The following is a 47,108-nucleotide window of genomic DNA, read 5'->3' as shown; positions in this document are numbered from 1 at the left end:
GGGCGCGGGGCGCGCCGCCGGGCGCCGGGCCGGGCGCCGCCGCCGGGTGGGGCTCCGGTGCGGGTGGCCAGGTTCCGGTGCGGGGCCGGGCGCCGCCGCAGGGTGGGGCGCCGGGCCGGTCCGCCGCCGGACCCCCGCCGTTGTCACCGGTCGCCGATACTCTCGCCCGTATGGCTCTCTCCACGTCTCCCGAAGCGCCGATCCCGGTCGGACAGGTGTCGCGGCTGATCGGCGGGTGGATCGACCGGCTCGGCGCCGTCTGGGTCGAGGGGCAGATCACCCAGCTGTCGCGGCGGCCGGGCGCCGGAGTGGTGTTCCTGACGCTGCGCGACCCCTCGCACGACATCTCGCTGAGCGTGACGTGCTACCGCCGGGTCTTCGACCAGGTGGCGGATGTGGTCAGCGAGGGCGCCCGGGTCGTGGTGCACGCCAAGCCGGAGTGGTACGCGCCGCGCGGCCAGCTGTCGCTGCGCGCCGCGGAGATCAAGCCGGTCGGGGTGGGCGAGCTGCTCGCCCGGCTGGAGCAGCTGAAGAAGTCCCTGGCGGCCGAGGGCCTGTTCTCCCTGGACCGCAAGAGGCCGCTGCCGTTCCTGCCGCAGCTGATCGGCCTGGTCTGCGGCCGGGCCAGCGCCGCCGAGCGGGACGTACTGGAGAACGCCCGGCACCGTTGGCCCGCCGTCCGCTTCGAGGTGCGCAACGTCCCCGTCCAGGGGGCGCGCGCGGTGCCCGAGGTCATCGAGGCGGTGCGGGAGCTGGACGCGCTGCCCGAGGTGGACGTCATCATCGTGGCGCGCGGCGGCGGCAGCGTGGAGGATCTGCTGCCGTTCTCCGACGAGCGGCTGGTGCGGACGGTCGGCGAGGCCCGCACCCCGGTCGTCTCCGCGATCGGCCACGAACCGGACACCCCGCTGCTCGACCTCGTCGCCGACCTGCGGGCCTCCACCCCGACCGACGCGGCGAAGAAGGTCGTCCCGGACGTCGGCGAGGAGCTGACGCGGGTGCGGCAGCTGCGCGAGCGGGCGCTGCGCGCGGTCGGCGGTTTCCTGGAGCGGGAGGAGCGGGGGCTCGCGGCGGCGCTGAGCCGCCCGTCGATACGCCATCCGCAGCGGATGGTGACGGAGCGCGCCGAGCAGATCGACGCGCTGCTCGGCCGTGGCCGCCGGACCCTCGGCCATCTGCTGGACCGCGCCGACTCCGAGCTGGCGCACACCCGCGCCCGGGTCGTCGCGCTCTCCCCGAAGGCGACGCTGGAGCGCGGTTACGCCGTCCTCCAGCGCGGCGACGGCACGGCGGTGCGCTCCCCCGCCGAGGTGACCGGCGGCGAGGAGCTGCGCGCACGGGTCTGCGAGGGCGCCTTCGTGGTACGGGTCACCGACGGTACGGACGACGGCAACGGCGCTGTCACACCCAGCGCATAGTCTGGACGGCATGGCGAAGGCGGAGACGGAGACGGACGAGATGGCGGACGCGGAGCACGGTGCGGCCGGTGAGCGGGCCGCCGATCCCGTGGCGCCCGTGGACTCCACCCTCGGCTACGAGCAGGCGCGGGACGAGCTGATCGAGGTCGTCCGCAGCCTGGAGGCCGGGGGCACGACGCTGGAGGAGTCGCTGGCCCTCTGGGAGCGCGGCGAGGAGTTGGCCAAGGTCTGTCGCCGCTGGCTGGACGGCGCCCGCGCCCGCCTGGACGCGGCCCTCGCCGAGTCCGACGCACCCGAGGGGAACGCCGACCGGGGTTGATCCCGGGGCGGCCCGGCTGCCCTCGGGAACGCCGGGCCCGCGCCCGGCGGCGGAGCCACACCCGGCGGCGGAGCCGCAGCGGTCGGCGCCGCCCGCTGCGCGGCGCCCCGTACCCCGCACCGTGAGCCCCACCGTGAGCCCCCTCACACCCCTCGGGTTTTAGTTGAAGATTAATCTAATTCGGCTACAGTGGAGCACCTAGACACACCGGATCGGCAGCCCCGACCCTCCCCCTATCTGACTCACCGAGGTGCTTCCATGTCTCTCGCCCTTGACGCCGCCGCTCAGGACCTCCTCTTCCGCGAGGCCCAGACCGCCAACACGTTCACGGACGAGCCGGTGACGGACGAGCAGGTCCAGGCCATCTACAACCTGGTGAAGTTCGCCCCGACCGCCTTCAACCAGTCGCCGCTGCGCCTCACGCTGGTCCGCTCCGAGGACGCCCGTAAGCGCCTGGTCGCCCACGCCATGGGCGCCAACGGCCCGAAGACGCTGGCCGCGCCGCTGACCGCGATCCTCTCCGTGGACCTCGACTTCCACGAGAAGCTGCCGCAGCTCTTCCCGCACGCCCCGGGCGTCAAGGACACCTTCTTCTCCGAGGCGGCCGTCCGCGAGGTCGCGGGCACCCAGAACGCCACGCTGCAGGCCGGTTACTTCATCCTCGGCATCCGCGCCGCCGGTCTGGCCGCCGGCCCGATGACCGGCTTCGACTTCGCCGCCGTCGACAAGGAGTTCTTCGGCGACGGCAAGCAGAAGTCCTTCCTCGTCATCAACTTCGGCAAGCCGGGCCCGGACGCCTTCTTCCCCCGCTCGCCGCGCCTGGAGTACACCGAGGCCGTCACCACGATCTGAGCCCGGACGGCCGCCGCACCGGCGCCCCCGGCACGCGAAAGGCCGCCGCTCCCCCCAGGGGTGCGGCGGCCTTCACCGTCTCCGCGGACGCGGGCCCGGTCAGCCCTTCTTCGCCACCAGGGCCGCGGCCAGCTCGGCGAGGCGGCCGTACGGTGCGGTGCCGGTGACCACCGTGGTCACATCGGCCTCCTTGCGCACCAGCGCGTTGTACTTCTCGCCCTTGTAGCGTTCCCACTTCTTGCTGCCGACGGCCTGCTCGCCCTTGGCGCGCTCGGCGCCGAGCGTGACGTCCTTGATGAACTGGTCCGCGGGCGCGTCGCTCTGCTCCACCGCCGCGTACTGCTGCTCCGGGTCGAGCATCCCCAGATGCCAGGCGCCGCCCTTGCCGTCGTCGCTCGCGCGGTACGACACGGAGGTGGCGCGCCAGGTCTTCGGCAACCCCTCCGGCGCGGCGACCGGGTACGGCGCCGCCCGGCGGGCCGTGATGACCTCGACGCGGGTGTCGACGGCCTTGACCGCGTTCTGCTCCGCGGTGCCGCTGTCGTCGTGCGGGATGAAGATGTAGATCGCCGCGACGAGCACGCCGATCACCGCCAGCGACAGGACCATGTCCCGTACCGTTTGTCTGCCTCGCATTCCAGCCACGCCCCTATGGTCCCCCATGACCCGGACGATCAGGACACGGCCCCCGGGGCGCCGCGGCGCCGCCCCGGATGCGGCCTGTCACCGCCGGTCGCCGCTCCGCTCATGCGAAGGGCCGCCTGCTCACTTTCGCGGCGTGACGATAAAATCGGAACACCCTCAGACCTGCGGCAGTAGCCGTACAGAAAGGTGCGCTCGTGTCCGAGCATCAGCTCCCGTCCCCCCTAGAGGTCAGCCCCGAGGCCCCCGACCGCAACCTCGCCCTGGAGTTGGTCCGGGTCACCGAGGCCGGCGCCATGGCGTCGGGCCGGTGGGTCGGGCGCGGTGACAAGAACGGCGCCGACGGTGCGGCGGTCAAGGCGATGCGCGCCCTGATCCACACCGTGTCGATGGACGGCGTGGTCGTCATCGGCGAGGGCGAGAAGGACAACGCCCCGATGCTCTACAACGGTGAGCGCGTCGGCGACGGCACCGGCCCCGAGTGCGATGTGGCCGTCGACCCGGTGGACGGCACCACGCTGACCGCCAAGGGCATGGCCAACGCCGTCTCCGTGATGGCCGTGGCCGAGCGCGGCTCCATGTTCGACCCGTCCGCGGTCTTCTACATGGACAAGCTCGCCACCGGCCCCGAGGCCGCCGACTTCGTCGACATCAACGCGCCGGTCGCGGTGAACATCAAGCGCATCGCCAAGGCCAAGCGCTCCGCCGTTGAGGACGTCACCGTCGTCATCCTGGACCGGCCGCGCCACGACGACCTGGTCAAGGAGGTCCGGGAGGCCGGCGCCCGCATCAAGTTCATCGCGGACGGCGACGTCGCCGGTGCGATCATGGCCGCCCGCGAGGGCACCGGCGTCGACCTGCTGCTCGGCATCGGCGGCACCCCCGAGGGCATCATCGCCGCCTGCGCGCTGAAGTGCATGGGCGGCTCCTTCCAGGGCAAGCTGTGGCCCAAGGACGACGCGGAGCGCCGACGCGCCCTCGACGCCGGGCACGACCTGGACAAGGTCCTGGCCATCGACGACCTCGTCAAGGGCGACAACGTCTTCTTCGTCGCCACCGGCATCACCGACGGCGAGCTGCTGCGCGGTGTCCGCTACCGCGCGGACACCGCCTTCACCCAGTCCCTGGTGATGCGGTCGAAGTCCGGCACGATCCGCCAGATCGACTCGCAGCACCGGCTGTCGAAGCTGCGCGCGTACAGCACGGTGGACTTCGAGCGCCCCAGCTGACCGACGCGACGGGCGGCGCACCGCGTGCGTCCCGGCGGGAGCCGTATTTCCGGCCGCTCCGGGACGCGCGCCGTGCCGTCCGGGTGTCAGCCCGCGGCCGGCATCCGGGTCTGGCGCGGGATGTCGGCCTCGCGGCGGCGGCGCCGGGTGAGGACGACGCGGCGCTCGGCGGCGGTCAGCCCGCCCCAGACGCCGTACGGCTCGGGCTGGAGCAGGGCGTGCTCGCGGCATTCGAGCATCACCGGACAGCGGGCACAGACCCGCTTCGCCGCCTCCTCGCGCGCCAGCCGGGCGGCGGTGGGTTCCTTGGACGGGGCGAAGAAGAGTCCGGCCTCGTCCCGGCGGCAGGCGGCCTCGGCATGCCAGGGGCCTGCCTCGTCACGTGAGGGGACTCGCTGGGACGGAACGGCAGCGGCGGCCTGCAGGGGCTGTTGCGGTAGCAGCACGGTCTACTCCTGACGAAGGCTTCGGCGAAGTGGGCGGCACCCTGGTCCGTCCCTCTGCGCACGGCACTTCGCAGCCCGCCGCCGTACGAGAGACGATGCCCCCAGCCCTACCCGCTGTACCCGCGCTTATGCACACCGTGGTGATCGGGAAGGGGGCCCGGAGCGCCGTCGTACGCCGGTCCGGGAGCCGTCGTACGCGGGCGGCCCGGACCGCCCGGCGGGCGCCGCCGGGACGGGCCCGCGCCGCGCCGTGCCGGGCCTCCCGGGCCCGCGCCCGGTCCCTCGTCAGTCGTCCTTGCGGAAGCGGTCGTGGCGGTCGTACCGCTCCGCGCGGCGGGCGGCGTGGCGGTCGCGGCGGTCCTCGCGGAGCTGGTCGCGCAGCTGCTGGCGGTCGTCGCGCAGCTTGCCTATGAGGTCGCGGACCCAGGCGCCGCGCTTGGGCCTCGCCTCCACGCTGCCCAGCACGGCGTAGCCGTTGACCTGGACGACCGGGGCGTCCGGCTCGACCGCGTCGTTGGTCGCCACCTCGAAGGAGCCCAGCACTCCGGAGCCGCTGCTGCGCAGGGTGAGATTCTCCGGGACGCGGATCTCGACGCTGCCGAAGATCGCGGTGACGTTGATCAGCACCTGCTGCTGCGGGAAGAGCGCCTCGGTCAGGTCGATCTCCACGCTGCCGAAGATCGCCACGGCGTTGATCCGCCCCGGCACCCGCCAGCGGCCCTTGCGCGTCGAGGCGCTGAAGACCGCGACCAGGCTCTGGTCCGGCACCGGCCCGGCATGCGCCTCGGCGGCGGTCCGCGGGGACGCCGTACGGCCCGGTGCGGGCAGGTCGCGCACCATCGGCTCCAGCTCGCCCAGCGTCTTGGCGCGGTAGACCGCGTCGATCCGCTCGGCGTGCTCCTCGGCGTCCAGCCGTCCCTCGGCCAGCGCCTCGCGGAGGATCTCGGCGATCCGGTCGCGGTCCGCGTCCGACGCCCGGAGGTCCGCCTCGGCGACGGGCTTGGTCATATCGACCGGCCGCCGCTCCTGAGGCGCGGGCTGCCGACCGCTGTCGCGCGGTCCGGCGGGGGTCGCGGGGTCGGTCCCCCGGTTCTCTGCATCCACGCGCCCAACATACCCAAACGCGATACATCGCGAACAGGGATTCGAGGCATCAGGTCGCCCCGGCAGCAAACTTCCGGGGTGCGTCAGGGTCGGTCTCCGGGATGTCTCGGGGTGGCTCTCAGGGGTGCGTCAGGGGCGGCCCCGGAGGCGCGATGCCGCGGCCCGCACGCCCTCGCGGGTAACTGAGCCTTACCTCACAGCCGTCGCGCCGCGCCAGGGTTCTACGCTGGTCGGTGCTGCCGCAGATGCCGGCGAACCCCCTGTCGAGTGAGGAATGGCCCCCATGCCCCCCGTCTCCCGCCCCTCCGGCCCCGCATTCGCCTACACCGACCTGCTTCCCGTAGGCGCGGACACCACCCGGTACCGCCTGGTCACGTCGGAGGGCGTGAGCACCTTCGAGGCGGACGGCCGTACGTTCCTCAAGGTCGAGCCGGAGGCGCTGCGCAAGCTGGCGGCCGAGGCGATGCACGACATCGCCCACTACCTGCGCCCCACGCACCTCGCGCAGCTCCGCAAGATCCTCGACGACCCGGAGGCCAGCGCCAACGACCGGTTCGTCGCGCTGGACCTGCTGAAGAACGCCAACATCGCGGCGGCGGGCGTCCTCCCGATGTGCCAGGACACCGGCACCGCCATCGTCATGGGCAAGCGCGGCCAGCAGGTGCTCACCGAGGGCGGCGACGAGGAGGCCCTCTCGCGCGGCATCTTCGACGCGTACACCCAGCTCAACCTGCGGTACTCGCAGATGGCCCCGCTGACCATGTGGGACGAGAAGAACACCGGCTCCAACCTCCCGGCGCAGATCGAGCTGTACGCGAACGACGGCGACGCCTACAAGTTCCTCTTCATGGCGAAGGGCGGCGGCAGCGCCAACAAGTCGTTCCTCTTCCAGGAGACCAAGGCGGTCCTCAACGAGACCTCCATGATGAAGTTCCTGGAGCAGAAGATCCGTTCGCTGGGTACGGCCGCCTGCCCGCCGTACCACCTGGCGATCGTCGTCGGCGGCACCTCCGCCGAGTACGCGCTGAAGACCGCCAAGTACGCCTCCGCGCACTACCTCGACGAGCTGCCCGCCGAGGGCTCGCCGACCGGCCACGGCTTCCGGGACAAGGAGCTGGAGGAGAAGGTCTTCGAGCTGACGCAGAAGATCGGCATCGGCGCGCAGTTCGGCGGCAAGTACTTCTGCCACGACGTGCGCGTGGTGCGGCTGCCGCGGCACGGCGCGTCCTGCCCGGTGGCCATCGCGGTGTCCTGCTCCGCGGACCGGCAGGCGGTCGCGAAGATCACCGCCGAGGGTGTCTTCCTGGAGGAGCTGGAGAGGGACCCGGCGCGCTTCCTCCCGGAGACCACCGAGGAGGAGCTGACCGAGGGCGCGGGTCCGGACCTCGACGCGGTGAAGGTCGACCTGAACCGCCCGATGGACGAGATGCTCGCCGAGCTGACCAAGCACCCGGTGAAGACCCGGCTCTCGCTCACCGGCACGCTGGTCGTCGCCCGTGACATCGCCCACGCGAAGATCAAGGAGCGGCTGGACGCCGGTGAGGAGATGCCGGAGTACCTGAAGAACCACCCGGTGTACTACGCCGGTCCGGCCAAGACGCCCGAGGGCTTCGCCTCCGGTTCGTTCGGTCCGACGACCGCGGGCCGGATGGACGCGTACGTCGAGCAGTTCCAGGCGGCCGGTGGTTCGAAGATCATGCTGGCCAAGGGCAACCGCTCCCAGCAGGTCACCGACGCCTGCGCGGCGCACGGCGGCTTCTACCTCGGCTCCATCGGCGGCCCGGCGGCCCGTCTCGCCCAGGACTGCATCAAGAAGGTCGAGGTCCTGGAGTACGAGGAGCTGGGCATGGAGGCGGTCTGGCGGATCGAGGTCGAGGACTTCCCCGCCTTCATCGTCGTCGACGACAAGGGCAACGACTTCTTCCAGGACCCGGCGCCCGCGCCGACGTTCACCAGCATCCCGGTGCGTCAGGGCGCCTAGTACGCCGGGGGCGTGCGCGGACACCGCGTGCGCCCCGCACCACCCTGGGCACGCCCCTCGGATCCGGCCGTCACCCCGCACGGGGTGGCGGCCGGATCCGTTCCGCCGGCATTTTCCCCGGCGCCCGATTCCGGCGAATTCCCGGCAATCGTAAGGGAGTTGTGTGCAACGGATCCGCACGGCCGCGCGATATCGCCGTGTTAGCCTCGGGTGGATTTATCGGCCGGGAATGCCGGTCGCTGCGCGGTTCGTCGTACGGGAGTCATCGATGCACCGGTCCGATTCCAGGGATTTCACGGTCGGCGGCGGGCAGCCGCGGCTGCCGAGAAATCGCACCGAGCGCCGGATGCACCGGCTCGGCGCGGCCTTTCCGCCCGCTCCCTGAACCCCGCGGCCGAAGCCGCCCGTCCACGGCCCTGACCGGGCCCGTACGGCGTGCGGAACGCTCCGGCCCCGCCTCCCCCGCGGTGCCCCTTTCCCGCGCCCGGTCCGCCTTTCCGTAAAACCTCCGGCGGTGCCGACGGCACGGCGGACGCGGCGCCGCGGAGAAGTCCCTTCATCTCACCGGTATCCCTCTTCCCGGCGTCGGCTTCCGGCCGGTGCTGCCGTACGGGCGGTCCTCGTGGGCCGTTTCCGGAGGGTTACGCGGCAGTAATTCCCCGACAGTCGGCAGTCCAGCGATCATGGTGATTCGAATGAGTGCGATAGGCGTCGCCTTCGAGATTCCGTCGGTCTTCCGGGAGGTCGTTCCCGGGCTCTCCACCGCACAGGCGGAGGCCGAGGTGAGAGCGCGTCTGGAGGACGACCACGGGGTCTGCCCGCCGCCCGGCCGGATCGCCCCGCTCACCGCGGCGTACGAGCGGACCTCGGCGCTGCTCGCCACCACAGACCTCCGCTACGCCGCCACCTGCTTCCGCCACTTCCACGGCGCCTGGTCGGTGGGGACGCTGACGCTCGGGCTCTCCCCGCTCACCTACCGGGACACCGCCGCCGCCCTCGCGGGCATCGGCACCGTCCTCGCCGAACACGGCTCCGGTACGGACGCCCGCACCCTGGAACTGCCCTGCGGCACGGCGGCGTTCACCGTACGGCGGCCGGAACCCCCGCGCGGGTCCGGCGGCGCCCCGGGGCCGTCCGCCGCGACGGCCCAACTCCAGGTGTTCATCCCCGTGCCGCCGGACGCCGTCCCCGGGGCGCAGGCGCTGGCCACGGTGGTGTTCAGCGCACCGGGCGCCGACCCGTGGGCGGAACACTGCGCGCTGGTGCTGCCGTTCCTGCGGAGCCTGCGGTTCGTACCGGAGGAGGTGCGGGCGGGGGCCGGGTGGGAGGATGCGGCATGACCCTTCTGATCGCCCTGGCCGTCGTCCTCCTCGCGTTCGGCGCCTCGGTCGCCGTCGCGGTCTCCGGCTGGAGCGACCTCGTGGGCACCAGGTCCCGGCAGCGCAGCCGCCGGGAGGAGATCCTCCGCTCCTTCGACGGGCGCCCTGAGGTCAAGGTGCGGGCCACCGGCGCGGGCATGACCCCCGAGGAGACGGCGCTCCTCGGCCACCGGCACGGCTATGTCGTCATCCGGTGGCAGACGCGGCGGGGCGCACCGCCGTACCTGGTGATGCGGCGCGCCACGGGCCCCGCACCGGCGGTCGGCTTCGGCCCGCCGCCGCCCGCCGGTCGGCTGACGAAGGCGCCGAACCCGGAAGGGCGTTCACGGCAGCGCTGGGCTCTGCTGATGCCGGGTCTGGGCAGCGGGTACGCGGCGTTCGACAGTTTCCGCTCGGGCGGTTCCGTGGTCCTCCCGGGCACCGTCGCGGTCGTCTTCCTCGGGGGTGCGGCGGCCCTGACGCTCCACTACGCCCGGTCGGACAGGCGGCGGGCGGCCGTCCCGCCGCCGGGCGTTCCCACGGGCCCGCAGACGCCGCCGTACGGCCCGCAGCCGCCGCGGGCGCCGTACGCGCCGCCGGGCGCACCACCCGGCGCGTAGGAGCCCGCACACGCCGATGCCCCGCCCTCTCAACAGAGGCGCGGGGCATCGGCGTTGCCGGGATGGAGCCGACGGTTCAGGACTGGGGCCTGCTGCCGTGGTTGGCTCCGTTCTTGCGGCGTGCCTTCTTCTTGCGGCGTCGCTTCGAGGACATGCGCTTCTCCCTTCACCGAGGTGCTTTCGACGAGATTCCACCCTTGCACACCGGGGGCCCGCGGCGCGATTTCGCCCGTCGGCGCAGGTCCCGGGGCGCCTGCCGGGTCCGCCGGCGTGCCCCGGGGAGCACCGGCAACGCTGACCGTATGGCCCCTTCCGTCACCGGAGCGGGCCTCCCTACGCTGCGGGGGTCCGTAACGTCATGAGGTGCGGGAGCGGCCGTGGCACAGCTGGGACACACGGGACGGCAGGGGACGGGCGGGGGCGGTCCGGGGCTGCGGCGGGACGCCGTGGGGCTGCGGGAGGTGCTGTTCCAGAGCGTGACGTCGATGGCTCCGGCCGCCGCCGTCGCGGTGTCGATCCCGGCGGGGGCGGCGTACGCGGGCGGCGCGCTGCCGCTGTCGGTGCTGATCGCCCTGGTCGCCTGCCTGTTCACCGCCTCGTCCGTCGCGGAGCTGGCGCGGCAGCTGCCGTCGGCCGGTTCGGTGGCGACGTACAGCGCCCAGGGGCTGCACCCCGTCGTCGGGTTCCTGGTGGCGTGGACGTATCTGCTGGTCGAGGCGCTCGTACCGGGGTTGCTGCTGCTCCAGTTGGGGTTCACGGTCGCGGACACGCTGCACCAGGAGTGGCCCGGTTATCCGGCGGGCCTGTGGTGGCCGTGGGCGGTCGCGGGGGCGGTGCTCATCGTGGCGACGGGGTTCTACGGGATAAGGGCGTCGGCGCGGTTCGGCACCGTGCTCGGCGTGTTCGAGGTGCTGGTCTTCGTGGTGCTCGCGGTGCTGCTGATCGCGGCGGCCGGGCGGCACAACACCCTGACGGTGTTCGGCACCTCGCACACCCCGCCGGACCATCCGGGGCTCTCCGGGGTCATCGCGGGGTCGGTCTACACGGTGCTGGCGTTCGCCGGGTTCGAGGCGGCGGCGCCGCTGGCCGAGGAGACCCGCGATCCGCGCCGTACGGTGCGCCGCGCGGTCCTCGGGGCGGCGCTCTCCGTCGGGCTGCTGTTCGTCCTCACGACGTATGCGATCACGGTGTACTTCGGGCCGGACGCGTTCGCCTCCTTCGGGCCGTCCGGGGCGGCGTCCTGGGACGGGGTGGCCCGCGCCTCCTACGGGATCTTCTGGGTGCTGATCTTCCTGGCGGTGGTCAACTCCACGGTCGCCAACGCCAATGCGGCCACCAACGCCTCGACCCGGACCGCCTTCGCGCTGGGCCGGGACGGGCTCTTCCCGCGGGCCTTCGCCCGGCTCCACCCGGTGCACCGCTCGCCCGTGGTGGGGCTGGCGGCGCAGTTCGTGATCGCGCTGGGCACGGCGCTGCTCCTGGGGGCGGCGTACGGCCCGCGGACCGCGTTCCTGCTGCTGGCGACGGTGGTGGTGGTCGCGATCATCGCGGTCTACCTGCTGACCAACGCCGCCTGCGCGGGGTACTTCCTGCGCCGTCACCGTGCCGCGTTCCGCCCGGTGCGCCATCTGCTGCTCCCGCTGCTGGGCATCGCCGCGTTCACCCCGGCGCTGCTCACCGCCGCCGGGATCCCGGCGTTCCCGTTCGTCGAGAAGCTGACCCCGCCGGTCTCGTACGCGGGGGCGGTGGTGGCCGGTTGGACGGCCGTGGGGCTCGTGGTGGTCGCGGTGGTGCGGCACCGGCGGCCGGACGCGCTGGCGACGGCCGGACTCGTCGGGATCGAGGGGGCGGAGGCGGACGCGGCGGGCGCGTCCGGTCCGGTGGCGCGCCCCGGCGCGACCGCACCCACCGCACGCCCCGGCGCGTCCGGGCCCGCCGTACGCCCCGACGCGGCGCGGCCCGCCGTCCCGTCCGATCCACCCCACGATGAGGAGTCCCGATGACCGACCCCGCCGACACCCCGCGGGTGCTCACCGTCCGACCCACCGCGCAGGAGTACGCCTGGACGTTCGGCGGGGCGGCGCCCGTCGCGCGGATCGCGCCCGGCACCGTCCTTGACGTGCACACCGAGGACTGCTTCGGCGGCCGGGTGCGCACCGCCGACGACCTGGTCTCGCGGGTCTGCGAGTTCCCCTACGTCAATCCGCAGACCGGGCCCTTCCACGTCGAGGGCGCCGAGCCCGGGGACACCCTCGCGGTGCACTTCGTCTCCGTCGAGCCGCGGCGGGACTGGGCGGCGTCGACGACCGTGCCGCTCTTCGGGGCGCTGACCGCGACGCACGCCACCGCCGCGCTGCACCCGCCGCTCCCGGAGGCGGTGTGGATCTGGGAGCTGGACCGGGAGCGGCGGCTGTGCCGCTTCACCGCCCGGGACAGCGACCACACGCTGACGCTCCCCATGGAGCCGATGCACGGCACGGTCGGGGTGGCCCCGGCCAACCTGGAGGCCCGGTCCGCGCTCGTCCCGGACGCGCACGGCGGCAACATGGACACCCCGGAGATGCGCGCCGGTGTCACCTGCTACCTCGGGGTGAACGTCGAGGGCGCGCTGTTCAGCCTGGGGGACGGGCACGCGCGCCAGGGCGAGGGCGAGACCTGCGGGGTCGCCGTGGAGACGGCGATGCACACGGTGGTGATCGTGGAGCTGCTGAAGGGCGTCGCGACGCCCTGGCCGCGGATCGAGTCCGACACCCATCTGATCTCGACCGGTTCGGCGCGCCCCCTGGAGGACGCCTTCCGCATCTCGCAGCTGGACCTGGTGCAGTGGCTGGCGCGGGACTTCGGGCTGAGCGAGCTAGACGCGTACCAGTTCGTGACGCAGGCGGTGGAGTCGCCGCTGGCCAACGTCTGCGACAGCAACTACACCTGCGTCGCCAAGCTCCGCAAAAAGTGGCTGCCCCCGGCGGAGGTGCACGGCGGGCTGCACGCCGAACTCCGCAGGCGGGCCGCGGCGCTGCGCTGACCACCGGGCGCCACCGGGTGCGACCGGGCGGGCGCGGGCGTGCGGGACCGGCGCGCGGAGGTGTTCCGCGCGCCGGTCGGCGGCGCCCCGGGCGGCGCGGTCCGGCCTCCCCGGAGACACGCCCCGCCCCCGTACGGCGCCCGGGACCGACGGCCTATCGTGGAGCCATGTCCGCCCCTGAGTTGATCCGAATCGTCTCCCGTGACTCGCCGATGGCGCTCGCCCAGGTGGAGCGGGTACGCGCCGAACTTTCCGCGCTCCTTCCGGGGGTGCGCACCGAGGTCGTCCCCGTGAAGACCACCGGCGACAAGTGGCTGGGCGATCTGTCGCTGGTCGAGGGCAAGGGCGCGTTCACCAAGGAGGTCGACGCGGCGCTGCTGGCCGGGGAGGCCGATCTGGCGGTGCACTGCGTCAAGGACGTGCCCGCCGACCGTCCGCTGCCCGCCGGGACGGCGTTCGCCGCGTTCCTCAAGCGGGACGACGTGCGCGACGCCCTCATCCACCCCGGTGGCCTCACCCTGGACGAGCTGCCCGCCGGGACCCGTATCGGCACCTCCTCGGTGCGCCGCCGGGCGCAGCTCGCCGCCTCGCACCCGCATCTGGAGTGCGTCCCGATGCGCGGCAACGCCAACCGCCGGATGGAGAAGCTGGCCGCGGGCGACGCCGACGCGCTGCTGCTCGCGGTCGCCGGTCTGGAGCGCATCGGCCGCCCGGACGTGATCACCGAGGTGCTCTCCACGGACGTGATGTGCCCGCCGATCGGCGCCGGGATCCTGGCGCTCCAGTGCCGCGAGGGCGACACGGAGCTGATCGACGCCATCAGCCCGCTCGGCGACCCGGCGGCCCACCGGGAGGCGACGGCGGAGCGGATGTTCCTCCACGTCCTCCAGGGGCACTGCAACTCCCCGATCGCCGGGTACGCCCGCGCCGGGCGGGGCGGCGATCTGTCGCTGCGGGCGTGTGTGTTCACCCCGGACGGCAAGACGGTGCTCAACGCCCACGAGTGGGCCGGGCGGCTGGACCCGGCGACGCTGGGCACGTCGGTGGCGGTGGCGCTGCTGCGGCAGGGCGCCCGCGAGCTGATCGACGGCATCGCGCACTGAGCCCGGCGTTCACCGCGGCTGTTTCCGGCGCTCCCCGGGGGGCGCCGGAAACGTAGCCCGGCCGGGGCATTACCCGCGGTAACAATCCGTCGCCGGGAACACCGCGGAGCCGCCGGACGCTGTGCCGTTCGGAGGTGGCGAAGGTGAGCGACAGGACGGACCGGCAGGACGGCACGGCGGGCGCGGGGTACCGCGTCGAGCACGACTCCATGGGCGAGGTGCGGGTGCCCGCCCACGCGAAGTGGCGGGCGCAGACCCAGCGGGCGGTGGAGAACTTCCCGATCTCCGGCCGGCGGCTGGAGCGCGCCCACATCGAGGCGCTGGCCCGGATCAAGGCCGCCGCGGCGGAGGTCAACGCCGAGTTGGGGGTCCTCGACCCCGAGGTGGCGCGGGCGGTGGCCGGGGCGGCGGAGGAGGTCGCGGCGGGCCGGTGGGACGACCACTTCCCCATCGACGTCTTCCAGACCGGCTCCGGCACCTCGTCCAACATGAACGCCAACGAGGTCATCGCGACACTGGCGAGCGAGCGGCTGGGCCGGGACGTCCACCCCAACGACGAGGTCAACGCCAGCCAGTCGTCCAACGACGTCTTCCCGTCCTCGCTCCACATCGCGGCGACGGCGGCGGTCACCCGCGAGCTGATCCCGGCACTCGACCACCTCGCGGCGGCCCTGGAGCGCAAGGCGGCGGAGTTCGCCGAGGTGGTGAAGTCCGGGCGGACCCATCTGATGGACGCGACGCCGGTGACGCTCGGGCAGGAGTTCGGCGGGTACGCCGCGCAGGTACGGTACGGCGTCGAGCGGCTGCGCGCCTCGCTCCCCCGGCTCGCCGAACTCCCGCTCGGCGGCACCGCGGTGGGCACCGGTATCAACACCCCGCCCGGGTTCTCCGCCGCGGTGATCGAGCGGGTCGCCCGCGCCACCGGACTGCCGCTCACCGAGGCGCGCAACCACTTCGAGGCGCAGGGCGCGCGCGACGGTGTGGTGGAGATCAGCGGCCAGTTGCGGACCATCGGCGTCGGCCTGACGAAGATCGCCAACGATCTGCGCTGGATGGCCTCCGGGCCGCGCACCGGCCTCGCCGAGATCGCCCTGCCCGACCTCCAGCCCGGCTCCTCGATCATGCCGGGGAAGGTCAACCCGGTGATCCCGGAGGCGGTGCTGATGGTCGCCGCGCAGGTCACCGGCGCCGACGCGACGGTCGCCGCGGCCGGTGCCGCCGGGAACTTCGAGCTGAACGTCATGCTCCCGGTGATCGCCAAGAACGTCCTGGAGTCGATCCGGCTGCTGGCCAACGTCACCCGGCTGCTCGCGGACCGCACCGTCGACGGCATCACCGCCCACGCCGAACGCGCCCGCGAATACGCCGAGTCGTCCCCCTCGGTGGTCACCCCGCTCAACAAGTACCTCGGCTACGAGGAGGCGGCGAGGGTCGCCAAGAAGGCGCTCGCCGAACGGAAGACGATCCGTCAGGTCGTGGACGAGGGCGGCTATGTGGAGCGCGGCATACTGACGACCGCCCAACTCGACGAGGCGCTGGACGTGTTGCGGATGACCCACCCGTGACACCGCGGACGCCCCACGTCAGGGCGTACGCCGGCGCCCTCGCGACCCGCCCTCGCGCCGCCGTCCGGGCGACCTTGCGGACGGACGGCGGAAGGGCGGCGGCAGGCCCTAAGATCTGGCCATGACAGCGGAGAGGACGGGGACCACGGCGGGCGCACCGACCGGGCACGGCGCTCCCGGGCCGCGGCGGACGGCGGTACCGGCCGCGCGCTGGGCGCCCGGCAGCCACATCCTGTGGCGCTACCGCGACAACGCCGACGGCGCGCGCTTCCACATCTGCCGCCCGGTGACCGTGGTCCGGGACACCGAGGACCTGCTGGCGGTGTGGATGGCGCCGGGCACCGCCTGTGTGAAGCCGGTGATGGCCGACGGCACCGCGGTCCACCGCGAGCCGCTGGCCACGCGCTACACCCGGCCGCGGCGGATCTCGTACGACCGCTGGTTCGGCACCGGCGTGCTGAAGCTGGCGCGGCCCGGCGAGCCGTGGTCGGTGTGGCTGTTCTGGGAGCGCGAGTGGCGGTTCAAGAACTGGTACGTGAATCTGGAGGAGCCACGCGCCCGTTGGGCGGGCGGCATCGATTCACAGGACCACTTCCTCGATCTCTGCGTCTACCCGGACCGCAGCTGGGAGTGGCGGGACGAGGACGAGTTCGACCAGGCGCAGCGGGACGGGCTGATGCCGCCGGAGCAGGCGGCGCGGGTGCGGGCCGCGGGCCGGGCGGCGGTGGAGCGGATCGCCGAGTGGGGCGCGCCGTTCCGGGACGGCTGGGAGGAGTGGCGGCCCGATCCGGCGTGGGAGCTGCCGTCGCTGCCGACGGACTGGGACCGTGTCCCCGGGCGTTTGCGGTCGTGAGCGGGCGAAGAGAGGAAAGGCGGAGTCGGGCGAGTGAACGGGGCGATGGGTGGAAAGACGCGCCTGGGGGCAACTCCTCCGGTTCCTCGGTGGACCGGGTGCCGAGCCCCCTTGCTGCGCCCTGGGCCACGAACCGTAGGATCGTCCTCCGCGAGACTGCACAGGCGCAACTCCACCAATCACAACAGAACTTGACCGCGGGCGCAGGAGAGGCGAGGTCGTGAGCGCTGACAGCTACGACAAGTACGAGGGCCTGAACCGGTTAGCTCTGGACCGGGCGGGCCAGTCCGAGGCGTTCGACGCGATCGGTGACCGCTACGACGAAGCGTTCCCGCACAAGGACGGGCAGGTGGCGTCGGCCGCATGGCTCGCCGGTGAACTGCCGCCCGGCTCGCGGGTGCTGGACGTCGGCTGCGGTACCGGGCTGCCCACCTCCCGTCAGCTCGCCGAGGCGGGCCACCGGGTGGTGGGCGTCGACCTCTCCCCCACGATGGTCAAGGTCGCCGGGGAGAACGTCCCCGAGGCGGAGTTCCACCGGATGGACGTCGCAGAGCTGCGGCACGGTTCGCTGAGCGGCCCCGGGTCGTTCGACGGGATCACGGCGTACTTCACCCTGCTGATGCTGCCGCGCGCGGAGATTCCCTATGCGCTGCGGATGCTGCATGATCTGCTACGGCCGGGTGGGGTGATGGCCCTGTCCATGGTCGAGGCCGATGTGGACGACTTCACGATCCCGTTCCTGGGCAACTCGATCCGGGTATCGGGTTTCCTGCGTGAGGACCTGCGCCGTGTCGTGCGCGACGCCGGTTTCGACATCGCCGGGGAGGATTCCTACGCGTACGCCCCGGCCAGTACGGACGTACCACCTGAGATCCAGCTCTTTCTGCACCTGCGACGCGCTTGAGACGCAGCGGGTCAGGCGCGTCGCACCGGCGCGCTTGACACGCGGCGCGTCGGGCGCGCAGCCCCGGACGGATGGAATCCCACGCGTGACGGAGCACCCAACCTCCCACCACCTGCGGCAGCCGGTCCCGCCTGCCGCTCCTTCGGCGTCCCCCGCGCGGGGCCCGGGCTCCTCGCCGCTCGGCGGGGTGCCGGACCCCCGCAGCGCCCTCCAGCAGCCGGGGGCGGCGGGCTTCGCACCGCTGCCCGGGGCCGGTTTCGCCGTGCGCGGTGAGAACGGCGCGGCCGCAGGTCCGCCGGACGCCCCGCTGGTCACGGCCGGTGCCGGGCCGGGCGGCGGCGAGCCGGTCGCGGGCCACGGCCGGCCCCGTACGGCCGGGGGTCACGCCCCGTACGACGACGGGCTGGCGGCGCGCGGCGCGGTCGGCGGGGCGCAGCCGCCGGAGCAGGGCGAGCCGCGCCCCGGTGAGCCGCGGCCGGGTACCGGCCACGTCCCGGCCGAGGGCATCGGGCGGCCACGGGAGGGCGGCCGGTCGCGGCCGCCGGGTGACGACGGGTCGTCCGGCGCGTTCGTACCGCCGCCCGCGGGTGCGGCGACCGGTCCGGCGCCGGTGCCTCCGGCGCGGGCGGACCATCCGGGCGAGAGCGACGAGGCGGCGGCCGCCCGGCAGGCGGGCGGGGACCGGCTGCGGTTCATCGGCGCGGCCACCCGGCGGATCGCCCGCGGTATCGATCTGGACGAGATCGTGCTGGGGCTCTGCCGGGCGACGGTTCCGACGTTCGCCGACGCGATCCTGGTGTATCTGCGCGATCCGCTGCCGGTGGGCGACGAGCGGCCGACCGGTCCGATGGTGCTGCGGCTGCGGCGTACCGACCGGATCCCGGAGGAGCCGGACACCAACGGCATCCGGCTGCCGGTGCTGCCCGCGCAGCCCGATCTGGGCCCGGCGATGGGCGGCAGCGCGGCGGAGCTGGCCGAGGTGTTGAACGGCGGGCCGCTGGCGGAGGTGCTGCGCGGGGTGCGGCCGCTCTTCGGTGACGTCCCGGCGGCGCGGACGGCCCTGCCGGAGCTGCTGGGCGACGGCACCCAGCTGCCGGGCGGGCGCCGGGTGATCCTGGCGCCGCTGCGCGGCCGCCGCCGGGTGATCGGGGCGGCGGTGTTCCTGCGCCGCCCGGACCGTCCGGCGTTCGAGGGCGACGATCTGCTGGTCGCGGCGCAGCTGGCGACGCACACCGCGCTCGGCGTGGACAAGGCGGTGCTCTACGGCCGCGAGGCGTACATCGCCGACGCGCTCCAGCGCACGATGCTGCCGGACTCGCTGCCGCAGCCCACCGGCGTCCGGCTGGCCAGCCGCTATCTGCCCGCCGCGGAGACCGCGCGGGTCGGCGGCGACTGGTACGACGCGATTCCGCTGCCGGGCAGCCGGGTGGCGCTGGTCGTCGGGGACGTCATGGGGCACTCGATGACCTCGGCGGCGATCATGGGGCAGCTGCGGACGACGGCGCAGACGCTGGCCGGTCTGGATCTGCCGCCGCAGGAGGTGCTGCACCACCTCGACGAACAGGCGCAGCGGCTGGGTTCGGACCGCATGGCGACCTGCCTGTACGCGGTGTACGACCCGGTAGCGCACCGCATCATCGTGGCGAACGCGGGGCATCCGCCGCCCGTCATGCTGCACCGCGGCGGCCGGGCGGAGGTGCTGCGGGTCCCGGCGGGCGCGCCCATCGGGGTCGGCGGTGTGGACTTCGAGGCGGTGGAGCTGGACGCCCCGGCCGGTGCCACGCTGGTGCTCTACACCGACGGTCTGGTGGAGTCGCGGATCCGGGACGTGTGGACGGGCATCGAGCAGCTGCGGGAGCGGCTGGCGGAGACGGCGCGGCTGACCGGCCCGAACCCGCCGCCGCTGGAGCCGCTCTGCGACGAGGTCCTGGACATGCTCGGGCCCGGCGACCGTGACGACGACATCGCGTTGCTGGCGGCGAGATTCGACGGGATAGCACCCAGCGATGTCGCCTACTGGTATCTCGATCCGAAGGCCCAGACGGCGGGGCAGGCGCGTCGGCTGGCCCGGCGGGCGCTGTCGCGCTGGGGTCTGGAGGAGCTGACGGATCAGGTGGAGCTGCTGGTCAGCGAGGTGGTGACCAATGCGGTGCGGTATGCGGAGCGGCCGGTGACGCTGCGGCTGCTGCGGACGGATGTGCTGCGCTGCGAGGTCGGCGACGACGTGCCGCAGCTGCCGCGGCTGCGGCAGGCGCGCCCGTCGGACGAGGGCGGGCGCGGTCTGTATCTCGTCAACCGCATGGCGCGGCGCTGGGGCGCCACCCGGCTGAGCATGGGCAAGGTCGTCTGGTTCGAGCTGTCGATGCCGCCGGGCGCCGGTCCGCGCTGATCACCCGGCCGGGCGCGTGGTGCGTACGGTCTGCGGGAGCCCCGTCCGGGCAGCCGGGCGGGGCTCTCCCGTGTGCGGTGGGCCGGGGCGGGTGCCGGGTGGGGCGGGTGTGGCCCGTCGGGAAAGGGTTGTCGGTACAGGGTTGCCGACATGCCGTCGGCGGCGTTGACTGCTTGGGTGGACAAAAGGGACTGACTGACCCCCCACTCCCCCACTTCCCAGTCGAAACGGAGGCGCTCCTCCATGTCCAGGCCCGCGCAGAACGTCCCGCACACGACGAACAACGTCGGCATCCCGATCGGGAGCGACGAGAACTCGCTGACCATCGGCCCCGACGGCCCGATCGCGCTGCACGACCACTACCTGATCGAGAAGATGGCCCTGTTCAACCGGGAACGGGTCCCCGAGCGGGTGGTGCATGCCAAGGGCAGCGGCGCGTACGGCTCCTTCACGGTCACCAACGACGTCAGCCAGTTCACCAAGGCGGATCTCTTCCAGCCGGGCAAGACGACCGAGATGCTGGCCCGCTTCTCGACCGTCGCCGGTGAGCAGGGCTCCCCCGACACCTGGCGCGACCCGCGCGGTTTCGCCCTGAAGTTCTACACCGAGCAGGGCAACTACGACCTGGTCGGCAACAACACCCCGGTGTTCTTCGTCCGCGACACGATCAAGTTCCAGGACTTCATCCGCTCGCAGAAGCGCCGCCCGGACAACGGGATGCGCGACAACGACATGCAGTGGGACTTCTGGACGCTGTCACCGGAGTCCGCGCACCAGGTCACCTGGCTGATGGGCGACCGCGGCATCCCCAAGTCGTACCGGCACATGAACGGCTACGGCTCGCACACGTACATGTGGGTCAACGCCGGAGGGGAGAAGTTCTGGATCAAGTACCACTTCAAGACCGATCAGGGCATCGACTTCCTCACGCAGGCGGACGCCGACCGGCTGGCCGGTGAGGACGGTGACGTCCACCGCCGGGACCTGCACGATGCGATCGAGAGCGGCAACGCCCCCTCGTGGACGCTGTATGTGCAGGTCATGCCGTTCGATGACGCGCCGGACTACCGGTTCAACCCGTTCGATCTGACGAAGGTGTGGCCGCACGGCGACTACCCGCTGATCGAGGTCGGGCGGATGACGCTGAACCGGAACCCGGAGGACTACTTCATCCACATCGAGCAGGCGGCGTTCGAACCGTCCAACCTGGTGCCGGGCATCGGCCCGTCGCCGGACAAGATGCTGCTGGGGCGGCTCTTCTCGTACCCGGACACGCACCGGTACCGGATCGGCCCGAACTACGCCCAGCTGCCGCCGAATCGGGCGCACGTCCCGGTCCACTCGTACGCCAAGGACGGACCGATGCGGTTCGATCCCTCGCGGGCGGCCCGGCCGTACGCGCCGAACTCGTACGGGGGTCCGGCCGCCGCCGCGCAGGAGGGCACGGACCCGGTGGGCTGGGCCGCCGACGGGGAGCTGGTCCGGGAGGCGTACACCAAGCGCCGGGAGGACGACGACTTCGGGCAGCCGGGGACGCTGGTCCGCAAGGTGATGGACGACGCGGCCCGTGAGCGGCTGGTGGGCAATGTCGCCGGGCACCTGCGGGGTGGTGTCAGCAAGCCGGTGCTGGAGCGGGCGCTGCAGTACTGGCGCAATGTCGACAAGGACGTCGGCGACCGGATCGCCAAGAAGGTCAACGGCGGCTGACCCGCCGCCGCACGGCCCGCGGCCCCCGCCCCGTGGGTACGAGGCGGGGGCCGCGGGCCGTGCGGGGGCCGGTCAGTTCAGCGCGTTGAGGCCGTCGGCGCCGCCGCCGGGGCCGTTGCCCGCGCCGCCCGCGCCGCCGGTGCCGTTGTTGCCGCCGGCGCCCTGGCCGCCGTTGGCGCCGCCCGGACCGCCGGTGGTGCCGCTGGTGGTGCCGCCGGTGCCGGGGTCGGTCGGGGCGGAGCCGGTGTCGGTGGGCGTCGGGTCGCCGGTGTCGGTCGGCGTCGGGTCGTGGGTGGGGGTGCCCGACGGGCTCTCCGACTCGGTCGGGGTGCCGGACGGCGTCTCCGAGGCGGGCGGGCTGGTGTCGGTCGGGGGCGGCGGGGCGACGCCCATGCCGGAGTCGGCGTCCAGGTCGAAGGTGGCTCCGGCGCCGGAGCCGAGCGCCGCCGCGTTGTAGGCGGCCCAGACCTGCGCCGGGTAGCCGCCACCGTTGACCCGGCCGCCGCCACCGGCACCGCGGAGGGTGACCTGCTTACCGCCCTGGGCCTCGCCGAACATGCCGACGGCGGTGACCAGCTTGGGCGTGTAGCCGACGAACCACGCCGACTTGTTGTCGTCGGAGGTGCCGGTCTTGCCCGCCGCCTGGTACGAGGTGTCCTGCACCGCGGTGGCCGTACCGTCGTCGACCACACCGCGCAGCACCGAGGTGACGGTGTCGGCGGTCTTACGGCTGAGCACCTGGTCGCCGATCGGGTCCGGCAGGTCCGGCTCCGGGTCGGTGGCGTGCTCGGCCTTGGTGACCAGGGTCGGGGTGACCTTGCGGCCGTGGTTGTCGAAGGTCGCGTAGACCCCGGCCATCTGGACCGGGCTTGCGCCCATGGAGCCGAGGGTCATGGCGGGCTGGACGTCCATCCGGGCGCCGTTCATGCCCAGCGAGGTCGCGGTCTTCTTCAGGCTGTCGAGGCCGACATCGGCGCCCATCTGCGCGAACACCGAGTTGACGGAGTTGTTCATCGCCTTCTGGACGGTGATGTTGCCGTAGCTGCGCTGGTCCTCGTTGGGCGGTGCGAACGGTGCGGTGCCGCCGGTGACCGGGCGCCGGTTGGTGCCGTCGTAGACGGTGTCGGGCGTGATCGGGCGGCCGTCCTGGGTGGTGGCGTGGTTCTCCAGGGCGGTGGCGAGGATCAGCGGCTTGAAGGTGGAGGCCGGCTGGTAGTCCTGGCGCGTCGCGTTGTTGATGTAGTGCTGGGTGTATCCGGCGCCGCCGTACATCGCGACGATGTGGCCGGTGCTCGGGTCGACGGAGGCGGCGCCGAGCTGGGCGTTCCGGTCGGCCTCGCGGAGCTTGGGGTCGAGGTCGGCGGTGAGCTTGCGCTTGACGGCCCGCTCCAGCGCGAGCTGCTTGTCCTTCTCGACGCCGAGGGTGACGGTCCAGCCGCCCAGCGCGAACTTCTTCTCGTCGACGCCGTGGGCGAAGAGTTCGTCCTTGGCCGCCTGGACGAGATAGCCGGTGCTGCCGGTCAGCCCCTCCTGCGGCTTGGGGTCCTTGGGGACGTCGAACTTCTGCTTGTCCCGGTCGGCCTTGCTGAGCCACTTCATCTCGACCATGTTGTCGAGGGTGTAGGCCCAGCGCTGCTGGACGAGCTTCTTGCCCGTCGGGGTGGCCAGCGCCCAGTCGTACTGGTTGGGCGCCTGGAGCAGCGAGGCGAGGTAGGCGCCCTGCGAGACGGTCAGCTGCTCGGCGTCCTTGCGGTAGTACGCCTGGGCGGCGGCCTGGATGCCGTAGGCGCCGCGGCCGTAGTAGCTGGTGTTGAGGTAACCGTCGAGGATCTCCGACTTCGACTTCTCGTTGTCGACCTTCAGGGAGATCACGATCTCCTGGAGCTTGCGGGAGACCGTCTGCTCCTGGGAGAGGTAGTAGTTCTTGACGTACTGCTGGGTGATCGTGGAGCCACCCTGCTTGCCCTCGCCCTGGAGGGTCTTGAAGATGCCGCGGAAGGTGCCCTTGAGATCGATGCCGTGGTCGTCGTAGAAGGTCTTGTTCTCGGCGGCGACGAAGGTGTGCTGCACCTCCAGGGGCACCCGGCTGAGCGGGACGCTCTCACGGTTCAGCTTGCCGGTGCGGGCGAGCACCTTGCCGTCGGCGTACTTGTAGACGTTGCTCTGCGCGGTGGCGATCTCGGTGCCCGCCGCGGGGACGTCGACGTAGAAGTACAGGCCGAAGGCGGCGGCTATCCCGAGGAGGCATATCCCGAAGAAGGTGCCGAGCATCTTCTTCCAGGTGAAGAGTCGGCGTATCCGGCCCTTCGGCCGGGGCCCGGCCCCGCGGCTCCCCTGCCGCGCTCGTGTCGCGTCCGCTCGGCCCATGGCTCCTGTCACTTTCGTCGTACCGCCCCCCGCTGGGTCAGCTGTTGAAGCTAACACCGCATCTGCCCCCAAATGCTCATCGATCAAGGGGTTTTCCTACGTGACAAAGAGCACCTGAACGCGACGGAACCGCGGGCGGGGTTGCGCATCGGCCAGGTGGGAGCGTTAAAGTGTTATCACTTTGATGAGTCGGTGAGATCGCGCCGGGGACCGTCCGGGCGCCGCCGCCGACCCCGCGTCCGGCGCTCCGGGCGCGTCACGAGAAACGGGGCTCCCATGTCCGAGACCACACCGACCACCCCGCCCAGAGCCGAGGCACCGCTCGCCGACGCGCCCGAGATGCCGGCCCCACAGGTCCGTGAGAAGGCCGCGCACAGCATCCCGGGCGGTCTGGCGCTGCTGCTGACGACGCTCGGCGTCTTCCTCGGCATCGCGATGATCATCGGCGGCGGGGTCGCCGGTTCGGGCGGCAGCTCCGGGCTCGCCGCCGCGCTGATCATCGTCGGCATCCTGACGCTGCTGGCCTCGTTCTTCTGCATGACGGGCGTGAAGATGGTGGCGCCGGGCGAGGCGCGGGTGATCCAGCTCTTCGGCCGGTACGTCGGCACCATCCGCACCGACGGTCTGCGCTGGGTCAACCCGCTGACCAGCGCCCGGAAGATCTCCACCCGGGTGCGGAACCACGAGACCGCGGTGCTGAAGGTCAACGACGCGTACGGCAACCCGATCGAGCTGGCGTCGATCGTCGTCTGGCAGGTCGAGGACACCGCACAGGCGCTCTTCGAGGTGGACGACTTCCTGGAGTTCGTCTCGACCCAGACCGAGGCGGCGGTCCGGCACATCGCGATCGAGTACCCCTACGACGCACACGACGAGGACGCCCTCTCGCTGCGCGGCAACGCCGAGGAGATCACCGAGAAGCTCGCCGTCGAACTGACCGCGCGGGTGCAGGCGGCCGGTGTGCGGATCATCGAGTCCCGCTTCAGCCACCTCGCCTACGCGCCCGAGATCGCCTCGGCGATGCTCCAGCGGCAGCAGGCGGGTGCAGTGGTCGCGGCGCGGCAGCAGATCGTGGAGGGCGCGGTCGGCATGGTCGAGCAGGCGCTGGTGCGCATCAGCGAGCAGGGCATCGTCGAGCTGGACGAGGAGCGCAAGGCGGCCATGGTCGGCAATCTGATGGTGGTGCTGTGCGGTGACCGCGCCGCCCAGCCGGTGCTGAACACGGGCTCGCTCTACCAGTGAGTGACGAGAGCCCCGAGGGACCGGGCGGCGGCGCCCGCAGGCCCGCGCGACGGCCGCAGCAGCGCAAGCAGGTGCTGCTGCGGCTGGACCCGCTGATCCACGACGCGCTGGCCCGCTGGGCCGGTGACGAACTCCGCAGCACCAACGCGCAGATCGAGTTCCTGTTGCGGAAGGCGCTGGCGGACGCGGGCCGGTTGCCGCGCGGCGCGGGCGGCCCGGTCCGCCGGGGACGGCCGCCGAAGGCGCCGGAGCCCGGCCCGGACGGGGCGACGGACTGACCCGGCGGCCCGGCGGATCCCCGCCGGGCCGGGACGGACCGAGCCGGTCCCGGAAACTTCTATACACGCGATGTATACACCTCGTGTAGAGTGCGGCGCATGCTCCACGGACGCCCCTTGCCCGCACCCCCGGAGGCCCGCCCATGACCCCGTCCGGCTCACTGCTCCACGCCGGTGGCCTGTACAAGGCGTACGGCGCCACGCCCGCCCTGGACGGCGCGGAGTTCTCCATCCACCCCGGTGAGGTCGTCGCCGTCCTCGGCCCGTCCGGCTCCGGGAAGTCGACGCTGCTGCACTGCCTCGCCGGGATCATCCAGCCGGACCGCGGCACCGTCCGCTACGGCGACCACGACCTCACCGCCATGACCGACGCCGAGCGCAGCGCCCTGCGCCGCGGCGACTTCGGCTTCGTCTTCCAGTTCGGCCAACTCGTCCCCGAACTCACCTGCCTGGAGAACGTCGCCCTGCCGATGCGGCTGGCCGGTACCGCCCGCAAGGCGGCCGAGGCGCACGCCCGCGAGTGGCTGGAGCGGCTGGAGGTGGACCCGGTCGCCGGGCGCCGCCCCGGTGAGGTCTCCGGCGGTCAGGGCCAGCGCGTCGCCGTCGCCCGCGCCCTCGCCACCCGCCCCCGCGTCATCTTCGCCGACGAACCGACCGGCGCCCTGGACTCCCTCAACGGCGAACGTGTCATGGGCCTGCTCACCGAGGCGGCCCGCGCCACCCGGGCGGCCGTCGTCCTCGTCACCCACGAGACCCGCGTCGCCGCCTACTCCGACCGCGAGGTCGTCGTCCGCGACGGCAAGGTCAGGGAAGCGGTGACCACCGGATGACCCGCCCACCGCACCATCGGCCCGCACCGCCGCACGGCCCGGCCGTCTGGCTGCGCGACCTCGGCATGGGGCTGCGGTTCGCCGCCGCCGGGGGCCGCGAGGGCTGGACCCGTACGCTGCTGACCGCCGTCGGCGTCGGCCTCGGCGTCCTGCTGCTGCTCGGCGCCGCCTCGGTGCCGCACCTCATGGAGGGCCGCCAGGAGCGCGCCATGGCCCGGCAGATCCTCAACGGCGACGACCCGCCGCGCGCCTCCGAGCGCACCGTGATCGCCATGGACGCCGACACCACCTACCACGACCAGCGGGTCTTCGGTCTCCGGCTGTACCCCGAGGGGAAGCGGGCCCCGCTCCCGCCGGGCGTCACCGCGTACCCGCGCCCCGGCACCATGGCGGTCTCCCCCGCCCTGCGCGATCTGCTCGCCTCGCCCGACGGCGCCCTGCTGCGCGAGCGGCTGCCGTACGTGATCACCGGCACCATCGCCGACCCCGGGCTGGTCGGCCCGAAGGAGCTGGCGTACTACCTGACCAGCGATGTCCCCCTGAAGACGGAGGACGGCTTCCGGCTGACCCACTTCGGCGCCGACGCCTTCGGCGACCAGCCGATGAGCCCGACGCTGCTGATGCTGATCTTCATCGCGTGTGTGGTGCTGCTGATGCCGGTGGCGGTCTTCATCGCCACCGCGATCCGCTTCGGCGGTGACCGCCGCGACCGGCGGCTGGCCGCGCTCCGGCTGGTCGGCGCGGACGTCGCCACCACCCGCCGGATCGCCGCGGGCGAGGCCCTCTTCGGCGCCCTGTGCGGACTGGCCCTGGGCACCGCGCTCTTCCTGCTCTGCCGGACGTACGCGGGCTCCGTCACGCTCTGGGACATCAACGCCTTCCCCTCCGACGTGACGCCGCTCCCGGCGCTGGCCGCGCTGATCGCGGTGGCCGTGCCGGTCGCCGCCCTCGCCGTCACCCTCTTCACGCTGCGCGGCGTCGCCATCGAACCGCTCGGCGTGGTCCGCGGCCGTACGGCCCGCCGCCGACGGCTGTGGTGGCGGCTCCCGCTGCTGGTCGGCGGCCCGGCGATCCTGCTGGTCAGCGGGCCGCTCGACCCGCGGGAGCGCGGCGTCGGCGCCTACCCCGCGGCGGTCGGCGCGGCGCTCACGCTGTGCGGGGTCACCGCGGTGCTGCCGTGGGTGATCGAGGCGGTCGTGGGGCGGCTCGGCCGCGGGCCGGTCGCCTGGCAGCTCGCCGTCCGCAGGCTCCAGTTGAGCGGCGGCACCGCGGCGCGCGCGGTCAGCGGCATCTGTGTCGCGGTGGCCGGGGCGCTGGCGCTGCAACTGCTGGTCTCCGCCCTGCAGAGCGACTTCGTCACGCGTACCGGGCAGGATTCCGGCCGCGCCCAGATGACCGTGTCGCTGCCGGAGTCCACCGGCGCCGCGCTCCGCCGCGCCGCCGACCGGGTCGCGACGACCGAGGGCGTGCGCACCGCCCACACGCTGGTCGGTGCGACCGTGGCGCGCTCCGGCCCGCTGCGCAAGGGCGAGAAGTTCGCGCCCGGCGCCTCGGTGATCGTCGGCGACTGCGCCGCGCTGCGCGAGGTGGCGCAGACCGGCGCCTGCCACGACGGCGACGCCTTCCTCGCCACCCGCGGCGGCCTGGCGGTCGACGCCGCGACGATCCGCGAGGTCGCCCGCCCCGGCGGCAAGGTCCTGCTCAACGCCGACGGGGACACCGGCAAGCCGCTCGGCACGCCCCGCCTGTGGACCGTCCCGCCGGGGACCCGCGAGATCGCCGCCCGCAAGGACCCGACGGGCCAGACCTCGCTCGGCATCCTGGCCACCCCCGGAGCCCTCGACCTCACCCGGCTCCAGGACCCGTCGGCCCGCGTCCTGATCCGCACGGACCCGGCGGTGCCCGACGGCGAGGAGCACATCCGCAACGCCGCCGCCGCGCTCGGCCCGGACGCGTCCGCCTCGACGGTGCGGGACACCGAGAGCGACGCCCAGTTCGCCAGCGTGCACACCGGGCTGCTGCTCGGCTCGACCGTGACGATGGCGCTGGTCGCCGCCGGGCTGCTGGTCACCACCGTGGAGCAGCTGCGCGAGCGGCGGCGGCTGCTGTCGGTGCTGGTCGCCTTCGGCACCCGCCGCTCCACCCTCGCCTGGTCGGTGCTGTGGCAGACCGCGGTGCCGATCGTGCTGGGGCTCGCCCTGGCGGTTGCCGCGGGGCTCGGGCTCGGCGCCGGGCTGCTGCGGAGCGCGGGCAAGGCGGCGTACGACTGGTCGGCGATCTGGCCGCTGCCGCTCGCCGCGGGCCTGCTGGTCCTGCTGGTCACGGTGTTGAGCCTGCCGTCGCTGTGGCGGCTGATGCGCCCGGACGGCCTGCGGACGGAGTGAGCGCGCCGCCGCCCGCACCCACCCCGTGCGGCCCGGTCACCCGGGCCGCACGGGGCGTTCCGGTGCCCTCGGCGGGTACGTATAAATCGAGCGTATACACCCGGGATACACCCACGACGTAAGGTGGTCGCCATGTCAATCGGTCATACGCTGCTGGGCCTTCTGGAGTCCGGTCCCCGCCATGGCTACGACCTCAAGCGGGCCTTCGACGAGCACTTCGGGCACGACCGTCCGCTGCACTACGGACAGGTCTACTCGACGATGTCCCGGCTGCTGAAGAACGGTCTGGTCGAGGTGGACGGCGTCGAGGCCGGTGCGGGCCCCGAGCGCAAGCGGTACGCCATCACGGACGCCGGTGTCACGGACGTCGGGCAGTGGCTCAGCCGCCCGGAGAAGCCGGAGCCCTATCTTCAGTCGACGCTGTACACCAAGGTCGTCCTCGCGCTGATGACCGGGCGCGACGCGGCCGAACTCCTCGACACCCAGCGGGCCGAGCACCTGCGGCTGATGCGCGGGCTCACCGAGCGCAAGCGCCAGGGCGACCTCGCCGACCAGCTGATCTGCGACCACGCCCTCTTCCATCTGGAGGCGGACCTGCGCTGGCTGGAGCTGACCGCGGCCCGTCTGGACGGCCTGGCGCAGACGGTGCACGGATGACGCCGGAGGGTTCGCTGCTCGCCGCGAGCGACCTGCACAAGACGTACGGCGCGACGCCCGCGCTGGACGGCGCGGAGTTCTCCGTCCACCCCGGTGAGGTCGTCGCCGTCCTCGGCCCGTCCGGCTCCGGCAAGTCGACGCTGCTGCACTGCCTGGCGGGCATCATCCGGCCGGACCGCGGCACCGTCCGGTACGCGGACCGCGATCTGACGACGATGAGCGACGCCGACCGCAGCGCCCTGCGCCGCACCGACTTCGGCTTCGTCTTCCAGTTCGGCCAACTCGTCCCCGAACTCACCTGCCTGGAGAACGTCGCCCTCCCGCTCCGCCTCAACGGCGCCCGCCGCAAGGAGGCCGAGCGGCAGGCGCGGGAGTGGCTGGAGCGGCTGGAGGTCGAGGAGGTGCACCGGCAGCGCCCCGGTGAGGTCTCCGGCGGCCAGGGCCAGCGCGTCGCCGTCGCCCGCGCCCTCGCCACCCGCCCCCGTGTGATCTTCGCCGACGAACCGACCGGCGCCCTGGACTCCCTCAACGGCGAACGCGTGATGACGCTGCTGACCGACGCCGCCCGCGAGACCCGGGCGGCCGTCGTCCTCGTCACCCACGAGACCCGCGTCGCCGCCTACTCCGACCGCGAGATCACCGTCCGCGACGGCAAGGTGAAGGACCTGCTGGCGGGCTTGCGGTGAGTGACCCGGGCCCGCCGGTGCCCGCCCGGGCGCGGGGCTGGTGCCGCGATCTGGCCATGGGGATACGGTTCGCCGCGAGCGGCGGCCGGGAGGGCTGGACCCGTACGGCGCTGACCGCGGTCGGCGTGGCCCTCGGCGTCGCCGTACTGCTGATCGGCGCGTCCGTACCGACCCTGATGAACGCCTGGCACGGCCGCGAGAAGGCCCGCGAGAACCTCGGCCAGATGCACGAACCGCCGCGCGGCGACACCACGGTGCGCTACGCGAGCGCCGACACCGTCTTCCACGGGGAGCCGATCCGCGGCCGTCTGGTCCGGCCCGACGGCGCGCACCCGCCGGTGCCGCCCGGCATGGACCGGCTGCCCGGACCGGGCGAGATGCGGGTCTCCCCGGCGCTCCGGGAACTGCTGGCCGAACCGGGCAGCGCCCTGTTGCGGCAGCGGCTCCCGTACAAGATCGTCGGCGTCATCGGCGACGCGGGGCTCCAGGGTCCGGCGGAGCTGACCTATGTCGCGGGCAGCACGGCGCTGCGCCCGCCCGCCGGGTACCGCATCGACCACTTCGGCAAGGGCTGGACCCCACGACCGCTGACCCCGCAGGGCACCCTGCTGGTGATCATGACGTGTGTGGCGCTGCTGACGCCGGTGACGGTCTTCCTCGGCACCTCCGCACGGTTCGGCCACGACCGGCGCGAACGGCGGCTGGCGGCGCTGCGGCTGCTCGGCTCGGACATCGCCACCACCCGCCGGATCGCCGCCGGGGAGGCGCTGTTCGGCTCCGCGTTGGGGCTGGCGGGCGGCGCCGTGCTGTTCCTCGCCGCCCGGCAGACCGCCGGGTGGATCACCCTGTGGGACATCAACGTCTTCCCCGCCGACGTCCGGCCCGGCGCGCTGCCCGCCGCGCTGATCGCCGTCCTCGTCCCCGCCGTCTCGGTCCTGGTGACGCTGTTCGCGCAGCGCGGGGTGACGGTCGATCCGCTCGGGGTGGTGCACCGGCGGCCCGCGCCGCGCCGTCGGTTCTGGTGGCGGCTGCTCCCCCCGGTGCTGGGTGCGGCGCTGCTGCTCCCGCTGCTGCGGCAGCGGGTCTGGGAGGACTCCGCCGCCAACACCACGATGCTGGCCGCCGGTTCGATGCTGCTGCTGTTCGGCGTCACCGCGTTGCTGCCGTGGCTGGTGGAGGCGGTGGTGGGCCGGTTGCGCGGCGGCCCGGTGCCCTGGCAGCTGGCGATCCGGCGGCTCCAGGCGTCCGGCGGTTCGGCGACCCGCGCGGTCGGCGGCATCACCGTCGCGGTGGCCGGTGCCATCGCCATCCACATGCTCTTCACCGGTATGCAGTTCGGCTTCACCCAGGCGTACGCGCGCTCCGGTGCGCTGCCCCGGATCGGCTACACCACCCAGGCGGAGAGCTGGCAGCAGACCGAGCGGGCGCTCGCCGCGGTGCGCGCCACGCCGGGCGCGACCGACGCCCAGGGCGTCATCGAGGCCACCCTCGACACCCTGCCGACCAGCGACAGCTTCCTCAATCTCGCCATCGGCAGCTGCGCCGAGCTGCGCCGGGTGGCCACGCTGGGCTCCTGCCGCGACGGCGACGTCTTCGTGACACAGGGCCGTGACCGGGCGGCGCGCCCGGGCGCCACCCTCGACCTCAACCCGCCGTTCGCCCCGGAGGACCGCCCGACCCCGCACCCCTGGACGCTCCCCGCCGACGCCCGTCAGGTCCCGCTCCGGCACCTGGGCGACGGACCGGACGACCACCGGTACGAGATCCTCGCCACCCCCTCCACCGTCGACGTCCGCCGTCTGGCCATGGGCGACATGGCGCTCCGGATCGGCTTCGACCGCTCCGTCCCGGACGCCGTCGAACGGATCCGCACCTCGATGGCGAAGGTCACCCCGACGCTGTACGAGTCCTCGGCGGTGGACAACCCGCACGACCGGGCGTACTCCGGCATCCGCAACGGTCTCTTCGCCGCCGCCGCGGTCACCCTGCTGCTGATCGGCGCGGGCCTGATCATCTCGACGGTGGAGCAGCTCCACGAACGCCGCCGGGTCCTCTCCTCGCTCCATGCCTTCGGCGTCCGCCGCTCCGGGCTGGGCTGGTCGGTGCTGTGGCAGACCGCGGTCCCGGTCCTGCTCGGGCTGGTGCTCGCGGTCGGCTGCGGGCTGCTGCTGGGCACCCTGCTGCTACGGATGATCAACGCCGAGGTACGGGTCGACTGGCCGGTGGTGGCCGGGATGGCGGGCATCGGCGGCGGCGTGATCCTCTTCGTGACGGCCCTGAGCCTGCCGCCGCTGTGGCGGATGATGCGCCCGGAGGGGCTGCGGACGGAGTGAGACGGGCCGACGGTCCCGGGGCACGCCACCGCCGGTCCCCGGAGCGCGTGCCCGGCGCCGGGAGGCCCGCGCCCCTCCCCTTACGCCGCTTCCGTCCCCGTCTGCACCATCCGTACCGGCAGCCCCCGCAGCGCCACCCGCAGCGCCGCCGCGAACTCCTCGAACTCCCGTTGGCGGGCCGCGCCGCTCCGCATCGCCAGCGCGATCCGCCGGGCGGGCGCCGGATCGGCGAAGTATCCGGTGGTCAGCTCGTCGTTGCGGGCGGTCTCCACCCGCAGCGCGGTACGCGGCAGCAGCGTCACCCCGAGCCCTCCGGCCACCAGCTGCACCAGCGTCGACAGGCCCGCCGCGCTGGTGGTGACCGGCGCCCCCTCCTCGCGCCCGACCTCCCGGCAGATGTCGAGGGCCTGGTCGCGCAGGCAGTGCCCCTCGTCGAGCAGCAGCAGATCCAGCTCCTTGAGCGCCTCGCGCGGGATGTCACCGCGCCCGCCCAACCAGTGCTCCTTCGGCGCGACCAGTACGAAGTCCTCGTCGAAGAGCGGGAGTTCGGTGATCTGCGGGACGCCGAGCGGCACCGCGAGCAGCAGCAGATCGAGCCGCCCGTGCCCGAGCCCGTCCAGCAGCGAGGCGGTCTGCTCCTCGTGGACCTGGAGATCGAGGTCGGGGTAGGTGTCGTGGACCAGCCGCAGGACCGTCGGCAGCAGATACGGCGCGACGGTCGGGATCACCCCGAGCCGCAGCGATCCGGTGAACGGCGCCCGCGCCGCCTCCGCCTCCTCCAGCAGTTCCCCGACGGCCGTCAGCACCGTCCGCGCCCGCGCCGCGACCCGCTCCCCGGCGGTGGAGAGCAGCACCTTACGGGTGGTCCGCTCCAGCAGCTGGACGCCGAGCGTCTCCTCCAGCGCCGACACCGCTCCGGACAGCGCGGGCTGGCTCATCCCGATCTCGGCCGCCGCCTCCCGGAAGTGCAGATGCTCGGCGACCGCGACGAAGGCCCGCAGCTGCGCCAGGCTCGGCTGCCGCGCCCGTCCTCCGCTCACCGGCGACGCCACTGATAACCACCTCCGATCAACCCCTTCCAGTCTACGGAGCCACCGTCCGAACCCCCGGAAGCGGCGACTCCCCGCCCCCGTAAACCGATTTTCGGCGCCCCGACACCGCTCACCGGCACACGACACACCATCCGAACAGCACTGATAACCGCACCCAATCAACATCAACAACTCTGGCTATTTCCCTGATCAATACTCCGTATGGCACTGTGTTATCCGTCCAACCCTCAAGGAATGCCCCAAAAGGGACTTCCGGTGTTGCAAGGAGAGCGCGTGCTCACTGTCGGTGACAAGTTCCCCGAGTTCGACCTGACCGCCTGCGTTTCGCTCGAGTCCGGCAAGGAGTTCGAGCAGATCAACCACAAGACCTACGAAGGCAAGTGGAAGATCGTCTTCGCGTGGCCGAAGGACTTCACCTTCGTGTGCCCCACCGAGATCGCCGCCTTCGGCAAGCTGAACGACGAGTTCGCCGACCGTGACGCCCAGATCCTCGGCTTCTCCGGTGACTCCGAGTTCGTGCACCACGCCTGGCGCAAGGACCACCCGGACCTGACCGACCTGCCCTTCCCGATGCTCGCCGACTCGAAGCACGAGCTCATGCGCGACCTGGGCATCGAGGGCGAGGACGGCTTCGCGCAGCGCGCCGTCTTCATCGTCGACCAGAACAACGAGATCCAGTTCACGATGGTGACCGCCGGTTCCGTCGGCCGTAACCCCAAGGAGGTCCTGCGGGTCCTCGACGCCCTGCAGACCGACGAGCTGTGCCCCTGCAACTGGTCCAAGGGCGACGAGACCCTCGACCCGGTCGCGCTCCTCTCGGGCGAGTGAGCTGATTCCCCATGGCTCTCGATGAACTGAAGTCCGCAGTCCCGGACTTCGCCAAGGACCTGAAGCTGAACCTCGGCTCGGTCATCGGCAACAGCGACCTCCCGCAGCAGCAGCTGTGGGGCACCGTCCTGGCCTGCGCGATCGCCTCGCGCTCGCCGAAGGTGCTCCGCGAGCTGGAGCCGGAGGCCAAGGCCAACCTCTCCCCCGAGGCGTACCAGGCCGCCAAGTCCGCCGCCGCCATCATGGCGATGAACAACGTGTTCTACCGGACCCGGCACCTGCTGTCGGACCCGGAGTACGGCACGATGCGCGCCGGTCTGCGGATGAACGTCATCGGCAACCCGGGCGTGGACAAGGTCGACTTCGAGCTGTGGTCGCTGGCCGTCTCGGCCATCAACGGCTGCGGTATGTGCCTCGACTCGCACGAGCAGGTGCTCCGTAAGGCCGGGGTGGACCGCGAGACGATCCAGGAGGCCGTCAAGATCGCCGCCGTCCTCCAGGCCGTCGGCGCCACCCTCGACGCCGAGGCCGCCCTGGCGGAGTAATTCCGCCCGCGCACCATCGCGGAAGCCCCGTGGACCCACCGGTCCACGGGGCTTCTCCGTATCCAGGTGCCGCCGTCACTCCCCGGACGGGGGCCGCACCGGGGTCGGCGCCACCCCGATCGCCGTGGCCCCCCGCGGCTGCGGCGCCATCCGGACCGCCTGTTCCAGGGAGTACGAACGGAGGTAGCCGACGACGGTGTTGGTGACGGCCACCAGCGGAACGGCGACCACCGCGCCGCCGATCCCGGCGATCAGCCCGCCCGCCGCCACCGAGAGGATCACCGCGAGCGGGTGCACCCGCACCGCGCGCCCCAGGATGAACGGCTGCAGGATGTGGCCCTCGATCTGCTGCACCGCCAGCACCACCGCGAGCACCATCAGCGCGGTGAACATGCCCTGGGTGACCAGCGCGACGACACAGGCCAGCGCGCCCGAGACGACCGCGCCGATCAGCGGGATGAAGGCGAACAGGAAGATGAAGACCGCCAGCGGCACGGCCAGCGGCACCTTGAGGAAGTACAGCCCGATGCCGATGAAGAACGCGTCGATCATCGCGACCAGCACCGTGCCGCGGACGTACGCGGTCAGCGTCCGCCAGGCCCGCGGCCCGGCGCCCGCCACGCCCTCCCGGGCGGCGAACGGCACCAGCTTCAGCATCCACTCCCAGATCCGCCGGCCGTCGTAGAGCAGGAAGAGCGTGGTGAACATCGCCAGCAGAATGCCGGTGAGCACCTCAAGCACGACGGTGACGCCCTCCAGACCGGCGGAGGTGATCGCCTCGGTGTTGGCACCGACCGCGTCCTGAAGGTTCTTGGCGATGTTGTTGATCTGACCGTCGGTCACATGGAACGGGCTCTTGAGCAGCCAGCCCTTCAGCTCGGTGATGCCCTCCTGGATCCGGTCGGAGACCGAGTCGATGTTGGCCTGCACCTGCCAGACGACGAACCAGCCGACCAACCCCATGATCACGAAGCCGCCGATGAACGTCAGCGCGGTGGCGACGCCGCGCGGCAGCCCCCTCCGCCGTAGCCAGGCCACCGTCGGCTGCAGCAGCGCGGTGATCAACAGCGCCGCGACGAAGGCCAGCACGACCAGTTCGATGGTGGTGATGACCTGCGCCAGCACCCAGAGCGTCCCGGCCAGCACCAGCAGCCGCCACCCCGCCTCGGCCGCGACCCGCACCCCCCACGGCACCGCGGACGCCGGATCGGGCCGCGCCCCGATGGCCGGTGCGTACGCGGGCGGCGCGGGCACCGCCGCAGCCGCCCGCCCCGCCTCCGCACCGGACGGCGCCGCGCCGCTCCCGGGCTCCGCGGCCACCGGCTCCGGCCCACCGGCCGCCGCGGGCCCGGCGACCGCAGCCGTCACGGGCTCCCGGGCAGCCGGGGACTCCTTCTCCGCCGCGGGCACATCGGGCTCCGGACGCGCCGCGCCCGAGGCTTGTGTACCGCCCGAGGGTCCGGCGGCCCCGTCACGCCGCAGCGCCTCCGCATCCTCGGCCGCCGCGGCTTCCGCCCGGCGGCGCTGTTCCTCCAGCCGCTGCGCGAGCCGCGTCAGACCGGCGCCGAGGCCACCGACCCATTGAGGCAATCTGGACATGTCGTTCCTCTTCCCCTCCCGCCCCCCACATCTGACGGGACGACGTTACCTGTGCGGGACGCACGAAACCCCCGACGCTGACGCGGTCGGGGGTTTCGGGTGTACGTGCGGTACGGCGAGGTGCGGCCTAGTACCAGCTGTTCTGCTGCCAGAAGCTCCAGGCGCCACAGGGGCTCCCGTAGCGGCTGTTCATGTAGTTCAGGCCCCACTTGATCTGGGTGGCCGGGTTGGTCTGCCAGTCCGAACCCGCGGAGGACATCTTGGAGCCGGGCAGCGCCTGGACCAGACCGTACGCGCCGGAGGAGGCGTTGGTGGCCTGGTAGTTCCAGCCGGACTCGTGGCTCACGATGTTGCTGAAGCACTGGAACTGATCGGCCGGGATCATCTGGCGCGCCATGGCCTGAGTCTCGGCGATCGTGTACGAGCCCTTGGCGACGAAGTCGCTGGCGTCACGGGTCGCGGAACGCGACACCTCCAGCTTCTTCTTGCGCGCATCGGCGTCGGCCTTCGCCTTCGCCTCGTCCGCGGCGGCCTTCTTCTCCTGCGCGGTCTGCGCGGCGTCCTTGCGTGCCGACTCCTGCGCGGACTTGAGGGCTGCCGCATCGGCCTGGGTGGACTGGTCGTCCGCCTGCTGCGTCAGGGAAGCCGTCTGCACCTGGGCCTGCTGGCCCGCGGGGAGGTCGGCGATCGTCGCATCGGCTGCCGTGGCCTGGGTGTTGCTGTTGTCCAAGCCCGGCTGGCTGCCTGCAGCGACGCCGACAACGGCGCCGACGGTGGTGACCGCGGTGGCGGAGGCCACGGCGAATCCCCGGACCGAGATCCGGCTCACACGATTTCCTTCCAGCATCGCCCGCATAGGTGACCTCGCGGGCGCAATCGTGCCCCTGGCGCTGGCCCCCCTTGTTCCGCCCCCTGTTGAGCGGCGGGGTCGGCTGGTCACGGGAGGCACGGGCCCGGTACGTCCCCCTCGGGGTCCGCGTGGTGCTCGGGCGGCATACGGCGGTCGCTATGAAGTTCGGGTTGGTACCGCACCTCTGAGGATGCTGGTGGTGCCGTATGCGGGGCCTGACAGGACCCAGACTCTGCCCGACGGGGCCACCGGGAATCAATTCTCCACCGGGTGTGAAAGCTCACACCCGGTTTGCCCCCTGAGATTGCCGGATATTCCCGCGCATCAGAACGCCGCCCGGCTAAGCTCCTTGGCTTCTCCGGGCGGCGTCCCGTCGTACACACCGGGTCAGATGCTGCCGTCCTCCAGCATTTCGGTCACCAGCGCGGCGATCGGCGAGCGCTCCGAGCGGGTCAGCGTGACGTGGGCGAAGAGCGGGTGCCCCTTCAGCTTCTCCACCACGGCCACCACCCCGTCGTGCCGTCCGACCCGCAGGTTGTCCCGCTGCGCGACATCATGCGTGAGCACCACCCGGGAGTTGGCCCCGATCCGGGAGAGCACCGTCAGCAGGACGTTCCGCTCCAGGGACTGGGCCTCGTCGACGATGACGAACGCGTCGTGCAGGGACCGGCCGCGGATGTGGGTCAGCGGCAGCACCTCCAGCATCCCGCGCTCCACGACCTCCTCGATGACCTCCTTGCTCGTCACCGCGGAGAGCGTGTCGAAGACCGCCTGCGCCCAGGGGCTCATCTTCTCGGACTCGCTGCCCGGCAGATAGCCCAGCTCCTGCCCGCCCACCGCGTACAGCGGCCGGAAGACCATCACCTTGCGGTGCTGACGGCGCTCCAGCACCGCCTCCAGCCCCGCGCAGAGCGCCAGCGCCGACTTGCCCGTACCGGCCCGCCCGCCCATGGAGACGATGCCGACCTCCTGGTCCAGCAGGAGGTCCAGGGCGATGCGCTGTTCGGCGCTGCGGCCGTGGATGCCGAACGCCTCGCGGTCGCCGCGCACCAGCCGCACCGCGCCGTCCTCGGTGACCCGGCCCAGCGCCTTGCCGCGCTCCGACTGGAGGACGAGCCCGGTGTGGACGGGCAGTCCGTCGGCCTCCGGTACGTGCGCGACCTCGTCGGCGAAGAGCGCGTCGACCTGCTCGGCGGTGACGGCGACCTCGCTCATGCCCGTCCAGCCGGAGTCGGTGACGGCGAGTTCGGCGCGGTACTCCTCGGCGAGCAGCCCGACGGACGACGCCTTGATCCGCATCGGCAGGTCCTTGGAGACGACCGTGACGTCGTACCCCTCGGCCTGGAGGTTGCGGGCGACGGCGAGGATCCGCGCGTCGTTGTCGCCGACGCGGCTGTGGCCGTTCCAGAAGGCGGCGGGCAGGATCCCCGGGTCGGAGTGGTTGAGTTCGACTCTGAGGGTGCCGCCCAGATCGCCGATGGGCAGGGGCGCGTCCAGCCGCCCGAACCGTACGCGGTACTCGTCCAGCAGGCGCAGCGCCTGCCGCGCGAAGTACCCCAGCTCTGGATGGTGCCTCTTGGCCTCCAGCTCCGTGACCACCACGACCGGCAGGACGACCTCGTGCTCGTCGAAGCGGGACATGGCGCCTGGATCGGCCAGCAGGACGCTGGTGTCGAGGACGTAGGTGTGCCGGCCGCTCTCACGGCGCTTGTTGCTGTTCACCACGGGTGGACGAACCCCCTCGGATGAGGTCGGGGTGCGACGGCGTCGCGGGGGACAGGACCGGGTTCTGGCCGCGCTGCGCGGGCCGAACACCGGCCCTCCGCGTCGTCCGTGCGGGTCGCACGGGCCTCCGTGATGCGCAAAGGGCCTCCCGGGCGGACGGCCCCATGCCGTCCGCTGAGATACGGCGCCCGTGTCTGATTCCGGACGCCGACCTGCCAGGAACATTCCCGCGTTGGGGTGCGCCCATGCCCGGCGCGCGGGCGCACAGGCGGTGAACCTTGGGTGACGCGCGCCGTGTACGGCCGCGCCCCGGCCACCACCTGGGGTGACCGGGGCGCGGAAGGACCCGGGGCCGACGCCGCGCGGGGCCGTCCACCACGGGGACGTACCCGGGCATACGGGGCAAGGCGGGCCGGAAGCGAAGGCGGCGGGCTAGAAGCCGTAACGCCGGTGGCGGGCCGCGTAGTCGCGGAGGGCGCGCAGGAAGTCGACCTTCCGGAAGGCGGGCCAGAAGACCTCGCAGAAGTAGTACTCGGAGTGCGCCGACTGCCAGAGCATGAATCCGGACAGCCGCTGCTCACCGCTGGTGCGGATCACCAGGTCCGGGTCGGGCTGGCCGCTGGTGTAGAGGTGCTTGGAGATGAGGTCGATGTCGACGGTCTCGGCCAGCTCCTCGAAGGAGGTGCCGCGGTCGGCGTGTTCGAGGAGGAGCGAGCGGACCGCGTCGGCGATCTCCTGACGGCCGCCGTAGCCGACGGCGACGTTCACCAGGATGCCGGTGTTGTCGACGGTGTCCTCCTCCGCCTGCTTGAGGACGAGCTGGGTGTCCGACGGCAGCAGATCGCGGTTGCCGACGTGGTGGACGCGCCAGCGTCCGTCGGCGGCGAGATCACGCACGGTGTTCTCGATGATGCCGAGCAGCGGCTTCAGCTCGGACTCGGGCCGGTCGAGGTTGTCGGTCGACAGCAGCCAGAGGGTGACCACCTCGACATCGGTCTCGGCGCACCAGCCCAGCAGTTCACCGATCTTGGCGGCACCGGCCTGGTGGCCCTGCTCGGTCGTCCGGCCGTCGGCCCGTGCCCAGCGGCGGTTGCCGTCGAGGATGACGCCGATGTGCTTGGGCACCTGGCTGTGGTCCAGCCGTCCCTCGACCCGTCGTGCGTACAGCCGGTAGACCAGATTCCGCAGTGCCTGCGGATACGGGATACGCATCCCCGAAGATCGCAGCATGAGTGTGGACCAGCCCCTCCGTGCCCATTGGCGGTCGCCCCGTCGCCTAAGGCCATAACTTTACTTCTCGGGCGTGTCGATGGCCGCATCAGGTGTCTGCGAGGACCGTGATAGGGAGTTGACCATGACTGATTCTTCTCCGTACTGCGCCGTGGATTCGCGCTACGACTCCATGGAGTACCGGCGCACCGGACGCAGCGGCCTGAAACTTCCGGCCATCTCTCTGGGACTCTGGCACAACTTCGGTGACGACCGCACCTTGACCTCACAGCGGGCGATCCTGCGCCGCGCCTTCGACCTGGGCGTGACCCACTTCGACCTGGCCAACAACTACGGTCCGCCGCCCGGGTCCGCCGAGCTGAACTTCGGGAAGATCTTCGCCCAGGACTTCCGGCCCTACCGCGACGAGATCATTCTCTCGACCAAAGCGGGATATCGGATGCATCCCGGTCCGTACGGCGAATGGGGTTCGCGGAAATATCTCCTCTCCTCACTCGATGCCTCGCTGAAGCGGATGGGGGTCGATTACGTCGATATTTTCTACTCGCACCGCTTCGACCCGGAAACCCCGCTGGAGGAGACGATGGGCGCCCTCGCGTCCGCCGTCCGCCAGGGGAAGGCGCTCTACGCCGGAATCTCCTCGTACTCCTCCGAGCAGACCCGTGAGGCGGCCCGGATTCTGCGCGGGATGGGCGTTCCGGCGCTGATCCACCAGCCGTCGTACTCGATGATCAACCGCTGGACCGAGGACGACGGGCTGCTGGACACCCTGGAGAGCGAGGGCATGGGCTGCATCTCGTTCGCGCCGCTCGCGCAGGGGCTGCTCACCGACAAGTACCTGCACGGCGTCCCGGAGGGCTCGCGCGCCTCGCTGGGCAAGTCGCTCGACCCGGGGCTGCTCTCCGAGGACGTGGTGCGGCGGCTGCGGGGGCTCAACGAGATCGCCGCCCGCCGGGGCCAGTCGCTGGCGCAGCTGGCGCTGGGCTGGGTGCTGCGGGATCCGCGGATGACGTCGGCGCTGATCGGGGCGAGCAGCGTGGCGCAGCTGGAGGCGAACATCGCGGCGCTGGGCGCACCGGAGCTGACCGCGACGGAGCTGGCGGAGATCGACGAGTTCGCGCAGACGACCGACGGGGTGAACATCTGGGCCCGCCGGAGCTGATCCGGTAGAGCCGGTCCGGGGCCGTAGGTCCGGCGGGGCCGGTGTCCGGGAGGCGGTGTGCGCCCCCGTGTGCCGTGTGCTCCTGGCGTGCGCCGGGGGCGGCGGGACGCTCAGGAACGGAGCCGGGAGGAGGACGGCAACAAAAAGCGGGCCGGTCCGTGGGGGGGGATACGGACCGGCCCGAGGGGGGGGCTTCCACCATAACCCCATGAGCCCTGTGGTGTGCGCAACATCGGAGAACCCGGTGTGCCCCGGTCGCGCGCCGGGGCGCACCGCCGCCGCCCGGAGGCCGGTCGCGGCCCTCGTCAGGCGGCTGCGGCAGCCGCCGGGAGCAGCCCGCAGAGCGCCCCGGCGATCAGGTACGGGCCGAGCGGCATGGCCTCCCGGCGCCGCCCGGCGAGCAGCAGCCAGCAGCCGCGGAGGGCGCCGAGCCCGATGCCCGCGGCGGCGCCGACGAGCAGGGTGTGCCAGCCGTACCAGCCCAGGGCCGTGCCGAGGCCGACCGCCAGCTTGGCGTCGCCGAGGCCGATGCCGTTCGGGTGGGCGACGTAGAGCAGCAGGTAGCAGCCGCCGAGCAGCAGCCCGCCGAGGACCGCGCGGCGCCAGGACCCGGCCGCGCCGCCGAGGAGCGCGGCGGCCCCCAGCCCGGCGGCGGCGAGCGCGGCGAGCGCCGCCGTCAGGGCGTCCGGGAGGCGGCGCACCCGGAGGTCGACGGCGGCCAGGAGGACCGCGACGGGGGCCATCAGCAGCCAGGCGGCGAGTTCCGGGCGGGGCCCGGTGGCGGCGGCGAGCGCCGCGCAGACCAGTGCGGTGACGGCGGCGGTGGTCGCCGTCCCCGGCCCGTACGCGGCGCCGCAGGGGCGGCAGCGGGCGGTCCCCAGCCAGCCGTGGGCCGGGCCGGTGAGGGGGTGGCCCCGGGGGCAGTCGGTGCGCCGGTCGTGGTCCGGCTCGACGCTCAGCCGGTGGACGGGCCGGGGCAGCAGCACTCCGGCGGCGACGCCGTAGACGGCGGCGAGGATCATCAGCGTCGGGGACACCCGACGACCATAGAGCGCGGGGGCCGGGGGCGGGGGCCGGTCGGGTGAGCGGGACGGGGCGCGGGGCGCAGGCGTGGGGCCGGGGCGCCCGTGCCGGTGGGGGCGGGTGGCTGGTAGAACGGCGGCCATGGCGCGTTGGCGGGACGGTACGGGGACGGTGCACGGGGCGGACAGGCCGGTCGCGGTGGAGATCGCCGCGTCCTACCGGGCCCGCAGGCGGGGGTTGCTGGGCCGGGACGGGGTGGCGGGCGCGCTGTTGCTGACACCGGCGAGCGGGGTGCACACCTTCGGGATGCGGTTCGCGATCGATGTCGCCTACCTCGACCGGACGCTCCGGGTGCTCGCGGTGCGCACCATGCCCCCGGGACGGCTGGGGCTGCCGCGCCCCCGCGCCCGCCACGTACTGGAGGCGTCCGCCGGGGCGATGGCCGGGTGGGGGCTGCGGGAGGGCGTACGACTGACCCTCCGTACGGCGGAGGCGGACCCGGAGGCGGACGGTCACCCGTGAACGGTCGGCCGTCCGCGCCGACCTGACGTCGGCTCACGGCAGTCGGCGACCATCAGGCAGCCTTCCTGAAAGTTCGGCCCTCCCGGAGCCCGGCCCTCATTCCTGCCGGGGGAAGCTGACCTCGACCCGGCGGTTCTTCTTGCGGCCCGCCTCCGTGGAGTTGTCCGCGATCGGGTACTGCTCGCCGTAGCCGCGGATCTCGAAGGTGATGCCGGAGCCGAGGTCCTGGGCCAGGCGGCGTTGGACCGCACCGGCGCGTTGCCGGGAGAGGGTCAGGCCGTGGGCGGCGGAGCCGAGGTTGTCGGTGAAGCCGAAGACCCGCAGTTTCCGGGCGTGTTGCTTGGTGACCTCGGCGGCGATGGCGGAGATCCGGGAGCGGGCGTCGTCGGTCAGATCGGCGCTGTCCTTGCCGAAGAGGACCTCCGCCTGGAGCGCGAACGTCACATTGTCGTTGGTGTCCTGGCGGCGTTCGGCACCGTCGTCGGTCTCCACCACGGACTTGATGTTGAGGACCTTCGCCGGGGCCAGCGTGGCGCCCTGCACCATCCGCAGATCGGGGTCGCGGGGATCGATGGCGACCGGCGGTGTGGTGTCCTCGGTCAGTCCGGGCGGGGTGTCGGCGTGTGCGGCGGGGGTGGCGAGTCCGGTGGCCCGGCGGGTGGCCGCCGGCGGGGCGGGTGCCGGTCGGGTGGGGGCGGGGCGGGTGCGTCGCGGGCATGGTCGCGGTCACTCCGTGATCCGTACGTCGGCGGGTGGCATCGTCGGGAGCTGGAAGTCGACCTCGGTGACCTTGGCGGGCGGGGCGGGGAACTGCGCGAAGATCGGGCGGCTCTCACCGGGCCGCAGCCCGCTCAGGCCCGTGGTGCACAGGCATTCGCCGTCGGTGTCGCGCAGCACGAGGTACCGCTTCTTGCCCGCCTTGTCGACGAGGGTGGCGCCGGAGAGGGAGGAGCGGGAGCGGAGTTCGGATTCGTTGGAGCGCCAGTCGATGGCGTTGAAGACGCGGCTGCCGTGGTTGACGACGGTGCCGTTGACGGTGACGAAGCCGCCGGAGTCACGGATGACGGAGTGCAGGGTGACGGTGACGCCGTCCGGGCCCTTCATCTCGCCGATGGCCTTGTCGACATCGGCGGCGGGGGCGGTGGGCTCGGCGGTTGCGGGATCGGCGTGGCGGGCCGGTGCCCGGTCGTCCGTCTTTCCTCCCCCGGCGTCACCGCCTCCGCAGCCGGCGACGAGGAGCGCCAGGCCGACCGCCACCGCCGTGGCGGCCGCTCCTCGGGCGGCTTTCGTCGTGCGCCGCATGCTCATGGGTGCCAGTCCTTCGGTCGTCAGCGGTTCGGTGGGCGGTCGGCCGTGCCCGGGACCGGCGGCGCGGTCATCGGGCGAGCCGGACGGCGAACAGGTCGGCGGCTCCGGGCAGTCCGCGGCCGTCGTGCAGGTCGCCGGGGACCAGGTGCCATGCCTTTCCGTCGCAGACGAGCCCGGGGAGGGGGGCGTCGTCCGTGCCGTCGGGGCCGTGCTCCCCCTTGCCCGCACCGGTGTCGCCGGTGCCGGGTCCGGGGGTGGAGGAGGGTACTCCCCCGCCGGGGGTGTGCGGTCCGGTCTTCGGGGGTGTGTCGTCGGAGGCGTCCGCGCGGCAGCGGGGTTCGACGACGGCGGTGGCGCGCGCCTCGGCGTGCGCGGACTCCGTACCGGGCACGACGGAGTGGCCGACGGCGGAGCGGGCGCGGACCTGGACGGCGAAGGAGGTGGGCCAGGAGTCGGGGGTGCAGTCGGTGAGGACCGCGTCGTTGCGCCCGGCGAACCACCCGGCGCTGTCGCAGGCGGTACGGGAGTCGGCGCCGCGGCCCTCCAGCAGATCGCGCCAGTCGGCGCCGGAGCGCAGCGCGTCGAGGAAGCTTTCGGTCAGCCGGTCGCGGTACTTCTGCCCGGCGGCGAGGGCGGCGGCGTCGGCGGCGGTCTGGGCGCCGCCGCGGCTCGCCGCCGCCTGGCCGACGGCGAAGAACGCGAGGGCGAGGAAGAGCAGCCCGGCGACCGCCACGATGTAGACCGGGAACGCCTGTCCGGCATCGCGCGGCGGGCGGGCGGCGGGTGCGGTCATGGCGGGGGCGCCGGGCGGGGCGGGTGCGGGGGTGCGGCCCGCTAGATGCCGACGACTTCGGAGATCTTGTCGGCGATGGCGTTCGCGATCTGACTGCCGAAATCCGTGGTGGACAGCACCAGGACGATCGCCACGACCACCGCGATGATGCCGAGGTACTCGATCGAGGTCTGCCCCCGGTCGTCGTTCCTCACGATCCGCTTCGCCATCGTCTTCTCCTCCATGGGCCCCCGCACCGCTCTGGTCCGGTTGGGCTGTCCCCGTGGTGTCGGCGCGTAGCTCCGCGGTCACGACACGAGAAAAGTACGCCGGGAAGGCGCTCCTGGAACAGGGAATCCCTACCCCAACCTGTTCGGAGGACACGGCGAGGAGCCGGAGCGAAAGAATTCGGCCAATGGCCTTCCGTGGCGGAAGCGGTGCACCTCGCACTCCGTTCACCCCCGATCCCCCTGCGGTCCCCGCGCGGGACACCCTGCACCCCGATGGCGGCTCCACTGTGGCACAACTCGTTGCTGTTGCGAAGGAGTTGGCGGCAAGCCGTCGGCGGCCGCGAACGGTTTCGGTCGCGTGCCCACATCCGGTACGCGGCGCTCCGCCCGGGACCCCGGGCCGGGCGGCGGAGTGGCCGCCGAAGCGCGGCGCGCGGCGCGTCCGGGTGAATCCGTCGGGGACATTTCGGCGGCTTTCATTTCCCCATCAGGGAGCCGAAGTCGGTGCCGGAGCCGAGGAAGAACCCGGCGATCAGCAGGATCATGGTCGCCGGGACCATGAAGGTGGTGACGACCATGGTGGCCTTGGGGACGGCGCGGGCGGCCCGGCGGCGGGCGTTCTGCGCGTCGGTGCGCCGCATGTCGTCGGCGATCTGGATGAGCGTGTCGACGATCGGCGCGCCCAACTCCTCACCCTGCTGGAGGGCGGTGACGAACTGTGCGACCTGCTCGGAGTCGTTGCGTTTGCGCAGTTCCTCGAAGGCGGTACGGCGGCTGACGCCCATGTCCATCTGGCGCAGCGTGATGCGCAGCTCGTCCGCCCAGGGGCCCTCGTAGCGGTCGGCGACGCGGTCCAGGGCCTGGCGGAAACCGAGCCCCGCGCTGACCACGACGGCGAGGACGTCGAGGAAGTCCGGCAGCGTCCGCTCGATGGTGTCCTTGCGCTGGCGGATGGCGGCGCGGATGCCGACCTCGGTCCAGAAGCAGGCGAACAGCACCATCACCACGCCGAGCAGCGGCTGGCCGCGCAGGAACATCACCAGCGCGCCGAAGAGCCCGAGCCCGCCGTAGACCGCGCGCCGGGCGGCGTAGCGGTCGACGGTCAGCCCGCCCGGGTTGCCCGCCAGGTCGATCCGGCGGCGCAGCCGGGAGACCCGGTCGGGGCCCATCAGCCGCAGCACCAGCGGGGCGTAGCGCATGCCCGTACGGTCGACGGCGGAGCCGACGGCGGTGGTGCGGCGGGCGCCGACCTCCAAGGAGAGGGCGAGGTCGGGCGGGAGTTTCGCCTCGCGGCGGTAGAGCGCGAGGCCGCCGCACGCGCCCGCGACGGAGAGCGCGGCGAGCAGCGCCAGCAGGATTCCGGTGGCCATGCGGTGCCCGTCCCTAGACGTCGATCTTGGAGAGCCGTCGGATGAGGAAGAAGCCCAGTCCGTAGAGGACGAAGGCGGCGACGACGGCGAGTTGGCCGAGGAAGGAGGAGGTCATCCGGTCGATGGCGCCGGGGGCGATGCGGTTCATCAGCAGCAGGGTGCCGATGCCGAGCAGCGGGACGACGTACGCGGTGACGGTGACCTGCGAGAGCTGGGTGCGGACCTCGCGCCGGGTCTCCTTGCGCTCCTCCAGGGTGCGGGTGAGGTTGCGCAGCGAGCCGACGACGGTGCCACCGGCCCGGTTGGCGAGGACCAGGGTGGTGACGAGGACGACGAGTTCGCGGGAGGGAAGACGTTCGGCCAGTTCGTCGAGGGCCTCCTCGACGGAGTGGCCGACCGCGAGTTTGTCGGACACCTTGGCCAATTCCTGACCCGCCGGTGCCTCCAGCTCCTCGGCGGCCATGCCCAGCGCCGTACGCAGCGCCAGACCCGCCTGGGTGGCGTTGGCGAGGATGCGGGACAGCTCCGGGAGCTGGTTGATGAAGCGCTCGGTGCGCTTGCGGCGCTGCCAGTCGAGGAAGGCGAACGCGGCCCAGACGGCGG

General features: G+C 72.8%; 42 protein-coding genes and 1 pseudogene (1 of these 43 only partly in view). 26 read left to right on the top strand and 17 right to left on the bottom strand.

Annotation, left to right across the window (positions count from 1 at the left end; all coding sequences use genetic code 11):
* Nucleotides 1-170 precede the first annotated feature (170 nt).
* The 3 genes from xseA (at nt 171) to IF23_RS0126665 (ending at nt 2,589) form a co-directional block, all read left to right on the top strand.
* Complete coding sequence (gene xseA, locus IF23_RS0126675) at nt 171-1,418, top strand: exodeoxyribonuclease VII large subunit (RefSeq protein ID WP_030288021.1); 1,248 nt, start codon at nt 171-173, stop codon at nt 1,416-1,418.
* Between the two features lie 10 nt (nt 1,419-1,428).
* On the top strand, nt 1,429-1,737 hold the full coding sequence (locus IF23_RS0126670) for an exodeoxyribonuclease VII small subunit (protein ID WP_030288019.1): 309 nt from the start codon (nt 1,429-1,431) through the stop codon (nt 1,735-1,737).
* 258 nt (nt 1,738-1,995) lie between these two features.
* The gene (locus IF23_RS0126665; RefSeq protein ID WP_030288018.1) at nt 1,996-2,589 is read left to right on the top strand and encodes a malonic semialdehyde reductase; all 594 of its coding nucleotides are present in this window, start codon (nt 1,996-1,998) and stop codon (nt 2,587-2,589) included.
* Between the two features lie 99 nt (nt 2,590-2,688).
* Here IF23_RS0126665 and IF23_RS0126660 read toward each other — a convergent pair whose 3' ends face one another.
* Nucleotides 2,689-3,225 (bottom strand): DUF4245 domain-containing protein, encoded by a 537-nt coding sequence (locus IF23_RS0126660; protein WP_030288016.1) that lies wholly within the window; start codon nt 3,223-3,225, stop codon nt 2,689-2,691.
* A gap of 203 nt (nt 3,226-3,428) precedes the next feature.
* Between IF23_RS0126660 and glpX the strand changes: the two genes are divergently transcribed.
* Nucleotides 3,429-4,460, top strand: coding sequence for a class II fructose-bisphosphatase (gene glpX, locus IF23_RS0126655; RefSeq protein WP_030288014.1), 1,032 nt, complete (start codon nt 3,429-3,431; stop codon nt 4,458-4,460).
* 86 nt (nt 4,461-4,546) lie between these two features.
* On the opposite strand, the gene IF23_RS0126650 is transcribed toward glpX, so the two are convergent.
* Nucleotides 4,547-4,906, bottom strand: a complete 360-nt coding sequence (locus tag IF23_RS0126650; RefSeq protein ID WP_030288011.1) for a WhiB family transcriptional regulator — start codon at nt 4,904-4,906, stop codon at nt 4,547-4,549.
* 285 nt (nt 4,907-5,191) lie between these two features.
* A complete protein-coding gene (locus tag IF23_RS31635; RefSeq protein WP_078654283.1) occupies nt 5,192-6,010 on the bottom strand; it encodes a DUF1707 SHOCT-like domain-containing protein in 819 nt (272 codons plus the stop codon).
* Nucleotides 6,011-6,293: 283 nt separating this feature from the next.
* Here IF23_RS31635 and IF23_RS0126640 point away from each other — a divergent pair, with 283 nt between their 5' ends.
* The 3 genes from IF23_RS0126640 to IF23_RS0126630 all read left to right on the top strand — a co-directional run bounded on the left by IF23_RS0126640 (nt 6,294) and on the right by IF23_RS0126630 (nt 9,969).
* Nucleotides 6,294-7,991 carry a fumarate hydratase gene (locus IF23_RS0126640; RefSeq protein ID WP_030288007.1) on the top strand — a complete coding sequence of 566 codons (1,698 nt, stop codon included), beginning with the start codon at nt 6,294-6,296 and terminating at the stop codon, nt 7,989-7,991.
* A 695-nt stretch (nt 7,992-8,686) separates the two neighbouring features.
* The gene (locus tag IF23_RS0126635) at nt 8,687-9,331 is read left to right on the top strand and encodes a hypothetical protein (RefSeq protein WP_030288005.1); all 645 of its coding nucleotides are present in this window, start codon (nt 8,687-8,689) and stop codon (nt 9,329-9,331) included.
* On the top strand, nt 9,328-9,969 hold the full coding sequence (locus tag IF23_RS0126630) for a hypothetical protein (protein WP_030288003.1): 642 nt from the start codon (nt 9,328-9,330) through the stop codon (nt 9,967-9,969). The genes IF23_RS0126635 and IF23_RS0126630 overlap by 4 nt, the downstream gene beginning before the upstream one ends.
* A 76-nt stretch (nt 9,970-10,045) precedes the next feature.
* On the opposite strand, the gene IF23_RS35690 is transcribed toward IF23_RS0126630, so the two are convergent.
* Nucleotides 10,046-10,123 (bottom strand): 50S ribosomal protein bL37, encoded by a 78-nt coding sequence (locus IF23_RS35690; protein WP_370443954.1) that lies wholly within the window; start codon nt 10,121-10,123, stop codon nt 10,046-10,048.
* Nucleotides 10,124-10,346: 223 nt separating this feature from the next.
* On the opposite strand from IF23_RS35690, the gene IF23_RS0126625 reads away from it, so the two are divergent.
* The 8 genes from IF23_RS0126625 to IF23_RS0126590 all read left to right on the top strand — a co-directional run bounded on the left by IF23_RS0126625 (nt 10,347) and on the right by IF23_RS0126590 (nt 21,512).
* Nucleotides 10,347-11,972 carry an APC family permease gene (locus IF23_RS0126625; protein WP_245655119.1) on the top strand — a complete coding sequence of 542 codons (1,626 nt, stop codon included), beginning with the start codon at nt 10,347-10,349 and terminating at the stop codon, nt 11,970-11,972.
* Nucleotides 11,969-12,991 carry an acetamidase/formamidase family protein gene (locus IF23_RS0126620; RefSeq protein WP_030287999.1) on the top strand — a complete coding sequence of 341 codons (1,023 nt, stop codon included), beginning with the start codon at nt 11,969-11,971 and terminating at the stop codon, nt 12,989-12,991. Before IF23_RS0126625 ends, IF23_RS0126620 begins: the two co-directional genes overlap by 4 nt.
* Nucleotides 12,992-13,158: 167 nt before the next feature.
* Nucleotides 13,159-14,094 (top strand): hydroxymethylbilane synthase, encoded by a 936-nt coding sequence (hemC, locus tag IF23_RS0126615; RefSeq protein WP_030287997.1) that lies wholly within the window; start codon nt 13,159-13,161, stop codon nt 14,092-14,094.
* A gap of 143 nt (nt 14,095-14,237) precedes the next feature.
* The gene (locus IF23_RS0126610) at nt 14,238-15,659 is read left to right on the top strand and encodes a class II fumarate hydratase (RefSeq protein WP_281180015.1); all 1,422 of its coding nucleotides are present in this window, start codon (nt 14,238-14,240) and stop codon (nt 15,657-15,659) included.
* Nucleotides 15,660-15,780: 121 nt separating this feature from the next.
* Nucleotides 15,781-16,512 carry a cytidylyl-2-hydroxypropylphosphonate hydrolase gene (fomD, locus tag IF23_RS0126605; protein WP_030287993.1) on the top strand — a complete coding sequence of 244 codons (732 nt, stop codon included), beginning with the start codon at nt 15,781-15,783 and terminating at the stop codon, nt 16,510-16,512.
* 220 nt (nt 16,513-16,732) lie between these two features.
* A complete protein-coding gene (locus tag IF23_RS0126600) occupies nt 16,733-17,416 on the top strand; it encodes a class I SAM-dependent DNA methyltransferase (protein WP_030287991.1) in 684 nt (227 codons plus the stop codon).
* 85 nt (nt 17,417-17,501) lie between these two features.
* Entirely contained in the window at nt 17,502-19,805 is a 2,304-nt protein-coding gene (locus IF23_RS0126595) for a SpoIIE family protein phosphatase (RefSeq protein ID WP_030287990.1), read from the top strand.
* A gap of 243 nt (nt 19,806-20,048) precedes the next feature.
* Entirely contained in the window at nt 20,049-21,512 is a 1,464-nt protein-coding gene (locus IF23_RS0126590; RefSeq protein ID WP_030287988.1) for a catalase, read from the top strand.
* Between the two features lie 72 nt (nt 21,513-21,584).
* On the opposite strand, the gene IF23_RS0126585 is transcribed toward IF23_RS0126590, so the two are convergent.
* Nucleotides 21,585-23,879, bottom strand: coding sequence for a transglycosylase domain-containing protein (locus tag IF23_RS0126585; RefSeq protein WP_030287983.1), 2,295 nt, complete (start codon nt 23,877-23,879; stop codon nt 21,585-21,587).
* 276 nt (nt 23,880-24,155) lie between these two features.
* On the opposite strand from IF23_RS0126585, the gene IF23_RS0126580 reads away from it, so the two are divergent.
* The 7 genes from IF23_RS0126580 (at nt 24,156) to IF23_RS0126550 (ending at nt 32,289) form a co-directional block, all read left to right on the top strand.
* The gene (locus tag IF23_RS0126580) at nt 24,156-25,121 is read left to right on the top strand and encodes an SPFH domain-containing protein (protein WP_030287981.1); all 966 of its coding nucleotides are present in this window, start codon (nt 24,156-24,158) and stop codon (nt 25,119-25,121) included.
* The gene (locus IF23_RS0126575; RefSeq protein ID WP_030287980.1) at nt 25,118-25,399 is read left to right on the top strand and encodes a type II toxin-antitoxin system antitoxin; all 282 of its coding nucleotides are present in this window, start codon (nt 25,118-25,120) and stop codon (nt 25,397-25,399) included. The genes IF23_RS0126580 and IF23_RS0126575 overlap by 4 nt, the downstream gene beginning before the upstream one ends.
* Before the next feature lie 143 nt (nt 25,400-25,542).
* Nucleotides 25,543-26,229, top strand: coding sequence for an ABC transporter ATP-binding protein (locus tag IF23_RS0126570; RefSeq protein ID WP_030287978.1), 687 nt, complete (start codon nt 25,543-25,545; stop codon nt 26,227-26,229).
* On the top strand, nt 26,226-28,613 hold the full coding sequence (locus IF23_RS0126565) for an FtsX-like permease family protein (RefSeq protein WP_030287977.1): 2,388 nt from the start codon (nt 26,226-26,228) through the stop codon (nt 28,611-28,613). The genes IF23_RS0126570 and IF23_RS0126565 overlap by 4 nt, the downstream gene beginning before the upstream one ends.
* A gap of 132 nt (nt 28,614-28,745) precedes the next feature.
* Entirely contained in the window at nt 28,746-29,270 is a 525-nt protein-coding gene (locus IF23_RS0126560; RefSeq protein WP_030287975.1) for a PadR family transcriptional regulator, read from the top strand.
* Nucleotides 29,267-29,956, top strand: a complete 690-nt coding sequence (locus tag IF23_RS0126555) for an ABC transporter ATP-binding protein (RefSeq protein ID WP_030287974.1) — start codon at nt 29,267-29,269, stop codon at nt 29,954-29,956. The genes IF23_RS0126560 and IF23_RS0126555 overlap by 4 nt, the downstream gene beginning before the upstream one ends.
* A gap of 56 nt (nt 29,957-30,012) precedes the next feature.
* Nucleotides 30,013-32,289, top strand: a complete 2,277-nt coding sequence (locus tag IF23_RS0126550; protein WP_078654285.1) for an ABC transporter permease — start codon at nt 30,013-30,015, stop codon at nt 32,287-32,289.
* Nucleotides 32,290-32,369: 80 nt separating this feature from the next.
* Here the strand turns inward: IF23_RS0126550 and IF23_RS0126545 are convergent, their stop codons facing one another.
* Entirely contained in the window at nt 32,370-33,341 is a 972-nt protein-coding gene (locus IF23_RS0126545) for a hydrogen peroxide-inducible genes activator (protein WP_078654281.1), read from the bottom strand.
* 273 nt (nt 33,342-33,614) lie between these two features.
* On the opposite strand from IF23_RS0126545, the gene IF23_RS0126540 reads away from it, so the two are divergent.
* On the top strand, nt 33,615-34,169 hold the full coding sequence (locus IF23_RS0126540; protein ID WP_030287969.1) for a peroxiredoxin: 555 nt from the start codon (nt 33,615-33,617) through the stop codon (nt 34,167-34,169).
* A gap of 11 nt (nt 34,170-34,180) precedes the next feature.
* Nucleotides 34,181-34,714: an alkyl hydroperoxide reductase gene (locus IF23_RS0126535; RefSeq protein WP_030287967.1), complete on the top strand. Its 534-nt coding sequence runs from the start codon at nt 34,181-34,183 to the stop codon at nt 34,712-34,714.
* A 75-nt stretch (nt 34,715-34,789) separates the two neighbouring features.
* Here IF23_RS0126535 and IF23_RS0126530 read toward each other — a convergent pair whose 3' ends face one another.
* From IF23_RS0126530 to IF23_RS0126515, 4 genes are all read right to left on the bottom strand, one after another.
* Entirely contained in the window at nt 34,790-36,313 is a 1,524-nt protein-coding gene (locus IF23_RS0126530; protein ID WP_030287964.1) for an AI-2E family transporter, read from the bottom strand.
* A 127-nt stretch (nt 36,314-36,440) separates the two neighbouring features.
* The gene (locus IF23_RS0126525; RefSeq protein WP_030287962.1) at nt 36,441-37,142 is read right to left on the bottom strand and encodes an aggregation-promoting factor C-terminal-like domain-containing protein; all 702 of its coding nucleotides are present in this window, start codon (nt 37,140-37,142) and stop codon (nt 36,441-36,443) included.
* Nucleotides 37,143-37,550: 408 nt separating this feature from the next.
* Nucleotides 37,551-38,888: an RNA 5'-3' helicase PhoH2 gene (phoH2, locus tag IF23_RS0126520; RefSeq protein WP_030287957.1), complete on the bottom strand. Its 1,338-nt coding sequence runs from the start codon at nt 38,886-38,888 to the stop codon at nt 37,551-37,553.
* Nucleotides 38,889-39,320: 432 nt separating this feature from the next.
* Entirely contained in the window at nt 39,321-40,100 is a 780-nt protein-coding gene (locus IF23_RS0126515) for an isoprenyl transferase (RefSeq protein WP_030287955.1), read from the bottom strand.
* Nucleotides 40,101-40,242: 142 nt separating this feature from the next.
* Here IF23_RS0126515 and mgrA point away from each other — a divergent pair, with 142 nt between their 5' ends.
* Nucleotides 40,243-41,280: an L-glyceraldehyde 3-phosphate reductase gene (gene mgrA, locus IF23_RS0126510; protein WP_030287954.1), complete on the top strand. Its 1,038-nt coding sequence runs from the start codon at nt 40,243-40,245 to the stop codon at nt 41,278-41,280.
* Nucleotides 41,281-41,585: 305 nt separating this feature from the next.
* On the opposite strand, the gene IF23_RS0126505 is transcribed toward mgrA, so the two are convergent.
* Nucleotides 41,586-42,317, bottom strand: a complete 732-nt coding sequence (locus IF23_RS0126505; protein WP_107127023.1) for a prepilin peptidase — start codon at nt 42,315-42,317, stop codon at nt 41,586-41,588.
* A 127-nt stretch (nt 42,318-42,444) separates the two neighbouring features.
* Between IF23_RS0126505 and IF23_RS0126500 the strand changes: the two genes are divergently transcribed.
* The gene (locus tag IF23_RS0126500; protein WP_030287951.1) at nt 42,445-42,825 is read left to right on the top strand and encodes a DUF192 domain-containing protein; all 381 of its coding nucleotides are present in this window, start codon (nt 42,445-42,447) and stop codon (nt 42,823-42,825) included.
* 96 nt (nt 42,826-42,921) lie between these two features.
* On the opposite strand, the pseudogene IF23_RS0126495 reads toward IF23_RS0126500, so the two are convergent.
* From IF23_RS0126495 to IF23_RS0126470, 6 genes and pseudogenes are all read right to left on the bottom strand, one after another.
* Nucleotides 42,922-43,467: pseudogene (locus tag IF23_RS0126495) on the bottom strand (OmpA family protein); the annotation flags it as partial.
* A gap of 84 nt (nt 43,468-43,551) precedes the next feature.
* The gene (locus IF23_RS0126490) at nt 43,552-44,133 is read right to left on the bottom strand and encodes a hypothetical protein (RefSeq protein ID WP_030287948.1); all 582 of its coding nucleotides are present in this window, start codon (nt 44,131-44,133) and stop codon (nt 43,552-43,554) included.
* A 67-nt stretch (nt 44,134-44,200) separates the two neighbouring features.
* Nucleotides 44,201-44,926, bottom strand: coding sequence for a pilus assembly protein TadG-related protein (locus tag IF23_RS0126485; protein ID WP_030287946.1), 726 nt, complete (start codon nt 44,924-44,926; stop codon nt 44,201-44,203).
* Between the two features lie 41 nt (nt 44,927-44,967).
* Nucleotides 44,968-45,135 carry a membrane protein gene (locus tag IF23_RS34535; protein WP_030287944.1) on the bottom strand — a complete coding sequence of 56 codons (168 nt, stop codon included), beginning with the start codon at nt 45,133-45,135 and terminating at the stop codon, nt 44,968-44,970.
* Between the two features lie 476 nt (nt 45,136-45,611).
* Complete coding sequence (locus IF23_RS0126475) at nt 45,612-46,505, bottom strand: DUF5936 domain-containing protein (protein ID WP_030287943.1); 894 nt, start codon at nt 46,503-46,505, stop codon at nt 45,612-45,614.
* 13 nt (nt 46,506-46,518) lie between these two features.
* Nucleotides 46,519-47,108, bottom strand: partial view of a type II secretion system F family protein gene (locus IF23_RS0126470; protein WP_030287941.1) — the 3' portion only. The gene runs 358 nt beyond the window's last position; 590 of the gene's 948 nt are visible here — the last part of the coding sequence; the start codon falls outside the window, past its right edge — the gene reads right to left on this strand; the stop codon is at nt 46,519-46,521.

Origin of the sequence: Streptomyces catenulae, from assembly GCF_000718015.1 — a bacterium.
Lineage (GTDB): Bacteria > Actinomycetota > Actinomycetes > Streptomycetales > Streptomycetaceae > Streptomyces > Streptomyces catenulae.
This window is presented reverse-complemented; position numbering and strand designations above follow the sequence as displayed.

What these genes read in the sequence shown, in the direction of transcription:
- xseA (WP_030288021.1), top strand. Translation starts at nt 171, where the DNA reads ATGGCTCTCTCCACGTCTCCCGAAGCGCCGATCCCGGTCGGACAGGTG.
- IF23_RS0126670 (WP_030288019.1), top strand. Translation starts at nt 1,429, where the DNA reads ATGGCGAAGGCGGAGACGGAGACGGACGAGATGGCGGACGCGGAGCAC.
- IF23_RS0126665 (WP_030288018.1), top strand. Translation starts at nt 1,996, where the DNA reads ATGTCTCTCGCCCTTGACGCCGCCGCTCAGGACCTCCTCTTCCGCGAG.
- IF23_RS0126660 (WP_030288016.1), bottom strand. Translation starts at nt 3,225, where the DNA reads ATGCGAGGCAGACAAACGGTACGGGACATGGTCCTGTCGCTGGCGGTG.
- IF23_RS0126640 (WP_030288007.1), top strand. Translation starts at nt 6,294, where the DNA reads ATGCCCCCCGTCTCCCGCCCCTCCGGCCCCGCATTCGCCTACACCGAC.
- IF23_RS0126635 (WP_030288005.1), top strand. Translation starts at nt 8,687, where the DNA reads ATGAGTGCGATAGGCGTCGCCTTCGAGATTCCGTCGGTCTTCCGGGAG.
- IF23_RS0126630 (WP_030288003.1), top strand. Translation starts at nt 9,328, where the DNA reads ATGACCCTTCTGATCGCCCTGGCCGTCGTCCTCCTCGCGTTCGGCGCC.
- IF23_RS35690 (WP_370443954.1), bottom strand. Translation starts at nt 10,123, where the DNA reads ATGTCCTCGAAGCGACGCCGCAAGAAGAAGGCACGCCGCAAGAACGGA.
- IF23_RS0126620 (WP_030287999.1), top strand. Translation starts at nt 11,969, where the DNA reads ATGACCGACCCCGCCGACACCCCGCGGGTGCTCACCGTCCGACCCACC.
- hemC (WP_030287997.1), top strand. Translation starts at nt 13,159, where the DNA reads ATGTCCGCCCCTGAGTTGATCCGAATCGTCTCCCGTGACTCGCCGATG.
- fomD (WP_030287993.1), top strand. Translation starts at nt 15,781, where the DNA reads ATGACAGCGGAGAGGACGGGGACCACGGCGGGCGCACCGACCGGGCAC.
- IF23_RS0126590 (WP_030287988.1), top strand. Translation starts at nt 20,049, where the DNA reads ATGTCCAGGCCCGCGCAGAACGTCCCGCACACGACGAACAACGTCGGC.
- IF23_RS0126585 (WP_030287983.1), bottom strand. Translation starts at nt 23,879, where the DNA reads ATGGGCCGAGCGGACGCGACACGAGCGCGGCAGGGGAGCCGCGGGGCC.
- IF23_RS0126580 (WP_030287981.1), top strand. Translation starts at nt 24,156, where the DNA reads ATGTCCGAGACCACACCGACCACCCCGCCCAGAGCCGAGGCACCGCTC.
- IF23_RS0126570 (WP_030287978.1), top strand. Translation starts at nt 25,543, where the DNA reads ATGACCCCGTCCGGCTCACTGCTCCACGCCGGTGGCCTGTACAAGGCG.
- IF23_RS0126565 (WP_030287977.1), top strand. Translation starts at nt 26,226, where the DNA reads ATGACCCGCCCACCGCACCATCGGCCCGCACCGCCGCACGGCCCGGCC.
- IF23_RS0126560 (WP_030287975.1), top strand. Translation starts at nt 28,746, where the DNA reads ATGTCAATCGGTCATACGCTGCTGGGCCTTCTGGAGTCCGGTCCCCGC.
- IF23_RS0126555 (WP_030287974.1), top strand. Translation starts at nt 29,267, where the DNA reads ATGACGCCGGAGGGTTCGCTGCTCGCCGCGAGCGACCTGCACAAGACG.
- IF23_RS0126550 (WP_078654285.1), top strand. Translation starts at nt 30,013, where the DNA reads ATGGGGATACGGTTCGCCGCGAGCGGCGGCCGGGAGGGCTGGACCCGT.
- IF23_RS0126535 (WP_030287967.1), top strand. Translation starts at nt 34,181, where the DNA reads ATGGCTCTCGATGAACTGAAGTCCGCAGTCCCGGACTTCGCCAAGGAC.
- IF23_RS0126530 (WP_030287964.1), bottom strand. Translation starts at nt 36,313, where the DNA reads ATGTCCAGATTGCCTCAATGGGTCGGTGGCCTCGGCGCCGGTCTGACG.
- IF23_RS0126515 (WP_030287955.1), bottom strand. Translation starts at nt 40,100, where the DNA reads ATGCGTATCCCGTATCCGCAGGCACTGCGGAATCTGGTCTACCGGCTG.
- mgrA (WP_030287954.1), top strand. Translation starts at nt 40,243, where the DNA reads ATGACTGATTCTTCTCCGTACTGCGCCGTGGATTCGCGCTACGACTCC.
- IF23_RS0126500 (WP_030287951.1), top strand. Translation starts at nt 42,445, where the DNA reads ATGGCGCGTTGGCGGGACGGTACGGGGACGGTGCACGGGGCGGACAGG.
- IF23_RS0126490 (WP_030287948.1), bottom strand. Translation starts at nt 44,133, where the DNA reads ATGAGCATGCGGCGCACGACGAAAGCCGCCCGAGGAGCGGCCGCCACG.
- IF23_RS0126485 (WP_030287946.1), bottom strand. Translation starts at nt 44,926, where the DNA reads ATGACCGCACCCGCCGCCCGCCCGCCGCGCGATGCCGGACAGGCGTTC.
- IF23_RS34535 (WP_030287944.1), bottom strand. Translation starts at nt 45,135, where the DNA reads ATGGCGAAGCGGATCGTGAGGAACGACGACCGGGGGCAGACCTCGATC.
- IF23_RS0126475 (WP_030287943.1), bottom strand. Translation starts at nt 46,505, where the DNA reads ATGGCCACCGGAATCCTGCTGGCGCTGCTCGCCGCGCTCTCCGTCGCG.